We start from the raw sequence: 43,828 nt of genomic DNA on the forward strand, positions 1-43,828 counted from the left end.
CGACCTCATGGGCGCCGACCTCGCCGGGGCGGCCCTGCGCGGCGCCAACCTGCGCGGCGCCTACCTCATCGGCGCCCGGCTCAAGAAGGCCGACCTGCGGCGGGCCGACCTCATCGGGGCCGACCTGCGCGCCGCCGACCTGAGCGGGGCCGACCTGACGGGCGCGCTCTTCCTCACCCAGTCCCAGGTCAACGCCGCCATCGGCGACGCCGCGACCAAGCTGCCGCCCGCCCTCGGCCGTCCCGCCCACTGGGGCTGAGCGGGTCAGCCGTCCAGCCGGTAGAAGCGGAAAAAGTCGTTCTCCACCGGCAGCACCGTGCAGCGGGCGAACCCGGCGGCAGTGGCGTGCTCGCGCACCACGGGCGCGCGGAGCACCGTGCCGGTCGCGGCCGTCGGCTCCTCCACGAGCTGGGCGGGCAGGCAGTGCGTCACGCTCCAGCCGTACATCATGCGCTCCACCTCGCCGCCCGGCGCGGTGAACGTGTCCGGCACCCGCTCGTCGCCGACCAGCACCGCGCCGCCGTCGGCGAGCGCTTCGCGCATCGCCCGCAGCGCCTCCACCGGCCGTGCCAGGTCGTGCAGGGCCTCCAGGATGACCACCAGATCGTACGGGCCGGTCTCCGGGAGCGTGGCCGCGTCGGCGCGCCGCACCCTGACCCGGTCGCCGAGCCCGGCCTCCTCGGCGTTGGCCCGCGCGTCGGCGACGGAGGCGTCGTCCAAGTCCACGCCGTCCACCCGGGCGTTCGGGAAGGCGCGGGCCAGCGCGAGCGTCGACCAGCCCTGCCCGCAGGCCACGTCGGCGATGCGCGGCTCGGGGCTGGTCCGCAGCCGCTCCACCACGTCCGGCAGCGCCCGCAGCCACTCGCCGGTCAGCTCGTGGGTGAAGGCCGGGCGGTTGATGTGGCCCTGCCCGTGCCGGAACGCACGCCCGTACGCGGAGTAGGGGACGCCCTCGCCGGTCCGGTACGCCCGCACGACCTGGTCCAGCACGCCGCCGATGCCTGCCAGCAGGTGCCCGAACGGGGCGACGCAGGCCGGGTCGTCGGCGTGCAGCAGCACCCGGGCGTGCTCGGGCGGCAGGGCGAAACGGCGCTCGCCGCCGGGCGGCTCGTCCACGTCGAGCAGCCCGGCGACGGCCTGCTGCTCCAGCCACTCCCGGGCGTACCGGGGCGCGATGCCGGCGTCGCGGGCGAGCTCGTCGGGTGTGCGCGGCCCCTGCTCGTGCAGCGCCCGGTACAGGCCGAGCTCGGAGCCCAGGTACACGGAGAAGAGCTCCAGGGCGCCGACGGCGCTGCCGAACAGCCGGTCCGCCAGGAGGCTGGTGCGGTCGGAGGTGGGCATGACGGTTCTCGCTTTCGGAAAGGTACGGCCGTTGACCAGCCTTACCCACCTCTACCTGCGGAAACAGGGAAAAATACCGGTATCAGCGGCGCCTTCTGAATGAATCTACGTTGTAAAGGCGGTGGCCTTCAGATCAGACGGGTCGCTCGTACGAGATCCCGAACTTCGTCGCCACCTCGCGCAGGCACTCCTCGAAGAGCGGCGTCACATCCGTGAAGGCGAAGCTGAGCTGGTTGAGGACTTCCATGCAGAGCAGCCCGTCCAGCCTGATCCACGAGGTGAGGAAGACGTGCGCGGCCTCCGGGGGCAACCGCCCGCCGGTCGTGGCGGAGTAGGCGCGCAGCTGCTTGCGCAGGGACGGGTCCAGCTCGTCGAGGTCGGGCACGGGGAAGGGGTCCGTCTCCCACAGCGTGGCCGCTTCCTCCAGCCAGACCCGTTCGAAGCCGAGCGCCGCCCGGTGCTCGGGCGAGTCGGGCCGCCGCTGGTCGGCCGGTGGGGCGGGGCGGGTGAACAGCCAGCAGTACTCAGGCCGGTGGGTGATCGCCCACTGGCGCATGGCGCGGGCGATGGCGAGCAGCCTGCGGCCGGGCTGGGTGGCGGGGCAGGCGTCGCGGGCCGCGGTCATGGCGCCGGCCAGTTCCTCGAAGAAGGCGGTGGTCATCGCGGCGTGCAGGTCGTCGAGGCCCGCGTAGTAGTGGTAGACGGCGGGGCCGGTCATGCCCACCTCGCGGGCCACCGCGTTGATCGTCACGGCCGCGGGGCTCTGAGTGACGAGCAGGTGGCGGGCGGCCGCGCGGATCTCGGCCAGGGTGTTCTGTCGTTGCCGCTCGCGCCTCGTCAGCTGGGCAGCCATCGTCCTCCTCCGGTGATGGTTGACATGTTAGCGCGTCTATGTTTCCTTAATGGCTCTAAGCAAACTTAGGAGCGTTAAATGAAGACGGCGTCGCGCAACCCCCTGACTGGGATATTCGCCAAGTACTTCACCGGGGCCGTCGTCACCGACGTCGAGGACGCGACCTCCACCATCCGGCGGGTCCGCCTGGTCGCCGAAGAGCCGCTCACGCAGCCGTACACGCCGGGACAGCACGTCAGGATCCAGATCAACGACCCGCTCTCGCTGCGCGGGCTGATGCGGCCCGCCGACACGCTGCGCACGTACACGATCTGGGACTACGAGCCGCGCGAGCGCGCCATCGAGCTCCGCGTCCATCTGTACGGGGGAGACGGGATCGGGCTGCGCTGGGCGGAGACGGTCCGGCCGGGCGACCCGCTGACCTTCTGGGGGCCGCAGGGCGACTTCGCCACCCGCGACGCGGACTTCCACCTGTTCGCGGGGGACGAGACGGGCACCTGCGCGTTCGGGCCGATGGTCCGGGCGCTGGGGGAGGGGGCGCGGGTGTACGGGGTGCTGGAGAGCGACCGGCCGGGCGACGAACTGCCCATGCCCGGCGGTCACGACCTGCGGCGCGTGCACCGGGACGGCGCCTCCGCCGTCGCGTCACCGGCGCTGCTGGCCGAGCTGGAGCTGCCGGGCAACAACGGCGCCGCGTACGTGGCGGGGGAGGCGCGCACCTGCCGGCTCGTCCGGAACTTCCTGGTCCGCGAGCGCAACTGGCCGCGGAAGTCGATCAGGGTGAAACCGTTCTGGGCCCCGGGCAAGCGGGGCCTGCACCATTAGGGCAGCCGGCCCACGTGCGCGAGCGCCTGCTTGAGCAGCACGCCCTGGCCGCCCGTCATCTCCTGCTGCACGGCCGGGGAGGCCGCCTCCTCCGGCGTGAACCAGACCAGGTCGAGCGCGTCCTGCCGGGGGCGGCAGTCGCCGCGGACCGGCACGATGTAGGCCAGCGAGACCGCGTGCTGGCGCGGGTCGTGGTAGGGCGTGACGCCGGGCGTCGGGAAGTACTCCGCCACCGTGAACGGCGCCGGCGAGGCGGGCAGGCTGGGCAGCGCGACAGGGCCGAGGTCCTTCTCCAGGTGGCGGAGCAGAGCGTCGCGGACCCGCTCGTGGTAGAGCACCCGGCCGCTGACCAGGGCCCTGCTGACCTTGCCGTCGGGCGCGATGCGCAGCAGCAGCCCCACGCGGGTCACCGTGCCGGTGTCGTCCACCCGCACCGGCACCGCGTCGACGTACAGGATCGGCATGCGGCCACGCACCGACTCGAGCTCCTCTGGAGCGAGCCAGCCGGGCACGGTCTCGGTAATCTCGGTCACCCGTTGATCGTACTGGCCGCGGGATCGCAGCCGGTCAGCGGGCGAAGAACCGCCGGATGTCGCCCGCCAGCAGCCCGGGAACCTCCAGGGCCGGGAAGTGGCCGCCCCGGTCGAACTCCGACCAGTGCCCGATGGCGCCCGCCGGATCGACCAGCCGGCGGACGCTGTGGTCACCCGCGAAGACCGCCACCCCCAGCGGCGGGCCCTGCCACGCCTGCTCGCCGCCGGACATCCGGGCGTACGCGCGCATCCCCTCGTACACGGCGTGGGCCGAGGACGCGCCCGAGCGGGTGAACCAGTAGAGGCTCACGTTCGCCAGCAGCCGGTCGCGGTCCACCGGCTGCTCGGCCCACTCGGCGAACTTCTCCGCGATCCAGGCGAGCTGGCCGACCGGCGAGTCGGTCAGGCAGTAGCCGAGCGTCTGCGGGCGGGTCGCCTGAAGGTGCAGATAGCCGAGGCCCTCGGCCTGGAAGGCGTTGAACCGCTTGGCGCGGTCGAGGTCCCGGCCCTCCAGGCCGTCCAGGCCGACCGGGCCGCCGAAGGGGTACGGGCTCGGCCCGTTGACGTGCACCCCGACGACCCTGCCGGGAGCGGCCATGGGCAGGCAGAGCGCCACACGGGATCACCAGGTGGAAGGCGCCGGTCAGCGGCTTGATCAGGTCGAGGAACTCGATCGGAGAGCTCGGCCAGCCGTGGGTGATGATGAGCGGCAGCGCGTCCGGGTCGGCCGAGCGCCGTTCCTTGATCTGCGAGCCCGGGATCTCCGCCGCATACGCTGGTCATCATGGAGGCACTGGCCATACGGCTGTCGCAGCTCGACACGCAGGTCGAGGGCGCGATCCGGATCGTGATGTTCTACGACACGCTGATGCGCCGCCGGGTCGACCTGCCGGTGCTGGCCCGCGCCTCGGCGGGGCTGGCCGAGTGCGTGGCCGGGATCCGGCTCCACGGCACCGGGCAGGTGATCCGCTTCTCGCCCGACGGCCGGCCGGCCTCCGGGCCGGCCGCGCCCGCGTCCTGCACGCAGCCGATCACCCTGGACGACGAGGAGATCGGCACAGTATGGCTGGAACGGCCCGGCCCGGGTTTTCTGCTGGACGAGGTGCTGCTGGACCGGCTCGCGCTCGCCGCCGCGGCGGTGGTCGAGCGATACGGTCCGGCCCGCACCACCATGGCCGACCCGGCGCTCGTCGAGCTGGTGATCAGCGCGGGCAGCGACGATGCCGCCAGGGCCCGGGCGCTGCGGCTGCTGGGGTTCGCCGCCGACTCGCCGGTCCGGGTCGTCGCCGTGCGCTCGTCTCTTCCGCTCGACCAGCTCGGCTCCCTGATCTGCCCGTCACGGCCGGTGAAGGCGGCGCCGCTGGCCGGGGTGGGTGTCCTGCTGGTCTCCGCGGTCGACCCGGCCGGGATCCCGGCGGGCGTCCGGGCGGGCATCGGCGCGGCGGTCAGCCCCGACCGGTCGTGGTGTGAAGCCCGGACGGCGCTCCGGTTCACCACCGAGCGGCAGCCGGTCGTGCACTACGCGGATCTGGGCGCGCTGGCGCTGCTGGCCGAGATCCCGCAGGAGACGGCGCGCGGCAACGCCGACGTGGCCGCGCTGGCCCGGCTGAACCCGGAGGACCTGGAGACGCTGGACGCCTACTGCGCCACCGGTTCGCTCCGGCGCGCGGCCGACCTGCTCCACCTGCACCACAGCAGCGTCGCCCGCCGCCTCGACCAGATCGGCGAAGCCCTGGGCATCGAACTGACGGACCCGACGGGTCTGGTGCGCGCCAGGCTCGCCCTGACTGCGCGCCGACTGCTTGAGGAGTGACGGGGCGTGTCCGCCGGCTGTGCGACGAATCTACAGCGTAAAGGCGATCAGGGCGTGACGATGGCGAAGTCCGGGATGGGCTGCTCCAGGACGGCGGTCAGCCGCCGCAGGACGGTCAGGTCTCCGTCGTGGTCGAGGCCGTCGGTGTCGCCCTCGCCGTTGAGCAGACCCATCAGGCGGTCCTTGGTCAGCCGGAGCGTCAGGTCCGCGCCGTCCCCGGACGGGTTCCCCTCGTGGATGAGGGCGCCGTTGGACATCGTGGTGCGATGACGCTCACCGGTGCCGGTGAGGTGCCAGTCGATGGTGAAGCGCTCGTTCCAGGCGCCGGGGCCGTCGACGCGGATGGACAGCGAGTCGAAGACCTGCTCGGCGGTCAGGGCGCCGAGCAGGTCCGGTGAGACGGTGTCGGTCGCGGGCTTCGACGGCGGGCCGGTCAGCTCGCGGGCGCCGCTGAGGTAGAAGTTGCGCCACGTGGCGTTCTCGGCGCCGTGGCCCAGCCGGGTGTAGACCTGGGCCAGCAGGCCGCGGGCGGCCGAGTCGCCGGGGTCGGCGAAGACGGCGTGGTTGAGCAGGGTGGCGGCGAAACGCAGGTCACCTTCGCCGAGGTAGCGGCCGGCCAGCGCGACGACGGCGGAGGTGCCGCCCAGAACCTCGACGTAGCGGCGGGCCAGCTCGACCGGCGGGTGCTCCCACAGGTGGGCGGGGTTGCCGTCGAACCAGCCGAGGTAGCGCTGGTAGATCGCCTTGACGTTGTGGCTGACCGAGCCGTAGTAGCCGTGGGTGTGCCAGGCCCGCTCCAGGGCGGGCGGCAGCTGCATGGCCTCGGCGATCTCGGCGCCGGTCATGCCGCGGTTGAGCATGCGCAGGGTCTGGTCGTGCAGGTAGGCGTACAGGTCGCGCTGCTGCGACAGGAAGGCGACGATGCGCTCGCGGCCCCAGGTGGGCCAGTGGTGGGAGGCGAAGGCCACGTCGGCGCGGTCGGCGAACAGGGCGATCGCCTCGGTCAGGTAGCGGGACCAGAGGCGGGCGTCGCGGACCACGGCGCCGCGCAGGGTCAGCACGTTGTGCAGGTTGTGGGTGGCGTTCTCGGCCATGCACAGGGCGCGCCGGTCGGGGAAGAGGAAGTTCATCTCGGCCGGGGCCTCGGTGCCCGGGGTGAGCTGGAAGACGACGGTGACGCCGTCCACGGTCTCTTCCTGGCCGGTGCGGGTGACGTCGAGGGTGGGCGGGATGAGCGACACGGTGCCGGCCGAGGTGCCCATGCCCAGGCCGCAGCCGAGCTGGCCGTCCGGGGTGCGGGGCAGGTGCTGGCCGTACATGTAGGCGGCGCGGCGGTTCATGGCGGTGCCGGCGTAGACGTTCTCGGAGACGGCGTGCTCCATGAAGCGCGCGGGCGCGATGACGGGGACGCCCGTGCCGTCGGTGACGCCGCGGGCGCCGCCGAAGTGGTCCACGTGGGAGTGGGTGTAGATCAGGCCGGTGACCGGCCGGTCGCCGCGGTGGTCGCGGTAGAGCTTGAGCGCTGCGGCGGCGCACTCGGTGGAGACGAGCGGGTCGATGACGATGACGCCGTTCGTGCCTTCCACGAGGGTCATGTTCGACAGGTCGAGGCCGCGTACCTGATAGATGCCCTCGGCGACCTCGTACAGCCCTTGCTTGGCGCAGAGCCGCGCCTGCCGCCACAGGCTCGGGTGCGCGGTCGGCGGGCACTCGCCGTCGAGGAAGTCATAGGAGTCGTTGTCCCAGACGACTCTGCCGTCAGCCGCCTTGACCAGGGCGGGCGTCAGCTTCGCGATGAAGCCGCGATCGGCGTCGTCGAAGTCCGCCCGATCGTGGAAGGGAAGATCTGCCATGCGACGGTCGTGCCCGCAGTCGTCTTCGACAAGGGCAAGCCAATCCCCAAGAAACCCACACCCGGAGGGGAGCGGTCAGGGCCCGATCGCGTCCGGGCACAGAAACCTGAACAGAGAACGGACCGGGGCGTCGGTGCCCAGCTCCTCGGCTCGGCGCAGTACGTGGATCCGGCCCTTCGAATCGCATCCACGCGGCACACGGTCGCAGGCGCCACTGACAACCCGGGGTAGGGGAGGGCGTCCGGCCGTACGACAGAGCTTTCTCGTTGGGGGAGAGGGGCGGCGGTGAGGGGGAGGAGAGGTGCTGCGCGCCCGCTCTGGCGCGCAGCACCATCCCGGAGTTCTGCTATGTACGAATCTACATTGTACAGGCGCTTGGCTAGTTACAAATGATCTTGCAAAAGATCAATCCAGCTCCGACGAGGAAAGTTGCAGGTCGTCCAACGCCTCGCGGATGGTGTCGAGGGCGCGGCGGACGTGGTGGGGGCGGGTGCGGACGCTGAGGACGCACATGCGGAGGTAGAAGCGGCCGCCGAGGGTGGTGCTGGAGAGGTAGACGCGGCCGGTGGCGTTGATGGCTGTCAGGAGGTCGCGGCTGGCGGTGTCGCCGGCGCGGGCGCGGAAGACGATGACGGTCAGGTCGGGGTCCCAGGGGACGTCGAGGCGGGGGTCGGCGCGGAGTTCGCGGTGGGCTTCGGTGGCCAGGTCGAGTTTTTCGTCGAGGGCCTGTTCGAAGGCGCGGACGCCGTGGAGGTGGAGGGGGAGCCAGAGGCGGAGGCCGCGGTAGTCGCGGGTGAGTTCGATGCCGAGGTTGCCGAAGTCGGGGAGGTCGCCGAGCCGGTCGATGTCTTGGAGGTAGTCGGCGTCGGCGGCGTGGGCGGCGTGGAGGTGGCGGGGGTCGCGGACGAGGAGGACGCCGGTGCCGTAGGGGAGGAAGAGGCTTTTGTGGGGGTCGAAGGCGATGGAGTCGGCGTGTTCGATGCCGCTGAGTCTGGTGCGGCCGCGGGCGGTGAGTTGGAAGCCGCCTCCGTAGGCGGCGTCGACGTGGCACCAGAGGTTTTCGCGGCGGGCGAGGGCGGCGAGTTGGGGGAGGGGGTCGATGGTGCCGGTGCTGGTGGTGCCGGCGGTGGCGGCGAGGAGGAAGGGGTGCCGGCCTTGGGCGCGGTCGGTGGTGATGAGGTGGGCGGCGGCGTCGGGGTCCATGCGGAGGTGGTTGTCGCTGGGGACGAGGCGGATGCTGGTGGTGGGGAGGCCGGCGATGCGGGCGGCTTTGGCGACGCTGTGGTGGGTGTGTTCGGTGACGTAGAGGGTGCCGTGGCGGTGGTCGTCGCCGAGGTGGGTGTGGCGGGCGGCGACGACGGCGGAGAGGGTGGCGGGGGAGGCGCCGGTGGTGATGAGGCCGGCGGCGCCGGGTGGGAGGCCGAATCGCTGGGCGAGCCAGGTGAGGATGCCTTGTTCGATGGCGACGAGGGCGGGTGCGGTCTGGGCGACGCCGGTGAAGCGGTTGGCGGCTTGGGCGAGGAGGTCGGCGAGTGCTGAGGAGATGAGGCCGCCGGCGGGGAAGTAGGCGAGGTATCCGGGGCCGGCGGTGTTGACGCCGTGGGTGGCGGCTTGGCGGAAGGTTTCGAGGAGGGTGGTGAAGTCGCCGGGTTCGTCGGCGGGGGGTCTGCGGAGTTCGTGGTGGTGGGTGGTCGGGGGGTAGTGGCTGGCGGGTGCGGTTTCGAGTTCGGCGGTGGTGGTGGCGATGTGGTCGATGGTGTGGCGGCCGAGTTCGAGGATGGTGTCTTTGTCGAGGTCGAGGGGGGTGGGGTGGTGGTTCATAGCTGCCAGGTTAGGGGTTTTGTCCGTTTTTAGGGATGGGCGGCGTGATCTGCGTTTGGCCTGAATCCGTGGGACCAAAGACTCTTTAGTGGGCATAGGGGTCTCGAGAAGGCTGAGGGTATCCAGCGTCCGACCGGAGGTGGACTCGATGACTGCCGCGCCGCCCGCTTCTCTAGCGTCCCGTTCGAGCCGTGTGACGGCTTTGGTGCTGGCCACGCTGGCGTTCGCGGTGAATTTCTGGGCGTGGGCGTTGCTGAGTCCGCTGGGTCCGGTTTATCAGGAGTCGCTGGGGCTGAGTGCGGCCGAGGTGTCGGTGCTGGTGGCGGTGCCGGTGATCGTGGGGTCGCTGGGGCGGGTGGTGCTGGGGGCGCTGACCGACCGTTTCGGCGGGCGGATGGTGTTCGGGGTGGCGTCGTTGCTGGGTGTGGTCCCGGTGGTGTTCCTGGCGTTCGCGGTGTCGTATCCGATGTTGCTGGCGGGTGGGTTGCTGCTGGGGTTGACGGGGGCGACGTTCGCGATCGGGGTGCCTTTCGTCAATGCGTGGTTTCCGCCGGAGCGCCGGGGGTTGGCGCTGGGTGTGTTCGGGATGGGGAACATCGGGACGGCGATTTCGGGGTTTGTGACTCCGTGGCTGGCGGGGGAGTTCGGGGGGCGGGCGCCGTTTTTCGTGGTGGCGGTGGCGTTGGCGGTGACCGGGGTGGTGTTCCTGCTGGTGGGGCGGGATGCGCCGGGGGCGAGGCCGTCGGGTGAGTCGTTTCTGAGGAAGTTCGTTTCGGCGGCGCGGATGCGCGTGACGGCGGAGTTGGCGGGTATTTATGCGCTAACTTTCGGGGGTTTTGTCGCTTTCGGTGTTTATCTGCCGCTGTATCTGCAGAGCGTGTACGGGCTGACGGTGGCCGACGCGGCGGCCCGGGCGGCGGGGTTCGTGGTGCTGGCCACGCTGGTGCGGCCGGTGGGCGGCTGGCTGTCGGACCGCGTGGGCGGTGAGGTGGTGCTGTCGTGGGTGCTGCTGGTGGTGTTCGGGTGCGCGATCGTGGTGTCGTTCGAGCCGGGGATGCCGCTGGCGACGGCGGGGTTCCTGAGCATGGCGGCGGCGCTCGGGCTGGGCAACGGCGCGGTCTTCGCGATCCTGGGCCGGGTGGTGCCGGTGGCGAGGGTCGGCAGTGTCACCGGGGTGGTGGGCGCGGCCGGCGGGCTCGGGGGGTTTCTGCCGCCGATCGTGATGGGGCTGATCTTCCAGGCGACGGGCTCGTACTCGATCGGGCTGATGCTGCTGGCGGCGATGGCGTTCGGCGCCTTCGTCTACTGCTGGTTCATTCTGCGCGTCCGCGCGCGGTCTTAACAGAAAGAGAGCGAAATGTCGGGCATGGACGGGCCGCTCACGGATGCGCTGCTCCGGCTGGGGCGCTATCTGCACGCCGGGACGATGTCGCCTGATCTGCGGACGCTGCATCAGATCGGCGGGCGGCAGGCCGACGCGTTCTACCGGGACCGGTGGAGCCACGACAAGGTGGTGCGCTCGACGCACGGCGTGAACTGCACGGGCTCGTGCTCGTGGAAGGTGTACGTCAAGGACGGCGTGATCACGTGGGAGGCGCAGCAGACGGACTATCCGAGCGTGGGCGGGGACCGGCCGGAGTACGAGCCGCGCGGCTGCCCGCGCGGGGCGGCTTTCTCCTGGTACACCTACTCGCCGACGCGGGTGCGGTTCCCGTACGCGCGGGGGGTGCTGGTGGGGATGTACCGGGAGGCGAAGGCGCGGCTGGGTGATCCGGTGGCGGCGTGGGCGGAGGTCACCTCCGATCCGGAGAAGCGGGCCCGGTATCAGTCGGCGCGGGGCAAGGGCGGGCTGGTGCGCGTCTCGTGGGACGAGGCGACGGAGATGATCGCGGCGGCGCATGTGCATGCGATCAAGACGTACGGGCCGGACCGGGTGGCGGGGTTCTCGCCGATTCCGGCGATGTCGATGGCGTCGCATGCGGTGGGGTCGCGGTTCATCTCGCTGATCGGCGGGGCGATGCTGTCGTTCTACGACTGGTATGCGGATCTGCCGGTGGCGTCGCCGCAGGTGTTCGGGGATCAGACGGACGTGCCGGAGTCGGCTGACTGGTGGGACGCCTCGTATCTGATGCTGTGGGGTTCGAATGTGCCGGTGACGCGGACCCCGGACGCGCATTACATGACGGAGGCGCGGTATCGGGGTCAGAAGGTCGTGGTGATGTCGCCGGACTTCAGTGACGCGGCCAAGTTCGCCGACGAGTGGCTGGCGCCGCATCCGGGGACGGATGGGGCGCTGGCGATGGCGATGGGGCATGTGATCCTGAAGGAGTTCTTCGTCGACTCCTCGACTCCGTACTTCGCGGATTATGTGCGGCGTTTCACGGATCTGCCGTTTCTGGTGCGGTTGCGGGAGCGGGAGCCGGGCCAGTATGTGCCGGACAAGTTCCTCACCGCGGCCGATCTGGGGCAGGAGGGGAAGGAGGCGGCGTTCCGTACGGCGGTGTGGGACGCCCGCGCGGGTGAGGCGGCGGTCCCGAACGGCTCGCTGGGGTTCCGCTTCGCCGAGCAGGGCCGGGGCCGGTGGAACCTGGACCTGGGCGAGGTGGAGCCCGCGCTGACCATGCTGGAAACGGGGCTGGAAACGGGCGAGGCGGTCGCGGTGAGCCTGCCCCGCTTCGACGGCTCCGGCGGCGGGGTGCTGGAGCGCGGCGTGCCGGTGCGGCGGGTCGGCGGCGAGCTGGTGACGACGGTGTTCGACCTGCTGCTGGCCCAGTACGGGGTGCGCCGCGAGGGGCTGCCGGGCCGCTGGCCGGGGGGCTACGAGGACGCGGACGAGCCGTACACGCCGGCGTGGCAGGAGGCGATCACGTCGGTGCCGGCGGCGAAGGCGGCGCGGATCGCGCGGGAGTTCGCCCGCAACGCGGTCGACTCGGGCGGCCGCTCGATGATCATCATGGGGGCGGGGGCGAACCACTGGTTCCATTCGGACACGATCTACCGGGCGTTCCTGGCGCTGGTGACGCTGACGGGCTGCCAGGGGGTGAACGGCGGCGGCTGGGCGCACTACGTGGGCCAGGAGAAGTGCCGGCCGGTGACGGGCTGGGCGCATCTGGCCTCGGGGGCGGACTGGTCGCGGCCGCCGCGGCAGATGATCGGGACGGCGTACTGGTATCTGCACACCGATCAGTGGCGGTACGACACGTACGCGGCGGATGTGGTGGCCTCGCCGCTGGGCGGCGGGGCGTTCGCCGGGAGGACGACGGCGGATCTGCTGTCGCAGTCGGCGCGGCTGGGCTGGATGCCGTCGTATCCGACGTTCGGCCGTAACCCGCTGGATCTGGCGGACGAGGCGCGGGCGGCGGGGGTGGAGCCGGGCCGGTATGTGGCGCGGCGGGTGGCCTCGGGTGAGCTGGGGTTCGCGTGTGAGGATCCGGACGCGCCGGAGAACTGGCCGCGGGTGCTGACGGTGTGGCGGGCGAACCTGCTGGGGTCGTCGGCGAAGGGGGACGAGTACTTCCTGCGTCATCTGCTGGGCACGGACGCGTCGCTGCGGGCGCGGGAGGCGGATCCGGAGCAGCGGCCGCAGGAGGTGACCTGGCGGGCGGAGGCTCCGCAGGGGAAGCTGGATCTGCTGCTGTCGCTGGATTTCCGGATGACGTCGACGACGTTGTTCTCCGACATCGTGCTGCCGGCGGCGACCTGGTACGAGAAGCATGATCTGTCGTCGACCGACATGCATCCGTTCGTGCACGCGTTCAATCCGGCGATCGATCCGCCGTGGCAGACCCGCAGCGACTTCGCGGCCTTCCACGCGATCGCGCGGGCGTTCAGCGCGCTGGCGGCGGAGCATCTGGGGACGCGGACGGATCTGGTGGCGGTGCCGCTGCTGCACGACACGCCGGACGCGCTGGCGACGCCGCACGGGCGGGTGCGGGACTGGCGGCGGGAGGGTGAGACGCCGACGCCGGGCCTGGACTTCCCGAAGATCGTGGAGGTGCGGCGGGACTATGGGGCGATCGCGGAGAAGATGGCGGCGCTGGGGCCGCTGGCGGAGAGCCTGGGCGCGACGACCAAGGGCATCACCTACGACCTGAGCGGCGAGATCGAGCGGCTGCGGCGGCTGAACGGGTCGACGGCGGACGGGCGGCCGTCGCTGGCGCGGGACGTGGATCTGTGCGAGGCGATCCTGGCGCTGTCGGGGACGACGAACGGGCGGCTGGCGGCGCAGGGGTTCGCGTCGCTGGCGGAGCGTACGGGGGTGTCGTTCGACGGGCTGGCCGAGGAGCACCGGCGGATCAGCTTCGCGGACACGCAGGCGCGGCCGGTGCCGGTGCTGACGTCGCCGGAGTGGTCGGGCAGTGAGACCGGGGGGCGGCGGTACTCGGCGTTCACGATCAATGTGGAGCGGCGCAAGCCGTGGCACACGCTGACGGGCCGGCAGCACTTCTATCTGGATCACGACTGGATGCAGGAGGCGGGTGAGGCGCTGCCGGTGTACCGGCCGCCGCTGAACATGACGGCGATGTTCGGTGAGCCGGGGGTGGGTGAGGCCTCGGCGGAGGGGATCACGGTGCGGTATCTGACGCCGCATTCGAAGTGGTCGATCCATTCGGAGTATCAGGACAACCTGCTGATGCTGACGCTGTCGCGGGGCGGGCCGACGATCTGGATGAGCCCGGCGGACGCGGAGCGGGCGGGGGTGGCGGACAACGACTGGATCGAGGCGGTCAACCGTAACGGGGTGGTGGTGGCGCGGGCGATCGTGTCGCACCGGATGCCGGAGGGGACGGTGTACATGTACCACGCGCAGGAGCGGGTGGTGGACGTGCCCAGGAGCGAGGCGTCGGGGCGGCGGGGCGGGATTCACAACTCGCTGACGCGGCTGCTGGTGAAGCCGACGCATCTGATCGGCGGGTATGCGCAGTTGTCGTTCGCGTTCAACTATCTCGGGCCGACGGGGAACCAGCGCGACGAGGTGACCGTGATCCGGCGGCGTTCCCAGGAGGTCGACTACTGATGAAGGTCATGGGCCAGCTGGCCATGGTGATGAACCTGGACAAGTGCATCGGCTGTCACACGTGTTCGGTCACGTGCAAGCAGGCGTGGACGAACCGGGCGGGCACCGAGTACGTGTGGTTCAACAACGTGGAGACGCGGCCGGGGCTGGGGTATCCGCGGACGTACCAGGATCAGAAGAAGTGGCAGGGCGGCTGGGAGCTGAACGCGCGCGGCCGGTTGAAGCTGAAGGCGGGCGGGCGGCTGCGGAAGCTGCTGACGATCTTCGCGAATCCGCTGATGCCGTCGATCCAGGACTACTACGAGCCGTGGACCTACGACTACGACCGGCTGTTCTCGGCGCCGATGTCGCAGGACACGCCGGTGGCGCGGCCGACGTCGCTGATCACGGGCAAGCCGACGAAGATCACGTGGTCGGCGAACTGGGACGACAACCTGGGCGGCGGGCCGGAGCTGGTCAGGGACGATCCGGTGCTGCGGCGGGTGTCGGACCAGGTGAGGCTGGAGTTCGAGCGGGCGTTCATGTTCTATCTGCCGCGGATCTGCGAGCACTGCCTGAATCCGTCGTGTGTGGCGTCGTGCCCGTCGGGGGCGATGTACAAGCGCTCGGAGGACGGGATCGTCCTGGTGGATCAGGATCGGTGCCGGGGCTGGCGGATGTGTGTGACGGGCTGCCCGTACAAGAAGGTGTATTTCAACCATCGCACCGGCAAGGCGGAGAAGTGCACGTTCTGCTTCCCGCGGGTGGAGGTGGGCATTCCGACGGTCTGCTCGGAGACGTGCGTGGGGCGGCTGCGCTACATCGGGCTGATTTTGTACGACGCGGACCGGGTGGCGGAGGCGGCGCGGACGCCGGACGAGAAGGACCTGTTCGAGGCGCAGAAGGGCGTGCTGCTGGACCCGGCGGATCCGGAGGTGATCGCGGGGGCGCGGGCGTCGGGGATTCCGGAGGACTGGCTGGAGGCGGCGCGGAACTCGCCGATCCACCGGCTGATCTTCGAGTACGGGGTGGCGCTGCCGCTGCATCCGGAGTACCGCACGATGCCGATGGTGTGGTACATCCCGCCGCTGTCGCCGGTGGTGGACGTGCTGTCGGAGACGGGGCACGACGGTGAGGAGGCGGGCAACCTGTTCGGCGCGATCGAGTCGCTGCGGATCCCGATCGGGTATCTGGCGGAGCTGTTCACCGCGGGTGACGCGGAGCCGGTGAAGGCGGTGCTGCGGCGGCTGGCGGCGATGCGCTCGTACATGCGCCGGCTCAACCTGGGGCAGGAGCCCGACGAGAGCATCGCGGCGGCGGTCGGCATGACGGGGGCGCAGGTGGAGGCGATGCACCGGCTGCTGGCGCTGGCCCCCTACGACGAGCGGTACGTGATCCCGAAGGCGCACGCCGAGCAGGCGGCGGACCTGGAGGAGCTGGCGACCGGGTGCAGCCTGGACTACGAGGGCGGGCCGGGCATGGGCGGGCCGTTCGGTGAGGCGTCGGGGACGCCGGCGCCGGTGGCGGTGGAGAACTTCCACGCGCTGCGGGAACGGCAGCAGGGCCAGGAGCTGGAGCGCGCCGATGAGCTGCGCGGCCGGGTCAACTTGCTGAACTGGGACGGCAAGGGCACGCCGGAGGGGCTGTTCCCGCGCCGCAAGAAGAAGAAGGAGGAGCGGTGATCGAGCGGGCCGTGCATCTGACCGCGTCGGTGCTGCTGAGCTATCCGGACGAGCGGCTGGCCGACGCTTTGCCGCTGCTGAGGCAGACGGTCGGGGCGATGCCGGACGGTGAGCCGGCGCGGCGGCTGCGGGCCTTCCTCGACCATGCGGCGGCGACGCCGGCGCAGGAGCTGGCCGAGCACTATGTGGCGACGTTCGATATGAAGCGGCGCTGCTGCCCGTATCTGACGTATTACACCTATGGCGACACCCGGAAGCGGGGGATGGCGCTGCTGCGGTTCAAGCACGCCTTCCGGGAGGCGGGGTTCGAGCCGGCGGAGGGGGAGCTGCCCGACCATCTGGCGGTGGTGTGCGAGCTGTCGGCGCGGGGCGGTACCGCGCAGGCGGGGCGGCTGCTGCGGGAGCACCGGCCGGGGCTGGACCTGCTGCTCCAGGCGCTGGAGTCGGAGGGTTCCCCGTACGCGCACGTGGTGGCCGCGGTGCTGGCCACGCTGCCGCCGGCGTCGGCGCGTGAGCGGGCGGCGGCGGCGCGGCTGGCGGCGGAGGGGCCGCCGGCGGAGGAGGTGGGGCTGCCGCCGTACGGGCCGTCCCTGCGCACCGATGGAGGGGCCCGATGAGCGCGCTGGATCTGCTGCTGTGGGTGGTGGCGCCGTATGTGGCGCTGACGGTGTTCGTGCTGGGGCATGTGTGGCGCTACCGCTATGACAAGTTCGGCTGGACGACGCGGTCGTCGCAGTTGTACGAGTCGCGGCTGCTGCGGATCGGCAGCCCGCTGTTCCACTTCGGGATCCTGGTGGTGATCCTGGGGCATGTGGCGGGGCTGGTGATCCCGAAGTCGTGGACGCAGGCGGTGGGGATCACCGAGGGCATGTACCACGTGCTGGCGGTGGTGCTGGGCACCGTGGCGGGGGTGTGCACGCTGGCGGGGCTGGCGATCCTCATCTTCCGGCGGCGGACGGTGGGGCCGGTGTTCACCGCGACGACCCGTAACGACAAGCTCATGTACGCGGTGCTGGCGCTGGTGATCGTGCTGGGGCTGGCGGCGACGGTGGCGGCGAACGTGCTGGGCGGCGGCTACGACTACCGGGTGACGGTCTCGCCGTGGTTCCGGTCGATCTTCGCGTTGCAGCCGGAGGCGGAGCTGATGGCGGGGGCGCCGCCGCTGTTCCAGCTGCACGCCTTCAGCGCGCTGGTGTTGTTCGCGATCTGGCCGTTCACGCGGCTGGTGCACATGCTGACGGCGCCGGTCGGCTATCTGACGCGGCCGTACATCGTCTACCGCAGCCGTGAGCCGGTCACCCGGACGCCGGGCTGGCGGCCGGGCACGCGCCGGTGAGTGTTTTCGGGACCAAAGGCCGTCTGTTCCGGGCCTTCTTCCCCGGGTAGGGCCGTGGTCGAGGGGTGATGCTGGAGGTGAGAGCGGAGAACGGCATGAGGGAGGGCTTGCGATGACCGGTCAGATCGTGGTCGGCGTGGACGGATCGGCCCCGGCGAACGCGGCGGTGGAATGGGCCGCCCTGGACGCCCGCCGCCGGGGGCTGGACCTGCGGCTGGTGCACGTGTGCGAGCACTGGCGGCACGGCGGCGAGACCAAGTACTGCGCGGGCACCCTGGACGCCGCCGCCGACCGGGCCCGCGCGATCGGCGGCGTCAAGGTGACCAGCGAGCTGCTGCCGGGTGAGGTCGCGCCGACGCTCATCGCCGAGTCGGCCACCGCCGACAGCATAGTGATCGGCAGCCGGGGGCTCGGCGGGTTCAAGGGCCTGGTGATGGGGTCGGTGAGCGTGGCCGTCGCCGGGCACGCCGAGGGGCCGGTGGTGGTGGTGCGGGGTCCCGCGCCGATCGAGCACGGGCGGATCGTCGTCGGCTACGACGGCTCCGAGCACGCCTCGGCCGCCATGGAGTACGCCATCGCGCAGGCCCGGCACCGCGACGCCGAGCTGCACGTCGTCTACGGGTGGACCATGCCGGCGTACTCGCCGTACGCGGTCGCCTACAACGCGCTGGTCGAGGAGATCATGCATGAGGAGTCGCGGGCGGCGCGCGAGCGTGTCGAGCCGTGGCGTGAGCGCAACCCGGACGTGCGCATCACCGACGAGGACGCGTGCGAGCATCCCGTCGCCCTGCTGATCGAGGCGTCCCGGCAGGCCGACCTGGTGGTCGTGGGGTCGCGGGGGCGGGGCGGGCTGGCCGCGGCCGTCCTCGGCTCCGTCAGCCACGGCGTGCTGCACCATGTCATCAGCCCGGTCGCCGTCGTCCGCCCGCGCCCTGAGGAGGAGTCATGACCGCAACCACCCGTCTCGTCCCGCCCACGCGGGCATCCGCTGCGGAACCGCCCGGCCGCCGGCGCCCCGAGCCGCGCCCCACCGGCCAGGAGACCCGGGAGCGGGCTGCCACGCAGGAGACCCGGGGCAGGCCCGCCGGGCAGGAGATCCGGGACACGGCCGCCCGTGAGGGAGCCCGAGACCAGGCGGCCCGTGAGCGGCCCGCCGGCCGGGAGACCCCGGACAGGCTCACCCGGCAGGAAGCCCGGGACCCGGCGGGCGTGGAGGAAACCCGCGACAGGGCCGCTCAGGAGACTCATGAGAAGCCTGCCGAGGACCGGGAAAGGCCCGCCGTCGAGGAGCTGACCGCGGCGGACGTGATGAGCCGCGTCCTGGTCGCCGTCGAACCCGGCGAGTCGCCGTTCCTGGCCTGGGAGCTGATGCGCCGCGCCGGCGTCCACCACCTGCCGGTCGTCAAGGGCCGGCACGTGCTCGGCGTGCTGACCCGCGAGGACCTGGCCGCGACCTGGACCTGCGGGCCGGGTGAGCAGTCGGTCCGCGAGGTCGGCTCGCTGCTGTCGGGCCGGCGCAGGCCGCGCGTCATGCCGGGGACCCCGCTGCACCGGGTCGCCGCCATCATGCTCGACGCCGGCTGTGACGCGGTCCCGGTGGTGCGCGAGGGCGGCATCGTCGGACTGATCACCGTCCGCGACGTCCTCGCCGCCGTCGCCGGCCGCATCGAGCCCGGCCAGGAGCAGGGTGAGCCGGGTGAGCTTCTGACCGGCATCTTCCGCCTGCAGCCCATCCTTCCCTGACACCCGGGACCACAGATACGTTCGTGACATCGGACCCGGCAGGGACCCAGGCCGCCGCCGTCATGTGGCGCGCGGGGGCCCGGTGGTCGCCTCGTCCGTGGCGAGCAGTGCGCCTGCGCCCGGTGGTCACTCCGTACGTGCCTTACCCCGTACGCGAGAGGGCCGATAGCTTGGGCCCGTGCCGACGATCTATCGTTCCGTCTCCACCTGGCAGCAGCCCTGCCCCGGCCCCGCGTCCCCCGAGCGTGAGCAGCTGATCGCCTACATCGCCGGGCGGGTGCTCGGGCGGGGAGACGGCCGGTTGCTGGTGGGGGTCGACGGGCTGACCGCTTCGGGGAAGACGAGTTGGCGCGTGTGCGCTGTGTTCGATCGACCCTCTCACTCAGGTGGATCATTTGGCGGTCACCGTTCCGCTCTTCGCCGGCAGTGTGCTGATCGTGGACGGGGTGTTCGCCTTCCGGCCGGAGATCGACGGTTACTGGGATTTCCGCGTCTGGCTGCACATCGACGAGGAGCTGTCGGTCGCCCGTGGTGCCGCGCGTGACCGGGATTGGGCCGGTTCGGACGCCGAATCTCTGCACCGTGACCGGTATCTGGCCGCCGAGCGTGTCTACCAGCGTGAGGCGGACCCGCGTTCCCGCGCGGACGTGGTGGTGGACAACTCCGACTTCGCTCGCCCGTACCTCCTCACCAAGGATTGACCAAAGACCTATGAAGTCGGGCAGAACGGCACCTGCCGCGAGAGTGTCCGGGCACCGACGATGAAGACATGGAGGATCGGGACATCGTGGTGGGCGTCGACGGCACCGGTGACTGCGACGCGGCGCTGACGTGGGCGGCGGACGAGGCGGCGCTGACCGGGGCGCGGCTGGTCGTCGTGCACGCCTGGGAGACGCGCGAACGCGCTTTCGCCCCGTACGCGCGGCCGAGGAGGAAGCTGCTCGGGGCGGGTGAGCAGGCGCAGGCCGTGCTGGAACGGGCGCTGCTCCGCGTACGGGCCGCGCATCCGGACCTCGAGGTGGCCGGGCGGGCCGTCCGGGGCAGGCCCGAGGCGGTGCTGCGGCATGAGGCGCGGGGTGCGGCGCTGCTGGTGCTCGGCTCGGCCGCGCACCAGGCGGGCGATGGCAGGCTCGGGGCGGTGCTGCTGGCCTGCCTGCGCTGGCCGCCGTGCCCGGTGACCGTGGTGGGCGCCGCACAGCCCGTCGCCCGCCGTCCCTTCGCCGCCGTCGCCGCCGCCTCCCACTGACCGCGCGTACGCATGACCGGCAGGTGACGAAACCCTCGCCGGTCATGCGCCGATCCGTGGCCTGACCGTACGAGACAACCGGCCCGGCCTTGCGTACGAAACGGCACCTCATAGGGCGGCGGCCACGGCCTAAAACCCCGATCGGCGGTTGAGGACCTTCGGCTCTTTCCGGTGGCCGGAGCCTCTGATCTAGTGGGGAGTGGGCCCCGCCGGGGCGGGGTGTCCGGTACTGCTTGCCGGGAACAGCCGCAGGGGGGAGGGAACGCGGGGCCGTCCCCCGCGTACGCGATGGACGCGACCACATCCGCCGCGACCGGCCTGAGTGAGGCCGAGGCGGCCGCCCTGCTGGAGGAGCACGGCCCGAACAAGCTGCCCGAGGCGAGGCCGCCGTCGCTGCCGTTGCGGGTGGCGCGGCAGCTCGCCGATCCGCTGTCGATACTGCTGCTGGTGGCTGGCGGGGTGACGCTGCTGGTGCTGCGGGAGGTGCCGGAGGGGGTCGCGATCGTGGCCATTCTGGTGGTGAATGTGGCGATCGGGGTCACCCAGGAGGTGAAGGCGGAGCAGGCGGTGCGGTCGCTGGGGTCGCTGACGGCGCCGATGGCGAAGGTCCGCCGTGAGGGGCGGATGCGCAGGGTGCCGGCGGCGGAGCTGGTGCCGGGCGATGTGGTGGAGGTGGCCGCCGGGGATCGGGTGCCGGCCGACGCGCGGCTGGTGGAGGCGTCGTCGCTGGCGGTCAACGAGTCGATGCTGACGGGGGAGTCGCGGTCGGCGGACAAGCGGGCGGGCGGCGCGACCGGCGGGACGCTGGGTGACCGTGACGGGATGCTGTTCTCCGGGACGATGGTGGTGCACGGCTCGGGCACGGCGGTGGTGGAGCGGACCGGGGCGGGCACGGAGATGGGGCGGATCGCCTCCGCGCTGTCGGGCCGGGTGAGGGGGCCGCTGGAGGGGGAGCTGGCGCAGGTGTCGCGCCGCATCGGCGTGCTGGCGGTCGCGGCCGGGGTGGTCATGGTGGTGCTGGGCCTGGCCCGGGGCGGCATCGCCTGGATCGATCTGGTGCTGGCGGGGGTGGCGCTGGCGATCGCGGCGGTGCCGGAGAGCATGGCGGCGGCGGTGACCACGGCGCTGGCGCTGGGGTCGCAGCGGATGGCGAAGCTCGGGGTGATCGTGCGCAGGCTGCCGGCCATCGAGGCGCTGGGCGCGACCACGGTGATCGCCTCGGACAAGACGGGGACGCTGACGACGGGCCGGTTGACGGTGGCCGATCACGTGGAGGTGCCGGGGGAGGATCTGTGGCGGGCGGCGGTGCGGGCCAACGACGCGCGTGACGGGGTGGGCGACGCGGTGGATGTGGCGCTGCTGGCCGCCGCGGCCGAGCGCGGGGTCCGGCCGGAGGAGGTCAGGGTCGCCACCCGCCCGTTCGACGCCGGTACGCGGTCGATGGCGGTGGTGACCCGGGACGGGGACGGCCGTCCGGTGCTGACCGTGAAGGGGGCGCCGGAGGTGGTGCTGGCCCGCTGCGTCCCCGGTGAGGCCGCGCGGCGGCTGGAGGAGGCGGTGACCGCGCTGGCCGGGGAGGGGCTGCGGGTGCTGGCGGTGGCCGAGAAGGACACCGGCGACCTGGACGCCGATGGGTTGCGGCCGGTCGGGCTGCTGGGGCTCAGCGACGAGGTCCGCGGCTCGGCGCGGGAGGCGGTGGCCGAGTCCCGGCGGGGCGGCATCCGGGTGATGATGGTGACCGGCGACCACGCCGACACCGCGCGGTCGGTGGCGGCGGACGTCGGCATCGACCCCGACCCGGTGGTGACCGGCGCGGATCTGGACGGCGCGGGCCTGGACGGCGGGGACCGCGAGCGGCTGCTGCGCGAGGCCGGGGTGCTGGCGCGGGTGGACCCGGAGACGAAGCTCGACCTGGTGCGGGCGCTGCGCGCCGGCGGGCAGGTGGTGGCGATGACGGGCGACGGGGTCAACGACGCGCCCGCCCTGCGGCACGCCGATGTGGGGATCGCGGTGGCGGGCGAGGAGGGCACGGACGTGGCCCGGGAGGCCGCGTCGGTGGTGGTCACCAACGGCGAGCTGGGCACGATCGTGACCGGGGTGCGGGAGGGGCGGCGGCTGCACCACAACGTGTCGTCGATGATCGGGTATCTGCTGGCGGGGAACCTGGCGGAGATCTTCCTGGTGCTGGTGGGCTTGTTCGCCTGGCCGGATCTGGTGATCCCGCTGCTGCCGGTGCAGCTGCTCTGGATCAACCTGGTGCTGGACGGGATCCCGGCGATCGCGCTGGGCGTCGATCGGGCGCCGGGTGATCCGCTGGCCTCGCCGCCGAGCCGGGGCGGGCTGCTGACCGGGGTGGTGCTGGGCCGGATCGTGGTGCGGGCGCTGGTGGTGGGGGGGCTGGCGTTCGCGGCGGTGGAGGTGGCGCGCTCGCTGGGCTGGAGTGAGGAGCAGGTGCGCACGCAGGCGGTGCTGACGCTGGTGTTCGCCCGGCTGACGCTCGCCTATGTGGTGCGGGCCCGCAGGTGGACGTTCGAGAGCGGGTGGTGGCGGGGCCGCGCGGTGGCGGTGGCGGTGGCGGGCACGCTCGCGCTGCAGGCCCTGGTGACGCTGGTGGCGCCGGTGGGTGCGCTGCTCGCGCTGGCGCCGCTGCCGCCGCTGGGCTGGGCGATGGCGGTGGCGGCGGCGCTGCTGACGCCGTTCCTCATCGATCTCCTGCGGTCGCTGCCGTGGGTCAGGCGGCTGTCCGGTTAGGTGACGGGCGGCTCTGGCCGGGTAGCAGCCGCCGACAGGGCAGGCACCGCTCGGGGAGGCTGGAGATGAGCAGACACGTCGTGGCGGGCGTGGACGGATCCGCGGGCGCCGGCGCGGCGCTGGACTGGGCGGCGGCCGATGCCGGGCGGCGCGGGCTGGCGTTGCGGCTGGTGTTCGTGCGTGAGCCGTGGGTTCCCGAGCATCCGGTGTTCACCGGTCATCAGCCGCTGACCGAGGAGGCCGAGCGGCTGCTGGAGGAGGCGGCGGGCCGGGCCCGTGAGCGGGTGTCCGGGCTGGAGGTGAGCACGGCGATGGTGACCGGCGCGGTGGTGGAGCGGCTGCGGACCGAGTCCGAGACCGCCGACACCGTGGTGGTGGGCAGCCGCGGGCTGGGCGGGTTCGCCGGGCTGGTGCTGGGCTCGACCGGGCTGGGGCTGGCCGGGCACGCGCACGGCCCGGTGGTGGTGGTGCGCGGCCGGGCCGGTGCCCGTCATGACGAGGTGGTGGTGGGCTACGACGGCTCCGATGACGCCGAATGCGCGCTGGAGTACGCGCTGGAGCAGGCTCAGGCGCGCGGGGCGCGGCTGCGGGTCGTGCACGGCGTCCAGCTTCCGGTGGGGTATCCGCATCCGGTCGGGTTCGGGCCGCTGCCGCCGGCCGGGCTGGAGGAGGACCTGCCCAAGCGGCTGAGGCCGTGGCTGGAGAGGTATCCGGGGGTGCGGTGCGTGCAGAGCGTGGTGCCGGGGCATCCGGTGCCCGCGCTGGCGTCCGCGTCCCGTGCCGCCGACCTGGTGGTGGTCGGGTCGCGCGGGCTGGGCGGCTTCAGCACCGTGCTGCTCGGCTCGGTCAGTCACGGGGTGCTGCACCGTGCCCACTGCCCGGTCGCGATCGTACGGCCCAGGCGCGGCCCGGAGGGCGGGCCGCAAGAGCGGGCGCAAGGAGCGCGGCAGGAGGGGCCGCGGGGAGAGGCACGAGCCCTTTCCCCCGAGGCGTCGCGGGAGCGGGAGCCGTCGTGACGGTCATCGTGTCGCCGCCGAAGGCGTGGCCTAAGCAGAGCAGTTCGGTGGCGGCGACGTGTTCGACCAGGCCCAGCAGGTTGGTCGCGGTGGGCGTGAGCGGCCTGCGCGCGTCGTACTCGGTGAGGCCGTCGAGTTTCCGCACCAGCGCCTGGCGGGCGTCGTGCAGGTAGTGGCGCGGCGGATCGGGGTCGTTCACAGGCCCAGGATCCTGCGGCCGGTGACGCGGTGGGGGATGATGCGGATGTGCAGGGGGCGGTCGCCGCCGGCCCACGGGGTGACCTGCGCGCCGATGACCTGTTCGAGCTCCTCTTCCGGGACGTGGTGGAAGGGGCCCTGGACGAGGACGCTCCAGCCGGCGCGGCGTACCTCGTCGATCCGGTCGACCTGGAAGCCGACCACGATCTCCACGCCTTCCAGGCCGGTGCGCAGGTCGCGGTCCATCTCGCCGCCGCGGGCGGTGCGGAAGACGATCGCGCCCTGGTGGAGCTTGTAGTTGACGGGCAGGATCGTGGGGCCGTGGGAGCCGTTGAAGGCGACCCGGCCGATGCCGCCGGGCGCGATCAGGCGCAGGCATTCCTCGTCGTCGAGTTTCTCCAGGACGGGGGCGGCCGCCGCGGGGGCTCCGCCGGGGGGCCGTTCGTGGCCGCCGCCCATGAGGTCTTCGCGGGTGGTCTCCAGGGCGTCGGCCAGGCGGGAGATGGTTTCGGCGGTCGGGTGGCCGGGGCTTTCCTCCAGGTATTCGATGTAGCCGGGGGTGACGCCGGAGCGTTCGGCGACCTGCTCGCGGGTCAGGCCGAGGCGGTCGCGGTGGTGTGCGATGCGGCGTCCCAGGTCACCGGTCCCTGTCATGATCGTTCCTCCTTGGTGGAAGGCGAAGGTGCGGCTGCTGCCGCGGGGGATGGTCTCCCCGTTGACCCGGACGGTGCCGTCGCGGGCCTCGATCTCGAAGCGGGCGCCGCGCACCCGGATGGGCAGCGACAGCGTGCCGAGCCGGTCGGGCAGGAGCGGGTCGAGGCGCAGCCCGTCGCGGCGTATCTCCAGCCCCAGGTAGCACCGCTGCAACAGGTCGAGCGTACCGGCCATGGCGCCGAGGTGGATGCCTTCCTGGGTCGTGCCGCCCTGGACGTCCTCGATGTCGCTTTTCAGGGCTTCGGTGAGCAGGTCCCAGGAGGTGGCGCGGTCGGTGCCGGCCAGTACCCAGGCGTGGACGAGGGCGCTGAGGGTGGAGCCGTGGCTGGTGCGCTGCAGGTAGTAGTCGATGGTCCGCCGGATGAGGGCGGTGTCGGCGGGGTAGCCGAGCCGGTGGAGGATGGCGAGGAGTTCGGTGGGGGTGAGCAGGTAGCACAGCATGAGCGTGTCGGCCTGTTTGGCGGCTTTGTAGCGGTTGACGTCGTCGCCTTCGGCTTCCAGTGCCCGGTCCAGGCGGCGTACTCCGCGGTAGCGGTCCCAGTCGAGTTCGGGCAGGTCGGCGTAGCCGGTGAACTGGCTGATGACGCCGTCGTGGAAGTCGACGCGCATGCGGCGGGTGATGTCGGCCCAGCGGGCGGGTTCGCGGGTGCCGACGTCGGGGCGGGCGGGGGCGATCTCCAGGGCGCGCTGCAGCAGCCAGACGGTCATGATGTTGGTGTAGGCGTTGTTGTCCAGGCCGGGAGTGTCGGCGCCGGGGTAGCCGGTCTGGTATTCGTCGGGGCCCATGACGCCGCGGATCTCGTAGCGGCCGGAGGCGGGGTCGAGCACGGCCAGCGAGGCGAAGAAGCGGGCGATCTCGATGAACATCTCGGCGCACCAGTCGGGCATGGCGCCGGTGGCCAGGTGGTGGTGCCAGATGTTGTAGGCGATGGCCAGGCCGACGTGGCGCTGCAGGTGGGAGGTGTCGGGCAGCCAGCGGCCGGAGTCGGGGTTGAGGTGGAGGGTCTGGGTCTCCTCGCGGCCGTCGCTGCCGCTCTGCCAGGGGAACATGGCGCCGTCGTAGCCGGCGGCGCGGGCGGCGGCGCGGGCCTCGCCGAGGCGGCGCCAGCGGTAGCGCAGCGCGCCGCGGGAGATGTCGGGGAAGCGCAGGTTGAGCCAGGGCAGGACGAACAGTTCGTCCCAGAAGACGTGTCCGCGGTAGGCCTCGCCGTGCAGGCCGCGGGCGGGGACTCCGGCGTCGAGGTCGGCGGTGTGCGGGGAGAGGGTCTGCAGCAGGTGGAAGACGTGCAGGTGGACGGCCTGGGCGACGGCGGGTTCGCTGACGTCCAGGCGGGCGTGTTCCCACAGCCGGTCCCAGGCGGTGGTGTGGCGGGTCAGCAGCTCGTCGAAGCGGGGCGCGAGGCGGGCGTGGCGCAGGGCGGCGGAGAGGGGGTCGTGGATGGCGTGGTCGCGTGAGGTCAGCAGCGCCACGACCTTGGTGACGGTGGCGGTCTCGCCTTCTACGAGGTCGAGCACGTGGCCGGTGGTGACGTGGGCGGGCCCGGTGGTGACCTGGGGCTCGCCGGGGGTGTCGAGGCGGGCGGCGAGCGCGACGGTGATGCGTGAGCCGCTGGTGGTGGCCGTCAGCCAGGCCAGGCCGTCCGCTTCGCCGGTCTCGTGGCCGGTCAGGTGGTCGCCGCGCAGGTCGCGGTAGCGGGCCACGCCGCGGTTGCGGACCCCGCCGTCGACGGTGGCGCGCACCCGCAGCGGGCCGGACCAGTTCTCGGCGGTGAAGGTGGTCTCCAGGGCGGCGAGAGTGGGGTCGGCCATGGAGACGACGCGGCGCTGGCGGACGCGGGTGACGCGGCCCTGGGGGTCGCGCCAGCGCAGCCGGCGGGTCAGCACGCCGGCGCGCATGTCGAGGGTGTGGCGGTATTCGAGCAGGTCGGCGCCGTCGGGGTGGAAGTAGTCGCAGCCGGGGGTGGCGAAGGTGAGCGGCAGCCAGTCGGGCAGGTTGACGAGGTCCTCGTTGGTGACGGTGCGCCCGGCGACCGGGGAGGTGAGGCGGTTGTAGACGCCGGCGGCGTAGGTGCCGGGGGTGCGGCGCAGGCCGTCGGGGGTGGCGCCGCGGGTGGCGAAGCGGCCGTTGCCGAGCGTGCACAGGGCTTCGCGCAGCCCTTCACGCTCGGGGTCGAATCCTTCGTAGGCGAGTATCCAGGGGGTCATCGGCGGCCCACCGGCACCCGGCCGGTGACGGCCAGTTCGGCCAGATCGTGCACCACGACGTCCGCCCCGGCCCGCAGCATCGCCTCGGCCTGGGTTCTGGCCCGGTCGACGCCGACGACCAGGCCGAAGCCGCCGCGGCGGCCGGCCTCCACGCCGGGCAGGGCGTCCTCCACGATCGCGACCTCGGCGGCGGGCAGGCCGAGCCGGTGGGCGGCTTGCTGGAACAGGGCCGGGTCGGGTTTGCCGGGCAGGCCGAGCCGGGCGGCGTCGTTGCCGTCGACGAGCACGTCGAACAGGTGCAGCAGGCCGGAGGAGGAGATGACGGCCCGGCAGTGCCGGCTGGCCGAGACGACGGCGGTGCGGCAGCCGCGCTGGCGCAGCTCGTGCAGCAGGGCGACGGTGGAGGGGAAGGCGGCCACGCCGTGCTCGGCGATCTGGCGGACGAACAGCTCGTCCTTGGCCATGCCGAGCCCGTGCACGGTCGGCGCGCCCGGCTCGTCCTCCGGGCCGCCCTCGGGCAGGGTGATGCCGCGGGAGGCGAGGAAGGTGCGCACGCCGTCCAGGCGCGGGCGTCCGTCGACGTAGCTGAGGTAGTCGTCGCGGATGTCGAACGGCGCGGAGCGGCCGCGCAGGAAACGGTCGAAGACGTGCTTCCACGCGGCGGCGTGCACGCGGGCGGTGTCGGTGACGACGCCGTCGGTGTCGAAGACCGCGGCGCGCAGCGTGTTGAGGTCGATGGCGGCCATGCGATGGACGCTACCCCTGAGCAACGCCCCCATCCATGGTCTTTCGTCCCTACTTGGCGTACTTGTCCAGGTGGTGCGGGGGGTGCGGCCTTAGGTCCCCGAGGGTCGGGACTTTCGGCGCTGCCGGTGCGGTGGCCGCGCCGGTAAGGGTGGAGGGGAAGGGAGGCATCATGGCCATACACGTCGGGGACGTCATGGGGCGGGTCGCCATCGCCGTGCTGCAGGACGCGTCCTTCAGCGACATCGTCGCCGCCATGAAGCGCTACGCCGTCGGCGCCGTCACCGTCATCGACGCCGGCCGCCGCCCGATCGGCGTGGTGTCGGAGGACGACCTGCTGCTCAAGGAGATCGACCCGGTACGGCACAGCGTGTCCATGTTCGAAAGCTCCCGGCAGCGGCTGGAGCACGGCAAGGCCGCCGCGGTGCGGGCCCGCGACCTGATGACCTCCCCGGCCGTCACCGTCACCCCCGGCACGACCGTCAGGGACGCCGCCCGGCTCATGCACAGCAGGCGCATCAAGCAGCTGCCCGTGGTCGACCCGGTGACCGGCCGCATCGCCGGCACCCTGCACCAGCGTGACGTGCTGCGGGTCTTCACCCGCCCGGCCGCCGACGTGGAGGCCGACGTGCGCGCCGTGCTGCCGCCCGGCCGCGCCTTCACCGTACGGGTCGATCAGGGCGTGGTCACCCTCGGCGGCACGGTCCGGCGGGAGTCGGAGGCGGTCGCGCTCACCGAGGCCGCCCGCGCGGTCGAAGGGGTCGTGGACGTGGTCTGCGAGCTCGTGCCCGACAAACGGGACCTGACGGCCGCGCCGCCGCCCTAGAGGAGTGCTTGGGTGACGGCCAGGCCGAGGAACACCGCGCCCAGGCCCGCCGCCACCGAGCCGGCGACGTTGGCCGCGGCGTACAGGAGCGCGCCAGTCTGCGCCAGGCGCATCGTCTCGTACGAGAAGGTCGAGTACGTGGTCAGCGCGCCGCAGAAGCCGCCGGCGGCCAGGGTGTGCAGGGCGGGGCCGATCGCGCCGCTCAGGGCCGCGCCGGTGAGAAGGCCCAGGATGAGCGAGCCGGTCACGTTGACGGCGAAGGTGCCCCAGGGGAAGGCCGTGCCCAGGCGGGCCTGGACCATGCGGCCGGCCAGGTAGCGCACCAGCGCGCCGACCGCGCCGCCCAGAAGCACCAGCAGCCAGGTCACCACCGCCGCCTCCGCACCGACAGGCGGTCGTCCGCGACCACGACCTCTTCTCCCTGCGGGCGGTGGTGCCGGGTGGCGGTGTCGTCGGGCCGCGGCGCTGTGGTCATCGTGTTCTCCTCGTTCTGCGGCGGGTGGCGAGGATGAGGCGGGTGGCCCAGGCTCCGAAGGTGACTGCGGCCAGCGCCGCGAGGAGGGTTGCGGCCAGGTAGCTCAGCGCCGCGCCCGTCCGGCCGGCCGACAGCAGGCGTTCGATGTCGAGGCAGTAGGCGGAGAAGGTGGTGAAGCCGCCCAGCACGCCGGTGGCGGCGAACGGCCGCAGCCAGGCCGGCGCGGCCGGCGTCTCGGTCACCGCGGCCAGGAGCACGCCGATCGCCAGGCAGCCCAGCGCGTTGACGGTCAGGGTGGTCCAGGGGAACGCCCCGGGCGGGGCAGGCCACAGCAGGTTCGCGCCGTAGCGGGCGCCGGTGCCGAGGGCGCCGCCCGCGGCGATGACGGCCGGCGTGCGGTAGTGCGGCCGCGCGGTCCCGGGGGTGGGCTCGGTCATCGCCTGCCCTCGACTCGTCCGTACACATGACCTTCCTACCCGGGACCGCGCGTGGTGTCAGGCGCGGGACGGGGTGCGCAGGCGGCGCAGCAGCGGCGACGGCGGCGCCTGCGCCGGGGCGACGCGGACGCGCACGTCCACCGCGGTCGCGCCCTGCGGGGTGACGATGACCGGGTTCAGGTCCAGCTCGGCGACCTGCGGCAGGTCCTCCAGCAGGCGGCTGACGCGGGCCACCTGCCCGGCCAGCGCCTCCACGTCGGCGGGCGGGGAGCCGCGGTAGCCGTGCAGCAGGGGCGCGCAGCGCAGCTCGCCGATCATCTCGCGGGCGGCGGCGGCGTCCACGGGCGGCACCCGGAAGGCGCGGTCGGCCAGCAGGTCGGCCGTCACCCCGCCCATGCCGACCATGACCAGCGGCCCGAACACCGGGTAGGTGACGCCGCCGATGATGATCTCCACTCCGGCGGGGAGCATGCGCTGCACGATGGCGCCGGTCATCTCGGCGCCGATGCGGGCGGCCATGTCCCGGTAGGCGTCGCGGACGTCTCCGGCGGTCTTCAGGCCGAGGCGGACGCCGCCGACGTCGCTCTTGTGGACGGGCCCGGTGACCTTGAGCACGGCGGGCAGGCCGACGCGGGTGGCGGCCTCGGCGGCGGCGTCGGCGCCGGAGACCGGCACGGCTTCGGCGACGTCGAGGCCGTAGCAGGCGAGCAGGCGGGTGGCCTGCTCGGGGGCGAGCCAGCCGCCGTCGGGGTCGGCGTGCAGCCGTTCGGCGACGATCGCCTTGGCGGTCTCGACGTCGGCGGCGGGCGGCTCGGCGGGTTCGGAGGCGGGGCGGGCGCGCCATTCGGCGTAGCCGGCGGCGCGGGCCAGCGCCTTGACGGCCTGTTCGGGGAAGGCGTAGCTGGGCACCCGGCCGTCGATGACGCCGTCGTGGCCGACCACGCAGGCCAGCACCGGCTTGGCCGAACCGGCCGCGGCGGCGGCGATGGCCTTGCGGGTCTCCTCCAGCCCGGAGCCGAACGGCGGGGTGTAGACGACGAGGACCGCGTCCACCTGCGGCGCGGCGGCGAGCGCCTCGATGGCGGCGCCGAGCTCGGCGGCGCGGGCGCCGGCGGTCAGGTCGACGGGGTTGCCGACGGCGGCGTGGCCGGCCGCCTCGACCAGCCCGGCGGGCAGTTCGGGCACCGTCAGGCCGGCCGCTTCGCAGGCGTCGGCGGCCATCGCCTGGGGGCCGCCGGAGTTGCCGACGATGGCGACCCGCCGCCCGGCGGGCAGCGGCTGGGTCGACAGCAGCCGGGCGGTGTCGATGAGTTCGTGGACGCTGTCGAGCCGGATCACGCCGGAGGCGCGCACCAGCGCGTCCACGGCCACGTCCGGGGTGGCGGCCGCGGCGGTGTGGGAGCGGACGGCGCGGTCGCCGGCGCCGGTGCGGCCGCTCTTGACCAGCAGGATCGGCTTCTTGCGGCCGACCCGGCCGGCGATGCGGGCGAACTTGCGCGGGTTGCCGAACGACTCCAGGTACAGGGCGATGACGTCGGTGTTCGCGTCGTCCTCCCAGTATTCGAGCAGGTCGTTGCCGCTCACGTCGGCCTTGTTGCCGACCGAGACGAACATGGACACGTCCAGCCGTTCCAGCAGCGCGGCGGCGACCGCGCCCGACTGCGAGACCAGCCCGACCCGGCCCGCGGTGGGGGTGACGGGCAGGAAGCTGGCGTTGAGCCGGGCGTGGTTGTTGACCACGCCCAGGCAGTTCGGGCCGATCAGGCGGATGCCGGCGGTGCGGCACACGCGCAGGATCTCCACCTCGGCGCCGGGCTGCCCGGCCTCGGCGAAGCCGGCGCTCAGCACGATGAGGCCGGACACGCCCGCCTCGGCGCAGTCGCGGGTGACGCGCAGCACGTGCTGGGCGGGCACCGCCACCACGGCCAGGTCCACCGGGCCGGGCACGTCCAGCACGCTGGGGTAGGCGGCCAGGCCGGCGACCTCGTCCGCCTTGGGGTTGACGGGATATACGGGGCCGGGGAAGCCGCCGTCGAGGAGGTTGCGCAGCGCGATGTGGCCGACGGCCGACGGGTCGCGGGAGGCGCCGATCACCGCCACCGAGCGGGGCTCCAGCACCCGGGCCAGGGAGGCGCGCTCGGCCTCGTGGTCGCGGGCCTCGATCTCGGCGCGCAGCCGGGGGGTGACGCGGGCGTCGACGACCATGCGCAGGCTGCCGCCGGAGTACTCGTGGGTGGTGTCCAGGCCGAGGTCGCGCAGCACGTTGATCATGGGGGTGTTCTCGGCCAGCACGTCGGCGACGAGCGTGCGCACGCCGTGGTCGGCGGCGTCGATGGCGACGTGTTCCAGCAGGAGCGTGCCCAGGCCCAGGCCGTGGGCGGCGTCGTCGATGAGGATCCCCAAATCGGCGCTGCCGTCGCCGGAGGGGATGTACTCGGCGACCGCCACCAGCCGGTCGCGCAGGGTGCCGGCGAGGGCGTGGCCGCGGTAGCCGGGGCTGGTGAGGTGGTCCATGTAGGCGTGCGCGGTGGCCCGGCCGCCGGTGAAGAAACGCAGGTACGCCGAGCGTTCCGATGAGCGGTCGACCAGGTCGTGCAGGGCCTGGCGGTCGCCGGGGCGCAGGGGGCGCACGTGGGCGATGCCGCCGTCGCGGAGCAGGACGTCGTAGCCTTCGTCAAGCATGGTGCGTCTCCAGTTCGCCGGCCGGGCGGCGGGGGCTGCCCGGTACGTGGGGGCCATACCCCAATCTGATGATCATCTGGGCGTGTCCGCGGCGGTGGTGCGGGTCGCGGCGGCGGCGCAGGTCGCGCAGGTCGAGCGGCTGGTTCAGGAACGAGGCCGACAGGCCGTGGCGGGTGGCGGTGAGCAGCACCCGCTGCAGGGCCTGCCCGGCGCGCAACCAGTCCAGCGGCCGGTCGCCGATGGTGGTCAGCACCGCGAGCTGCGGATGCTCCTCGAAGCGGGCCTGGCGTTCGTGGCGGCCGAAGTCGCGCACCGGCGCCGGGTCACGGAGGGGCCGGGGGCCCTGGGTACAGGCGGGCACGCCGTCGAAGCGGGCGCCCGGCATCGTCCAGGCAGCCAGCTCGGCCCGGTATGCGGGGTCCGCGGCCAGCTCGTCCTCGGCGATCGCCGCGTACTCCAGCATCTCGGCCGCGGCGTCCCGCTCCAGCGGCACCAGGGTGGCGCCCTCGCGGGAGGCGGCGATGCGCAGCTCGGCCAGGACGCGCGGCGGCACCGGCCGGTCGGAGAAGGGTTCGCGGCTGGTGCGGCGCACCGGGATCAGCTCGTACAGGACGCGCGTCTCGCCGGTGGCCGGGCGGGCCTCGGCGGTGCGCACGGCGGCCAGCAGCAGCGGATGGTGCTCGGGGTCGGGCAGCGGCCACACCAGGGGGCGCAGGCCCGCGCAGCGCAGCGCCAGCCGCAGGTTGAACAGCGCGGCGCCGCAGCTGACGGTCAGGGAACGGCCGCGCGGGTCGGCGACGCGCAGCCGCCGGTCGGGGTCGGCGAGCAGTTCGATGCGGGGGCCGGGCAGGACGCGGAAACGCCACGGCTGGGTGTTGCAGACCGAGGGCGCCCGGCCGGCCGCGACGAGTAGCCGCCGGACACCGAGATCGGCAGGGGACATCACGCACCTCCTGCCCCCGAATGTGCCGGACGTGCGCGCCTAAGGTCAGGGGCGGAGGGCCTTTCCGGCGGGTGGCCAAAGTCCCTGACCGGGCGCGGCGGGAGCCGTTGGGCCTGGCCGAAGGTCCCTGCCGGAAGGGTCCGCCGGCCCTACGCGACCGCTGTGACCTGCGGCGATGCTGGGGCTCATGGACGTGCTGGATCTCTCCCGCTGGCAGTTCGGCATCACGACCGTGTACCACTTCCTGTTCGTGCCGCTCACCATCGGCCTGTCGGTGCTGGTGGCCGGGTGGCAGACCGCCTGGTACCGGACGAGGAAGCCGGAGTATCTGCGGCTGACGAAGTTCTTCGGGCGGCTCTTCCTGATCAACTTCGCGATGGGCGTGGTGACGGGCATCGTGCAGGAGTTCCAGTTCGGGATGAACTGGAGTGAGTACTCCCGGTTCGTGGGGGACGTGTTCGGGGCGCCGCTGGCGATGGAGGGGCTCCTGGCGTTCTTCCTGGAGTCCACCTTCCTCGGGCTGTGGGTCTTCGGGTGGGACAAGCTGCCGCCGAAGGTCCACCTGGCCACGATCTGGATCGCGGCCATCGGCACCAACCTGTCGGCCTACTTCATCCTGGCCGCGAACTCCTGGATGCAGCACCCGGTCGGCTACACGATCAACAACGGGCGGGCGGAGCTGACCGACATCTGGGCCGTGCTGACCAGCTCGACCACCCTCGTCACGTTCCCGCATGTGATCTTCGGGGCGTTCCTCACCGCCGCCGCGTTCGTGCTCGGCGTCGGCGCCTGGTTCCTGATGCGCCGCAGGCAGGTGCCGATCTTCCGGCCGGCCGTGCGGGCGGCGCTGGCCGTCGCGCTCGTCTCGGCCGCCGGGGTGGCGATGACCGGGCACTGGCAGGCCCAGCTCATGACCGAGCAGCAGCCGATGAAGATGGCCGCCGCCGAGGCGCTGTGGGACGACGAGAAGGCCGCCGGGTTCTCCCTGTTCGCCGTCGGCGACGTCGACAACGGCCGCAACCATGTCAACATCCAGATCCCGTACGGGCTGAGCATCCTGGCCACCAACAGCCCGGACGGCGAGGTCGAGGGCATCAACGACATCCAGCGCCGCTACGAGGCCCTGTACGGCCCCGGGGACTACGTGCCGATGGTCGGCGTCGCGTACTGGTCGTTCCGGCTGATGATCGGGTTCGGGATGCTGGCCGGCGGGCTCGCCCTGGCCGGGCTCTGGCTGACCCGCAGGGGGCGGCTGCCCGCCGGGAGATGGTTCTACCGGCTGGCCATGCTCGGCGTCGCCCTGCCGTTCCTGGCCAACACGATGGGGTGGATCTTCACCGAGATGGGCCGCCAGCCGTGGACGGTGTTCGGGCTCATGCGGACCGCCGCCGCCGTCTCGCCGGGCGCCGACGTCACCTCGGTCGCGATCACGCTGGCCGGGTTCACCCTGGTGTACGCGGTGCTGGCCGTCATCGAGGTCCGGCTGCTGCTGAAGTTCATCAGGCTCGGCGCGCAGGAGGAGCCGCGATCCGAGCCCGAGGCCGCCCCCGCCCTGAGCTACTGAGGTGCACGTGATGGAAACGATCTGGTTCGTGCTCATCGCCGTCCTGTGGACGGGCTACTTCGTCCTGGAGGGCTTCGACTTCGGGGTCGGCGTCCTGATGCCGTTCGTGGCGCGCGGCGAGGCGCAGCGGCGCACCGTCGTGCGGACGATCGGGCCGGTCTGGGACGGCAACGAGGTGTGGCTGCTGGTGGCGGGCGGCGCCACGTTCGCGGCCTTCCCCGAGTGGTACGCCACCCTGTTCTCCGGCTTCTACCTGCCGCTCTTCCTCATTCTGCTGGCGTTGATCGTACGGGGCGTCGCGCTGGAGTACCGCGACAAGAGCGACAGCCAGAAGGGGTGGGACCGGGCGTTCTTCTGGGGGTCGCTGGGCCCGGCGGTGCTGTGGGGGGTGGCCTTCGCCAACATCGCAGCCGGGGTGCCGCTGGACGCCGACCACGAGTACACCGGCACGCTGCTGACCCTGCTGAACCCGTTCGCGCTGCTGGGCGGGCTGGTCACGCTGCTGCTGTTCGCCTCGCACGGCGCGGTGTTCCTGGCCTTGCGCACCACCGGCGAGCTGCGCGAGCGGGCCAGGAGGATCGCGCGGGTGCTCGGCCCCCTGGTGATCGTGGTGGCGGCGGCGTTCCTGGCGCTGCTGGGCAGTGACAAGCCGGCCTACTGGGCGATCGTCGGCGCCGCCGCCGCGGCCCTGGCCGGGTCGCTGCTGGCCACCGTGCGCGGCCGGGACGGCTGGGCGTTCACCGGCAGCGCGCTGGGCATCGCCGCCCTGGTGGCGGCCCTGTTCACCGGCCTGTACCCGGACGTGATGCCGGCGCTCGACCCCGCCCACAGCCTCACCGTCGCCAACGCCGCCTCCAGCCCCTACACGCTCACCGTCATGACCTGGGTGGCGGTCATTTTCACCCCGGTGGTGCTCGTCTACCAGGGCTGGACGTACTGGGTGTTCCGCCGCCGGCTGACCGGGGCCTGACGGCGGGACCTTGGGCCCTGCCCGGCCCGGCGGCGCCGTGATGGCCTGGAGTTATCGTCAGTTGGAGGTGCCGTCATGAACCGTCCGCCCGGACGTTCGCCGAGGACGGCCGTGGAAGCCGCGGTCGAGGCCGCCCGCTGGGCGCCGTCGGTGCACAACACCCAGCCGTGGACCTTCGCCGTCACCGGCGAGGAGATCAGCCTGCGCGCTGACGCCGATCGGCGGCTGCGCGTCGCCGACGACGAGGGCCGCGAGATGCTCGTCAGCTGCGGGGCGGCCCTGTTCACCATGCGCGTCGCCATGCGGCAGGCCGGCTACCGGCCTGTAGTGCGGATCCTGCCCGACCCCGACCGCCCCGCCCTGCTGGCCGTCGTCACGGCCGGCGAGCCGGCCGAGCCCGACGAGCGCACCTCGGTCCTGGTGGCCGAGATCGAGCGCAGGCGCACGCACCGGGCCGGGTTCACCGGCCTGCCGGTGCCCGACCGGCTCGTGCAGGCGCTGGTCAGGAGCGCAGCCGCCGAAGGCGCCCGGCTCACCCCGGTCCGCGCGCCCGAGGCCGTCGCGGTGCTGGCCGCGCTCACCCAGGCCGCGCAGGGCGTGCAGGCCCGGAACCGGCGCTTCAGCCTGGAGGTCATCCGGTGGGCCCGCCCGCCCGGCAGCAGCCGCACCGACGGGGTGCCCGCCGGCGGCTACCCGCTCCAGGCGGCCCGCACCGAGCCGCACTTCGCCCAGCGCGACTACGCCTGGCGCCACCGCTGGGGCAGCACCGGCGCCGATCCCGGCGCCACCGACCCCGGCGTCGTGGCCGTGCTGACCACCGGCGGCGACACGCGCGAGGACTGGCTGGCGGCCGGGCAGGCGCTGCAGCGGGTGCTGCTGCACGCCTGCGCGTACGGGGTCAGCGCCGCCTTCCACACGCAGGTGCTGGAGATGCGCCACCTGCGGGAGTTCGTGCGCGAGGAGCTGTGCTCCGGAGAGTACCCGCAGATGATCATGAGGTTGGGTGTCACGTTCGACGCCAAGGACGCCGTCCGCCGCCCGCTTGACGACCTGCTCGACTGAGCCGGGACCAAGGTCACCTTGGCGGCGGGCCGTACGGCACTGCCCCCGGGAAGGTCAAAACGGTGTGATGGAGGTGTGAAGGAAAGACCAAGCCCGACCTGAAAGGAGGCCGTCATGGCCACCACCGTCCCCGTCAAGCGCGAACAGGTCCCGGCGGGCGCCCGGCGCCCCGCCGACTACCTGTGGGCCGCCACCCGCATCGCGCTGGGCTGGATCTTCCTGTGGGCCTTCCTCGACAAGACGTTCGGCCTGGGCTTCGCCACCGCCCCCGAGAAGGCGTGGCTGGCCGGCGGCAGCCCCACCACCGGCTACCTGATGGGCACCGAGGAGAACGCGCTCGGCGGGTTCTTCACCGCGCTGGCCGGGCAGGCCTGGGTGGACTGGCTGTTCATGGCCGGGCTGCTCGGCGTCGGCGCCGCGCTCATCCTCGGCGTCGGCCTGCGCGCCGCCGCGGTGGCCGGCGGGACCATGCTGATGCTCATGTGGGCGGCCGCGCTGCCGCTGGCCACCAACCCCTTCATGGACGACCACGTCGTCTACACCATCGTCCTGGCCGGGCTGGCCGCGGCCGACGCCGGCACCACCCTCGGCCTGGGCCGCCTGCCGATCCTCCGGCGTCACCCGTACCTGCGCTGACCTGCGCCGCGACCAGCGCCCGCGCGCCCGCCCCCCGCCGGGGTGGGCGCCGCCGTACGCGGGTGCGAGACTGGCCCTTATGAGGGAGAGTGAGCGGAGCCCGTTGCTCCCCGGCATGCGCCTCGACGACCTGCTGTCCGAGCTCCAGGTGCGCCTGCAGGCAGTCCTGGCCACCCGCGACCGGGTCCACGCCCTGATGGAAGCGGTCGTCTCGGTCGGCAGCGACCTGGACCTGGAAACCGTGCTGCGGCGCATCGTGGAGACCGCCACCCGGCTCGTCGACGCCACCTACGGGGCGCTCGGCGTGATCGGGCAGGAAAGCACGCTCATCCAGTTCATCCCGGTCGGGCTCAGCGAGGAGGAGATCGCCAAGATCGAGCACTGGCCGCACGGGCTGGGCCTGCTCGGCCTGCTCATCAAGGACGCCCGGCCGCTGCGGCTGGGCCGCATCTCCGACCACCCCGAGTCCTACGGCTTCCCGCCCGGCCACCCGCCGATGGGCACCTTCCTGGGCGTGCCGATCCGGGTGCGCGACGAGGTGTTCGGCAACCTGTACCTGACGGAGAAGCGCGGCGGCGGCGAGTTCGACGAGGAGGACGAGGCCATCGTCATCGCGCTGGCCACCGCCGCCGGCGTGGCCGTCGAGAACGCCCGCCTGTACGAGGAGACGCGCCGGCGCGAGACCTGGCTGCAGGCCTCCTCGGAGATCACCACCCGGCTGCTGTCGGGCGCCGCCCCCCAGGAGGTGCTCAGCATGATGGCGGCCCGCGCCCACCAGATGACCGACGCCGACCTCGTACAGGTCCTGCTGCCCGACGACGGCGGCGAGCGGCTGCGCGTCGAGTACGCCGAGGGCGACGACGGCCAGGAGACCACGCAGGTCACCTTCGGCATCGGCGACAGCGTCGCCGGGCAGGTGTTCCGCACCGGCCACGCCGTGAGCGCCGACGACCTGCACGACGGCGACGGCGAGCTGCGCGAGCTGGGCTACGGCCCCGAGCTGCTGATCCCGCTCGGCTCCGGACACACCGTGCGGGGCGTGCTCGCGCTGGCCAAGCGGAGCGGGCGGCTGCCCTTCAGCGGCGCCGACCTGCGGATGCTGGAGGCGTTCGCCGGACAGGCGGCCATCGCGCTGGAGCTGGCCGAGACCCGCCGCCACGCCGAACGGCTCGGCCTGCTCGAAGACCGCGACCGCATCGCCAAGGACCTGCACGACGTCGTCATCCAGCGGCTGTTCGCCATCGCGATGACGCTGATGAGCACCGTGCGCCTGGTCGAACGCCCGGAGGCGTCGAGCCGGCTGCAGCAGGCCGTCAACGAGCTGGACGAGACCATCCGGCAGATCCGCTCCACCATCTTCGCCCTGCAGGCCACGCCCGAGACGACCGGGCCCACCCTGCGCGGCCGGATCGTCGACCTGGTCGAGTCCGCCCGCGGCCACCTCGGCTTCATGCCGGGCCTGCGGATGGAGGGGCAGGTCGACAACCAGGTGCCGGAGGAGGTGGCCGAGCAGCTGCTGGCCGTGCTGCGCGAGGCGCTGTCGAACGTCGTCAGGCATGCCAAGGCCAGCAGGGCGAGCGTGGCGGTGGAGGTGACGGGCGGCGAGCTGGTGCTGACCGTGCAGGACAACGGGGTGGGCATCCCGGAGGGAGGCCGCCGCAGCGGCCTGCGCAACCTCGACGAACGCGCCGAGGCGCTCGGCGGGAGCCTGGAGATCAGCTCCGCCGAGGGGGAAGGGGCGACGCTCCGTTGGCGTGTTCCCCTGTGACCGGGGCGGGGATGCGCCGGCCGCTGATCTGCTCGGTCTCGACGACGATGTAGTGGTCTCTGCTGCCGGGCGCCCACGGGGTGAGCGGCAGCGCGGCCAGCCGGGAGATCTCGGCGGGATCGGTCACCGCGCGGGCGTGGCCGACGGCGGTCACGGACCATCCGGTACGCGTCTTGGGGTCGAACTCGTCGACCTCGAACGCCACCACGGCCTCACGGGTGGCGGCGGCCAGCTTGGATCCGGTGCCGGTGCGGATGATGATCTGCTCGCCGTCCAGCAGGAACGTCACAGGCTGGATCGCGGGCAGCGCGCGGTCGGTGAAGACGATCCGGCCGATGGGCGTCGCCGACATCAGGCGCAGGCACTCCTCCCGGGGGAGCACCTGCAGGCCGGACGAATCGAGTTGCATGCCCACCAGCATTCCCCATCGCGCGCGCCGGTCATTAGGGGCGAAGGTCCCAATCATTCACGGCGGTCGGCACGCAGCCGGGCCGCCAGCGCCGCGGCCTGCGTACGGCGCTGCATGTTGAGCTTGGACAGCAGGTTGGAGACGTAGTTCTTGACCGTCTTCTCGGCCAGGAACATCCGCTCGCCGATCTGCCGGTTCGTCAGCCCCTCGCCGATCAGGTCGAGGATGAGCCGCTCCTGCTCGGTCAGGGCGGCCAGCGGGTCCTGCTTGGCGGCCTGGTCGCGCAGCCGCTGCAGCATGGTCGCGGTGGTCTGCGGGTCGAGCAGCGACTGGCCGGAGGCGACCGTGCGGACCGCGCCCACCAGGTCGGAGCCGTGGATCTGCTTGAGCACGTAACCGGCGGCGCCCGCCATGACCGCGTTGAACAGCGCCTCGTCGTCGGCGTAGGAGGTGAGCATCAGGCAGGCCAGCCCGGGCACCTTGGAACGGACCTCGCGGCACACGTCGACGCCGTTGCCGTCGGGCAGGCGCACGTCGAGCACGGCCACGTCCGGCCGCAGCGCCGGGATCCGGGCGACCGCCGACTCGGCGGTGCCGGCCTCGCCGACGACCTCGATGTCGTCCTCCGAATCGAGCAGGGCGGCCACGCCGCGCCGGACCACCTCGTGATCGTCGACGAGGAACACGCGAATCATGTCTCCGACGTTAGCACTCCCGTTCCGGGGCGAAAGGGTCTGAAGTCCTTCAGCCCGGTTCCCGGGTTCGGGATCTTCGCGGAGTTAGGGTCGGAGTGAGCAGAGGGAGGGACTCGTACATGATCATCGTGGGTGTCGACGGGTCGAGGGCGGGACTGGAAGCCACCGCGTGGGCCGCGGGGGAGGCGGCGCTGCGCAAGGCGCCGCTGACCATCGGGCACGCCATCCCCCGCTGGGCGCTGGAACTCGACAGCGGCCGCTACGCCGAGGTCGCCGCGTGGATGCGCGAGGGCGGCACCTCGGTGCTGACCGCCGCCCAGGAACGGGCCCGCCGCGAACAGCCCGAGGTCGAGGTGCGGACCGTGCTGCTGCCGGGCGACGCGCGCAACGCGCTCATCGACGCCGCCCGCGACGCCGACCTGCTCGTCGTCGGCAACCACGGGCTCGGCCGGGTGCGCGGCCTGCTGGTCGGCTCGGTCGCCTACGGCGTGGCCGCCCACGCCGCCGGCGACGTCGTCGTGGTGCGCGAGGTGCCCGACCGGCCGCGCGGCGAGGTCGTGGCCGGCATCGACGGCTCGGCCGCCTCCGAGCAGGTGCTCGCCTTCGCGCTGGCCGAGGCGGAACTGCGCCACGCCGCCCTGCGCGTGGTGCACGCCTGGGCGTGGCCGGGGCCCGGGCCGGGCCCGGAGGAAGGCAGCGAGCGGGCGGTGCTGCGCGACACGCTCGCCGGGGTCCGCGACAGGCACCCCGGGGTGCGGATCGTCGACGAGACCGTCCAGGGCCACCCCGTCGAGGTCCTCAGGGAGGCCGCCGCCGGCGCCGACCTGCTGGTGGTCGGCTCCCGCGGGCACGGCGCGATCGCCGGGATGGTGCTCGGCTCGGTCAGCCAGGCGCTGGTCCAGGACGCCCCCGCCCCGCTGGCGGTGGTCCGCACCCGCGGCGGCAAGTGAGTCAGGGGCGCGCTTCCAGCACGAGGTTGAAAGGAGTCTCCAGCGCCCGCCGGACGTGGGAGAACCCGGCCTGCGCCAGCACCCGCGACAGCCGGTCGGGGCCCGCCTGCGCGCCCAGCGCGGCCCCGCCCTGCGACAGCGAGTTCGGCACGCACGCCACCGTCGAGGCGGTGTAGTAGGTCAGCGCCACCGGGTCGCCCACCGACTCCTCCAGCCGGTCGCGCGCGAACGGCTCCACCACCATCACCGTGCCGCCCGGCGCCAGCGACGCCCGCGCCTTGGCGGCGGCCGCCCGCGGGTCGCCCATGTCGTGCAGCGAATCGAAGAAGCAGATCAGATCCCACGGCCCGTCCGGATAGGACTCGGCGTCGGCCACCAGGAACTCCGCCCGCCCGGCCACGCCCGCCCCCGCCGCCGCCTCCCGGGCCGCCGCCATCGACTCCTCGTGCACGTCCACGCCCAGCAGCCGCGACTGCGGATACGCCTGCGCCATCAGGATCGTCGAAGTGCCCCGCCCGCACCCCACATCCAGCACACGCGCCCCCTCACGCAGCCGCTCCACCACGCCGTCCAGCGCCGGCAGCCACTCCTGCTCCAGCGAGCCCCGATACAGCGGCCCGAAGAACCGGTTGGTGCCGCTGAACATCCGCGGATCCTGCTCACCCCACGGCACGCCCGCCCCCGTACGGAACGCCTCGGCGATCCGGTCGGCTGCCATCCAGAACGCCGCCATCGACTCCAGCCCGCCGCCCTGGAAGGCGAGCCCGCCCTCGTCGGCCAGCACGGCCGCGTGCTCGGCGGGCAACTCGAAACGGCCCGACGCCGGATCGTAGGTGACGTGCCCCGCCACCGCCTGCCCGGACAGCCACTCCCGCAGGTAACGCTCCGACAGGCCCGTCCGCGCGGCCAGCCCGGCGCTGTCCAGCGGGCCGGCCCCCGCCATCGCCCGCCAGATGCCGAGCCGGTCGCCCAGATAGCTGAGCAGGACGGCGCCCGCGTGCGCCCGCTCGGCCGCGATCTCCATCGCGAAATCCCGCACCCGCTGCTGATCCACGACACCGCCCCCTCTGTCCCGCGGTCGTGTCAGGCCTGCTCCCCGGACCCCTCGATCCGGATCGTCCAGTCGGCGGCCAGCGCGCCCATCGCGCCCAGCACCGTCACCACGGGGGCGAAGGCCAGCGCGCCCACGCCGACCGACACCGGCACCTGAAGGACGGTGCGGCCCTCCCTGTCCCTGACCATGATCCTTCGGACGTTGCCCTCGTGGACCAGCTTCTTGATCCGGCCGGTCAGCTCCCCGCCCCGGACCCGCTCCTCGGTGACCGTCATGCGCTGTCGCTCCTCCCTCACGGCACGGCGAGCGCCGCACGGTGAGGCTTCCCCTCGGCCAGCGCCTTGACCGTCGTGAGCTGCTCACGGACGGTGAAGAAATCCGCCGTATCCGACAGCAGGAGGTAGATCAGGCCGAGCACGCCCGGGCGGCACAGGATCCGCTGGCGCACCACCATCCGGGTGCCGTCATGCTGCTCGCGCAGCTCCATCGCCCAGGTGACGGTGACATAGAAGCCGCGTACGGCCATCACCAGGGTGTGGAACGGCTTCTCCTGGACTACCTCGGCGTCTTGTGCGGCCAGGGTGGGCAGGAGCGGCCACAGGTCCTGCGGTTCGGCGGCGACGGTGATGGCGCGCGTCGCGACGACGTGCGGGCGCGGGATCAGGGTGTCGCCCGGCATCTTTCTGCGCGCCTCCGCGGGGGTGGCGCCCCAGCGCAGCAGTCGCGGACGGAGCAGCAGCCGGAAGGCCGCCAGGCCGGCCAGCGTCAGAGCCGTCCACCTGAGCGCGGGGTGTCTCGTCGTCCTCATGCCTTCATTGTCGGCGGGAGGCGTGGGACGGTTCAGGGTCTTCCGGCCTCTTTGGGCAGGGCCGGACGGACCCTGGGGAGAAGGCGGTGCGGTGCGTGGCGGGGGGTTGGTAGCGTGCGCGGGACCTTCGCCCTGCTGCTGTCCGGCCAACTCGTCTCCGCCGCCAGCGACCACATCCGGGACTTCGCCTTCCTGCTCCTCGTGCTGAGCCACGACCGGACCTGACCCACAGCGCCACCGCAGCCAGTGACCCTTCGCCTGTAAGACGAGCGGTCACTGGTTCGATTCCATTACTTGACCCTCAGCGCCCACCCATTGCCCGAGGCATCCCTTGACCCCGTACGCCCGCCCGTCCACAAAGGGCCTCGCTACGCTCGGGCGTGCTCTTCTGTGCCGAGCTTCGCTCGGCGCTGTCGCCTCCTGTGAGACGGAGGACCTGCAATTGTCGGCTCCGGCGGTAACGGTCGAGGTGTAACCGACTCCGCGCCAGCGCGTGAGGTCGTGACCACGGTGGCCGACCTGCGATCGGCCAGGACGCGGCGCTACGTGCGGGACTTCGTCAAACAGCTCACGCGTTTCGGGAACGATCCAAGAATGCGGGAGTTCCAGACGTCCACGGGGACACGACTCGCCCGTGCCCGCTCGGAGGTGCGAAAAATCTGCCGATTTCCGGCGCCGTCCTAGCTGGAACGATCCATATGCGAGCTTCGCTGCAGGGTGCGAGCATCGTAGGACGACGCCCCGGAAGGCGGAATGACGTGAGTGAGATCGCGGTTCAGCCGAACCCTCTCTGCCAGACTGGTGTGACACATGAGGACAAGCAGACCTTAAGTGGCACAAGCAGGGCGAGAACGGGATCTTCTTCACAGTGACGTTGAG

Annotated in this window: 38 protein-coding genes and 2 pseudogenes (1 of these 40 running past the window's edge); 21 read left to right on the top strand and 19 right to left on the bottom strand. The window is 72.7% G+C overall.

All coding sequences use genetic code 11. The features are described 5' to 3' along the window. A protein-coding gene (locus tag AB0J42_RS12790) for a pentapeptide repeat-containing protein (protein ID WP_364292458.1) crosses the window boundary here: on the top strand, window positions 1-259 show its final stretch. It extends 533 nt beyond the left edge of the window; only the last 259 of its 792 coding nucleotides appear in the window; its start codon lies off the left edge, out of view; it ends in the stop codon at window positions 257-259. 5 nt (window positions 260-264) lie between these two features. Here the strand turns inward: AB0J42_RS12790 and AB0J42_RS12795 are convergent, their stop codons facing one another. Then, complete coding sequence (locus AB0J42_RS12795) at window positions 265-1,341, bottom strand: class I SAM-dependent methyltransferase (RefSeq protein ID WP_364292461.1); 1,077 nt, start codon at window positions 1,339-1,341, stop codon at window positions 265-267. A gap of 133 nt (window positions 1,342-1,474) precedes the next feature. Continuing rightward, a complete protein-coding gene (locus AB0J42_RS12800) occupies window positions 1,475-2,194 on the bottom strand; it encodes a TetR/AcrR family transcriptional regulator (RefSeq protein WP_364292464.1) in 720 nt (239 codons plus the stop codon). A gap of 78 nt (window positions 2,195-2,272) precedes the next feature. Between AB0J42_RS12800 and AB0J42_RS12805 the strand changes: the two genes are divergently transcribed. Next, window positions 2,273-3,019 (top strand): siderophore-interacting protein, encoded by a 747-nt coding sequence (locus AB0J42_RS12805; protein WP_364292467.1) that lies wholly within the window; start codon window positions 2,273-2,275, stop codon window positions 3,017-3,019. Here AB0J42_RS12805 and AB0J42_RS12810 read toward each other — a convergent pair. From AB0J42_RS12810 to AB0J42_RS12820, 3 genes and pseudogenes are all read right to left on the bottom strand, one after another. Beyond that, window positions 3,016-3,552 (bottom strand): NUDIX hydrolase family protein, encoded by a 537-nt coding sequence (locus tag AB0J42_RS12810; RefSeq protein ID WP_364292470.1) that lies wholly within the window; start codon window positions 3,550-3,552, stop codon window positions 3,016-3,018. The genes AB0J42_RS12805 and AB0J42_RS12810 overlap by 4 nt on opposite strands. Before the next feature lie 34 nt (window positions 3,553-3,586). Continuing rightward, window positions 3,587-4,168 carry a hypothetical protein gene (locus AB0J42_RS12815; RefSeq protein ID WP_364292473.1) on the bottom strand — a complete coding sequence of 194 codons (582 nt, stop codon included), beginning with the start codon at window positions 4,166-4,168 and terminating at the stop codon, window positions 3,587-3,589. A gap of 58 nt (window positions 4,169-4,226) precedes the next feature. Next, a pseudogene (locus AB0J42_RS12820) lies at window positions 4,227-4,313 on the bottom strand (epoxide hydrolase N-terminal domain-containing protein); the annotation flags it as partial. Between the two features lie 23 nt (window positions 4,314-4,336). Between AB0J42_RS12820 and AB0J42_RS12825 the strand changes: the two are divergent. Further along, entirely contained in the window at window positions 4,337-5,365 is a 1,029-nt protein-coding gene (locus AB0J42_RS12825) for a helix-turn-helix domain-containing protein (RefSeq protein ID WP_364292476.1), read from the top strand. A gap of 47 nt (window positions 5,366-5,412) precedes the next feature. On the opposite strand, the gene AB0J42_RS12830 is transcribed toward AB0J42_RS12825, so the two are convergent. Then, entirely contained in the window at window positions 5,413-7,218 is a 1,806-nt protein-coding gene (locus AB0J42_RS12830) for an alkyl sulfatase dimerization domain-containing protein (RefSeq protein WP_364292479.1), read from the bottom strand. Window positions 7,219-7,623: 405 nt separating this feature from the next. Further along, complete coding sequence (locus AB0J42_RS12835; protein WP_364292482.1) at window positions 7,624-9,039, bottom strand: aminotransferase class V-fold PLP-dependent enzyme; 1,416 nt, start codon at window positions 9,037-9,039, stop codon at window positions 7,624-7,626. A 148-nt stretch (window positions 9,040-9,187) separates the two neighbouring features. Here AB0J42_RS12835 and AB0J42_RS12840 point away from each other — a divergent pair, with 148 nt between their 5' ends. The 11 genes from AB0J42_RS12840 to AB0J42_RS12890 all read left to right on the top strand — a co-directional run bounded on the left by AB0J42_RS12840 (window position 9,188) and on the right by AB0J42_RS12890 (window position 23,809). Beyond that, a complete protein-coding gene (locus tag AB0J42_RS12840; protein ID WP_364292485.1) occupies window positions 9,188-10,381 on the top strand; it encodes an MFS transporter in 1,194 nt (397 codons plus the stop codon). Between the two features lie 15 nt (window positions 10,382-10,396). Continuing rightward, a complete protein-coding gene (locus tag AB0J42_RS12845; RefSeq protein ID WP_364292488.1) occupies window positions 10,397-14,056 on the top strand; it encodes a nitrate reductase subunit alpha in 3,660 nt (1,219 codons plus the stop codon). Next, on the top strand, window positions 14,056-15,717 hold the full coding sequence (gene narH / locus AB0J42_RS12850) for a nitrate reductase subunit beta (protein WP_364292491.1): 1,662 nt from the start codon (window positions 14,056-14,058) through the stop codon (window positions 15,715-15,717). The genes AB0J42_RS12845 and narH overlap by 1 nt, the downstream gene beginning before the upstream one ends. Continuing rightward, window positions 15,714-16,334 (top strand): nitrate reductase molybdenum cofactor assembly chaperone, encoded by a 621-nt coding sequence (gene narJ / locus AB0J42_RS12855; RefSeq protein WP_364292494.1) that lies wholly within the window; start codon window positions 15,714-15,716, stop codon window positions 16,332-16,334. The genes narH and narJ overlap by 4 nt, the downstream gene beginning before the upstream one ends. After that, window positions 16,331-17,053 (top strand): respiratory nitrate reductase subunit gamma, encoded by a 723-nt coding sequence (gene narI, locus AB0J42_RS12860; RefSeq protein WP_364292497.1) that lies wholly within the window; start codon window positions 16,331-16,333, stop codon window positions 17,051-17,053. The genes narJ and narI overlap by 4 nt, the downstream gene beginning before the upstream one ends. Window positions 17,054-17,165: 112 nt before the next feature. Then, window positions 17,166-18,002 (top strand): universal stress protein, encoded by an 837-nt coding sequence (locus AB0J42_RS12865; protein WP_364292500.1) that lies wholly within the window; start codon window positions 17,166-17,168, stop codon window positions 18,000-18,002. Beyond that, the gene (locus AB0J42_RS12870; RefSeq protein WP_364292503.1) at window positions 17,999-18,796 is read left to right on the top strand and encodes a CBS domain-containing protein; all 798 of its coding nucleotides are present in this window, start codon (window positions 17,999-18,001) and stop codon (window positions 18,794-18,796) included. The genes AB0J42_RS12865 and AB0J42_RS12870 overlap by 4 nt, the downstream gene beginning before the upstream one ends. A 395-nt stretch (window positions 18,797-19,191) precedes the next feature. Beyond that, on the top strand, window positions 19,192-19,497 hold the full coding sequence (locus tag AB0J42_RS12875; protein ID WP_364292506.1) for a hypothetical protein: 306 nt from the start codon (window positions 19,192-19,194) through the stop codon (window positions 19,495-19,497). Between the two features lie 68 nt (window positions 19,498-19,565). Continuing rightward, window positions 19,566-20,042, top strand: a complete 477-nt coding sequence (locus tag AB0J42_RS12880) for a universal stress protein (protein WP_364292508.1) — start codon at window positions 19,566-19,568, stop codon at window positions 20,040-20,042. Between the two features lie 288 nt (window positions 20,043-20,330). After that, on the top strand, window positions 20,331-22,793 hold the full coding sequence (locus tag AB0J42_RS12885) for a cation-transporting P-type ATPase (RefSeq protein ID WP_364292511.1): 2,463 nt from the start codon (window positions 20,331-20,333) through the stop codon (window positions 22,791-22,793). A 65-nt stretch (window positions 22,794-22,858) separates the two neighbouring features. Then, on the top strand, window positions 22,859-23,809 hold the full coding sequence (locus AB0J42_RS12890; RefSeq protein ID WP_364292514.1) for a universal stress protein: 951 nt from the start codon (window positions 22,859-22,861) through the stop codon (window positions 23,807-23,809). A 52-nt stretch (window positions 23,810-23,861) separates the two neighbouring features. On the opposite strand, the pseudogene AB0J42_RS12895 reads toward AB0J42_RS12890, so the two are convergent. The 3 genes and pseudogenes from AB0J42_RS12895 to AB0J42_RS12905 form a co-directional block, all read right to left on the bottom strand. Next, window positions 23,862-24,083, bottom strand: a pseudogene (locus AB0J42_RS12895) (DUF664 domain-containing protein); the annotation flags it as partial. Then, entirely contained in the window at window positions 24,005-26,926 is a 2,922-nt protein-coding gene (locus AB0J42_RS12900) for a pyridoxamine 5'-phosphate oxidase family protein (protein WP_364292517.1), read from the bottom strand. The gene AB0J42_RS12900 and the pseudogene AB0J42_RS12895, both read right to left, overlap by 79 nt. Then, a complete protein-coding gene (locus AB0J42_RS12905) occupies window positions 26,923-27,672 on the bottom strand; it encodes an HAD-IA family hydrolase (RefSeq protein WP_364292520.1) in 750 nt (249 codons plus the stop codon). The genes AB0J42_RS12900 and AB0J42_RS12905 overlap by 4 nt, the downstream gene beginning before the upstream one ends. Before the next feature lie 170 nt (window positions 27,673-27,842). On the opposite strand from AB0J42_RS12905, the gene AB0J42_RS12910 reads away from it, so the two are divergent. Further along, window positions 27,843-28,496, top strand: coding sequence for a CBS domain-containing protein (locus AB0J42_RS12910; RefSeq protein ID WP_364292523.1), 654 nt, complete (start codon window positions 27,843-27,845; stop codon window positions 28,494-28,496). On the opposite strand, the gene crcB is transcribed toward AB0J42_RS12910, so the two are convergent. The 4 genes from crcB to AB0J42_RS12930 form a co-directional block, all read right to left on the bottom strand. Further along, a complete protein-coding gene (crcB, locus tag AB0J42_RS12915; protein ID WP_364292526.1) occupies window positions 28,493-28,864 on the bottom strand; it encodes a fluoride efflux transporter CrcB in 372 nt (123 codons plus the stop codon). The genes AB0J42_RS12910 and crcB overlap by 4 nt on opposite strands. A gap of 103 nt (window positions 28,865-28,967) precedes the next feature. Next, window positions 28,968-29,408 carry a CrcB family protein gene (locus tag AB0J42_RS12920; protein ID WP_364292529.1) on the bottom strand — a complete coding sequence of 147 codons (441 nt, stop codon included), beginning with the start codon at window positions 29,406-29,408 and terminating at the stop codon, window positions 28,968-28,970. A gap of 57 nt (window positions 29,409-29,465) precedes the next feature. Continuing rightward, window positions 29,466-32,090, bottom strand: coding sequence for a GNAT family N-acetyltransferase (locus AB0J42_RS12925; protein WP_364292532.1), 2,625 nt, complete (start codon window positions 32,088-32,090; stop codon window positions 29,466-29,468). Further along, complete coding sequence (locus tag AB0J42_RS12930; protein ID WP_364292535.1) at window positions 32,083-33,033, bottom strand: nitroreductase family protein; 951 nt, start codon at window positions 33,031-33,033, stop codon at window positions 32,083-32,085. Before AB0J42_RS12930 ends, AB0J42_RS12925 begins: the two co-directional genes overlap by 8 nt. 187 nt (window positions 33,034-33,220) lie before the next feature. Here AB0J42_RS12930 and AB0J42_RS12935 point away from each other — a divergent pair, with 187 nt between their 5' ends. The 5 genes from AB0J42_RS12935 to AB0J42_RS12955 all read left to right on the top strand — a co-directional run bounded on the left by AB0J42_RS12935 (window position 33,221) and on the right by AB0J42_RS12955 (window position 39,033). Further along, on the top strand, window positions 33,221-34,597 hold the full coding sequence (locus AB0J42_RS12935) for a cytochrome ubiquinol oxidase subunit I (protein ID WP_364292538.1): 1,377 nt from the start codon (window positions 33,221-33,223) through the stop codon (window positions 34,595-34,597). A gap of 10 nt (window positions 34,598-34,607) precedes the next feature. After that, window positions 34,608-35,567: a cytochrome d ubiquinol oxidase subunit II gene (cydB, locus tag AB0J42_RS12940; protein ID WP_364292541.1), complete on the top strand. Its 960-nt coding sequence runs from the start codon at window positions 34,608-34,610 to the stop codon at window positions 35,565-35,567. Window positions 35,568-35,642: 75 nt separating this feature from the next. Beyond that, window positions 35,643-36,629, top strand: a complete 987-nt coding sequence (locus AB0J42_RS12945; RefSeq protein ID WP_364292544.1) for a nitroreductase family protein — start codon at window positions 35,643-35,645, stop codon at window positions 36,627-36,629. Between the two features lie 114 nt (window positions 36,630-36,743). Beyond that, window positions 36,744-37,265: a hypothetical protein gene (locus AB0J42_RS12950; RefSeq protein WP_364292547.1), complete on the top strand. Its 522-nt coding sequence runs from the start codon at window positions 36,744-36,746 to the stop codon at window positions 37,263-37,265. 79 nt (window positions 37,266-37,344) lie between these two features. Continuing rightward, window positions 37,345-39,033 carry a GAF domain-containing protein gene (locus tag AB0J42_RS12955; protein WP_364292550.1) on the top strand — a complete coding sequence of 563 codons (1,689 nt, stop codon included), beginning with the start codon at window positions 37,345-37,347 and terminating at the stop codon, window positions 39,031-39,033. On the opposite strand, the gene AB0J42_RS12960 is transcribed toward AB0J42_RS12955, so the two are convergent. Together AB0J42_RS12960 and AB0J42_RS12965 are read right to left on the bottom strand one after the other, a co-directional pair. Further along, window positions 38,981-39,442 carry a pyridoxamine 5'-phosphate oxidase family protein gene (locus tag AB0J42_RS12960; protein WP_364292553.1) on the bottom strand — a complete coding sequence of 154 codons (462 nt, stop codon included), beginning with the start codon at window positions 39,440-39,442 and terminating at the stop codon, window positions 38,981-38,983. The genes AB0J42_RS12955 and AB0J42_RS12960 overlap by 53 nt on opposite strands. Before the next feature lie 53 nt (window positions 39,443-39,495). Beyond that, a complete protein-coding gene (locus tag AB0J42_RS12965) occupies window positions 39,496-40,137 on the bottom strand; it encodes a response regulator transcription factor (protein WP_364292556.1) in 642 nt (213 codons plus the stop codon). A gap of 119 nt (window positions 40,138-40,256) precedes the next feature. Here AB0J42_RS12965 and AB0J42_RS12970 point away from each other — a divergent pair, with 119 nt between their 5' ends. Further along, window positions 40,257-41,087 (top strand): universal stress protein, encoded by an 831-nt coding sequence (locus AB0J42_RS12970; protein WP_364292559.1) that lies wholly within the window; start codon window positions 40,257-40,259, stop codon window positions 41,085-41,087. A gap of 1 nt (window position 41,088) precedes the next feature. On the opposite strand, the gene AB0J42_RS12975 is transcribed toward AB0J42_RS12970, so the two are convergent. From AB0J42_RS12975 to AB0J42_RS12985, 3 genes are read right to left on the bottom strand one after another with little or no spacing between them, the layout of a single operon-like run. Next, window positions 41,089-42,141 carry a class I SAM-dependent methyltransferase gene (locus AB0J42_RS12975; RefSeq protein ID WP_364292562.1) on the bottom strand — a complete coding sequence of 351 codons (1,053 nt, stop codon included), beginning with the start codon at window positions 42,139-42,141 and terminating at the stop codon, window positions 41,089-41,091. Window positions 42,142-42,170: 29 nt separating this feature from the next. Beyond that, window positions 42,171-42,416 carry a DUF4342 domain-containing protein gene (locus tag AB0J42_RS12980; RefSeq protein WP_364292565.1) on the bottom strand — a complete coding sequence of 82 codons (246 nt, stop codon included), beginning with the start codon at window positions 42,414-42,416 and terminating at the stop codon, window positions 42,171-42,173. A gap of 17 nt (window positions 42,417-42,433) precedes the next feature. Then, window positions 42,434-42,949, bottom strand: coding sequence for a hypothetical protein (locus AB0J42_RS12985; protein WP_364292568.1), 516 nt, complete (start codon window positions 42,947-42,949; stop codon window positions 42,434-42,436). Between the last annotated feature and the right edge of the window lie 879 nt (window positions 42,950-43,828).

This window comes from Nonomuraea sp. NPDC049649 (assembly GCF_040675175.1).
Lineage (GTDB): Bacteria > Actinomycetota > Actinomycetes > Streptosporangiales > Streptosporangiaceae > Nonomuraea.

Bases quoted from the DNA above. Each gene is read 5' to 3' on its own strand.
- AB0J42_RS12795 (WP_364292461.1), bottom strand. From the start codon at position 1,341: ATGCCCACCTCCGACCGCACCAGCCTCCTGGCGGACCGGCTGTTCGGC.
- AB0J42_RS12800 (WP_364292464.1), bottom strand. From the start codon at position 2,194: ATGGCTGCCCAGCTGACGAGGCGCGAGCGGCAACGACAGAACACCCTG.
- AB0J42_RS12805 (WP_364292467.1), top strand. From the start codon at position 2,273: ATGAAGACGGCGTCGCGCAACCCCCTGACTGGGATATTCGCCAAGTAC.
- AB0J42_RS12825 (WP_364292476.1), top strand. From the start codon at position 4,337: ATGGAGGCACTGGCCATACGGCTGTCGCAGCTCGACACGCAGGTCGAG.
- AB0J42_RS12830 (WP_364292479.1), bottom strand. From the start codon at position 7,218: ATGGCAGATCTTCCCTTCCACGATCGGGCGGACTTCGACGACGCCGAT.
- AB0J42_RS12835 (WP_364292482.1), bottom strand. From the start codon at position 9,039: ATGAACCACCACCCCACCCCCCTCGACCTCGACAAAGACACCATCCTC.
- AB0J42_RS12840 (WP_364292485.1), top strand. From the start codon at position 9,188: ATGACTGCCGCGCCGCCCGCTTCTCTAGCGTCCCGTTCGAGCCGTGTG.
- AB0J42_RS12845 (WP_364292488.1), top strand. From the start codon at position 10,397: ATGTCGGGCATGGACGGGCCGCTCACGGATGCGCTGCTCCGGCTGGGG.
- narH (WP_364292491.1), top strand. From the start codon at position 14,056: ATGAAGGTCATGGGCCAGCTGGCCATGGTGATGAACCTGGACAAGTGC.
- narI (WP_364292497.1), top strand. From the start codon at position 16,331: ATGAGCGCGCTGGATCTGCTGCTGTGGGTGGTGGCGCCGTATGTGGCG.
- AB0J42_RS12865 (WP_364292500.1), top strand. From the start codon at position 17,166: ATGACCGGTCAGATCGTGGTCGGCGTGGACGGATCGGCCCCGGCGAAC.
- AB0J42_RS12870 (WP_364292503.1), top strand. From the start codon at position 17,999: ATGACCGCAACCACCCGTCTCGTCCCGCCCACGCGGGCATCCGCTGCG.
- AB0J42_RS12880 (WP_364292508.1), top strand. From the start codon at position 19,566: ATGGAGGATCGGGACATCGTGGTGGGCGTCGACGGCACCGGTGACTGC.
- AB0J42_RS12885 (WP_364292511.1), top strand. From the start codon at position 20,331: ATGGACGCGACCACATCCGCCGCGACCGGCCTGAGTGAGGCCGAGGCG.
- AB0J42_RS12890 (WP_364292514.1), top strand. From the start codon at position 22,859: ATGAGCAGACACGTCGTGGCGGGCGTGGACGGATCCGCGGGCGCCGGC.
- AB0J42_RS12900 (WP_364292517.1), bottom strand. From the start codon at position 26,926: ATGACCCCCTGGATACTCGCCTACGAAGGATTCGACCCCGAGCGTGAA.
- AB0J42_RS12905 (WP_364292520.1), bottom strand. From the start codon at position 27,672: ATGGCCGCCATCGACCTCAACACGCTGCGCGCCGCGGTCTTCGACACC.
- AB0J42_RS12910 (WP_364292523.1), top strand. From the start codon at position 27,843: ATGGCCATACACGTCGGGGACGTCATGGGGCGGGTCGCCATCGCCGTG.
- AB0J42_RS12920 (WP_364292529.1), bottom strand. From the start codon at position 29,408: ATGACCGAGCCCACCCCCGGGACCGCGCGGCCGCACTACCGCACGCCG.
- AB0J42_RS12925 (WP_364292532.1), bottom strand. From the start codon at position 32,090: ATGCTTGACGAAGGCTACGACGTCCTGCTCCGCGACGGCGGCATCGCC.
- AB0J42_RS12930 (WP_364292535.1), bottom strand. From the start codon at position 33,033: ATGTCCCCTGCCGATCTCGGTGTCCGGCGGCTACTCGTCGCGGCCGGC.
- AB0J42_RS12935 (WP_364292538.1), top strand. From the start codon at position 33,221: ATGGACGTGCTGGATCTCTCCCGCTGGCAGTTCGGCATCACGACCGTG.
- cydB (WP_364292541.1), top strand. From the start codon at position 34,608: ATGGAAACGATCTGGTTCGTGCTCATCGCCGTCCTGTGGACGGGCTAC.
- AB0J42_RS12945 (WP_364292544.1), top strand. From the start codon at position 35,643: ATGAACCGTCCGCCCGGACGTTCGCCGAGGACGGCCGTGGAAGCCGCG.
- AB0J42_RS12950 (WP_364292547.1), top strand. From the start codon at position 36,744: ATGGCCACCACCGTCCCCGTCAAGCGCGAACAGGTCCCGGCGGGCGCC.
- AB0J42_RS12955 (WP_364292550.1), top strand. From the start codon at position 37,345: ATGAGGGAGAGTGAGCGGAGCCCGTTGCTCCCCGGCATGCGCCTCGAC.
- AB0J42_RS12960 (WP_364292553.1), bottom strand. From the start codon at position 39,442: ATGCAACTCGATTCGTCCGGCCTGCAGGTGCTCCCCCGGGAGGAGTGC.
- AB0J42_RS12965 (WP_364292556.1), bottom strand. From the start codon at position 40,137: ATGATTCGCGTGTTCCTCGTCGACGATCACGAGGTGGTCCGGCGCGGC.
- AB0J42_RS12970 (WP_364292559.1), top strand. From the start codon at position 40,257: ATGATCATCGTGGGTGTCGACGGGTCGAGGGCGGGACTGGAAGCCACC.
- AB0J42_RS12980 (WP_364292565.1), bottom strand. From the start codon at position 42,416: ATGACGGTCACCGAGGAGCGGGTCCGGGGCGGGGAGCTGACCGGCCGG.
- AB0J42_RS12985 (WP_364292568.1), bottom strand. From the start codon at position 42,949: ATGAGGACGACGAGACACCCCGCGCTCAGGTGGACGGCTCTGACGCTG.